The following is a 43,418-nucleotide window of genomic DNA, read 5'->3' as shown; positions in this document are numbered from 1 at the left end:
AGCGGCGCGTCTGGCGCAAGATCCACTTCGGGATTGATGAGGAAACGCTGGAGGTTCGGGCCGTAGAGATCACAGGGAACCATATCGGCGATGCGCCGGTGTTGCCCGACCTGCTCAACCAGATCCCGGCGTACGAGCAGATCAGCAGCGTCACTGCCGACGGTGCCTATGACACCCGCAAATGCCACGATGCAATCGCTGACCGCGGCGCCCAGGCTGTCATCCCGCCCCGCAAGAACGCCAAACCGTGGAAGACCGTCGCCGCCGGCGCGGTCGCACGAAACGAAGCACTGCGGGCATCGAAATACCTCGGTCGTGCCCTCTGGCGACGATGGAGCGGATACCACCGCCGAAGCCGCGTCGAAACAAAGATGCACTGCGTGAAACTGCTGGGGCAGCGCCTCATGGCGCGGGACTTCGACCGACAGCTCGCAGAGCTTCAGGTCCGTATCGCCGTTCTGAACGGCTACACCGCGCTCGGCATCCCTGTCACAGAGCCCGTGGGATAAGTCTGTCCGGGGAAAGGGAAAACCCGGCCATCAGCCGATTTGTGCAACAGAGCCCTCTGGACCGATAAATCGGTCCCGGCCTCCACGGCAGCTCTGACCCAGAGCAGACACTAGCGTAAAATGCGGCAACTACCGAGTTGTGGACTTTCCTGCCGTTCGTGATGACCGATCAAATTTCCGCTTTGTAGTGCGCCAAAAACATTTCGATGCAATCGTTCAGTACGTCTTTTGGTGTCGGGTTCTCGCCGAGGAAAAACTCTGGCCAGAAGAAAAAGCTTTTGACGAGCGCCAGCAACTGGTTGGTTGCGAAGATCGGATCAGCCTTTCGGATCACGCCTGCGTCCATGGCTTCGCCGATCAGCCTCGTAATAGGGTAATCGTGGGTTTCTGTCTCCGTGAAGAACTTTCGGGACCGGTCGAGATCGCGGATCAGCTCTGACAGGACCATGCGATTTAATCCTATAGCCGTCTCTTCGGTAATCACCGCGATGTACCGCCACAAAGCGTCCTGTAGCTGCTCGACGAAGTCGCGACTTGGGTCATAGGCCACCGGCTGCATACTCCGGTTCTGCTCCAACATGATCTCCGAAATCGCTTCGAACAGGGCCTCCTTGCTCTCGAAGTGATTGTAGAGTGTGCGACTCGAAACCTGCGCTTTTTTGGCGATTGAGGTTGTCGTTGCCCCGAGAAACCCTTGTTCACGGAACTCCTCGATGGCTGCGTCGATGATATCTTTTCGTTTTTTTTCAGTGCGCTTCACGATTTTCACCCCAAAAGTAAAGGATGCTGTTTACAATTCCCGGCCAACACCTTAAGTAAACACCATCGTTTACTTAAGCAAGGCAAAACGCCGAGCCTGAAAAAAGCGGACTATGACAATGATCAAACTTTCGCGACGCCAGATCATCCAAACCGCCTCGACTGCCTCCCTGATGTCTCTTGTGGGCTGGGGCGCAACCGCAAAACAGACATCACTTCCCATCAACGCAGGAGACTCTGAAATGTCCTTCAAACCCGGCACAAACCCCGTCACCTTCAAATCCTTCGGCCTCGATCTGGTGGGCGATCTGTATCTGCCCGAGGACTTCGATCCGGCAAAGAAGTACAAGGCGATTGTTGGTGCCAGCCCCTTCCCGCAAGTCAAGGACCAGATCCCCGCGACCTACGGCCCGGAAATGGCGGCGCGCGGCTTTATTTACCTTGGTTTCGACTACATCGGCATGGGCTCTTCCCCGGCACTTCCGGGCGAGCACAAGCAGTCGCGTTACATGTTCCGCCTTATCGAAAATACCTGGGACGCGGTCTCCTACCTCGGCACCCTGCCTTTCGTGGAAGAAATCCACGGCCTGGGAGTGTGTCAGGGCGGCTCGATCATCGCCTCTGCCGCCGTGACCGACCACCGCATCAAGAAAATCGCCATGGTTTCGGGCATGATGGCAGCGGATCCGTTCCAGTGGATCGACCGCGACATGGTCAATGCTCAGATCGCGGCGGCAAACGCCTCCATGCAGAAAATGTATGAAACCGGTGAGCCCGACTACGTGAACACGATTGGCCTGGATGATAGCCAGTCCCGCGAAGAATTCGTTGGGTCCGGTGTGAACCCGATGGCTGAAGAAACCTATGACTATTACGGCCGTGACGGCGTCAAAGGCCCGGTGGCAGTTCCGACATTCACCAACGCGCATATCGGTGACCAGGGCATGCAATCGCTGATCTCCATCGGCGAGCACTATGCCGACAAGATCGTGCAGCCTTCGCTGACCGTTTACAGCAAGTCGGCTTTCACCGCGATCTGCTCGACCGCATTCGTCGAGAAGCTGACGAACGAGCACAAAGAACTGGCCTTTGACGAGTTCAGCCACGTTGACTTCTACTATAAGCCTGAAGCAGTGAAAGCATCGACTGACGCTGTGGCTGAGTTCTTCAACGCGTAAACTTTTTGGTGGAGGTCTTAGCAATAAGACCTCCACCTTTTCCTACAAGTAAGCAGACATTGGTACGACGCGCAGCATCTGTCACGCCGGCCCGAAGCGGCCGTTCGTTGCACTTGGTCTGAGCGACTGCCAAGCGGACTGCCCACTGGCTACTTCGCTATAAGTTTGTGGCTTAATTTCAGTGATCCCCGCGCCAACCGCCGGGAGACTACGCAGCATATTCCTGACAATTGTCGCATCTTCGTGCATGATGAAAAACAGGCACACTATTTTTGCCTTCCGGGAAGTGTTTGAATTCTCAAGAGGCGCACAATGGAAATATTGGTTAACGGCATAAACACGGTTCTTTGGAACTACGTATTGATTTACGGACTTCTTGCGACCGGTATCTTTTTTACAATTCGTCTTGGCGCACTTCAGTTTCTCCATTTTGGGGAAATGGTGCGCGTGCTCAGTTCTGCAAAGAGCACGGACAAAAGAGGTATTACTCCTTTTCAAGCCCTGACAGTGAGCCTGGCTTCACGTGTCGGTACTGGTAACCTGGCTGGCGTAGCCGTGGCCCTGACCTTGGGAGGTCCAGGTGCCATCTTTTGGATGTGGATCGTGGCATTGGTTGGAATGGCCACGGCTTATTCGGAAAGTACTTTGGCCCAACTCTATAAAGTCACATCGTCCAACGGAAGGTTCAGGGGAGGCCCCGCGTTCTACATGGCCAACGCCTTGAATGCGCCTTGGGCTGGAGTCATTTTCTCGATCTGCCTGATAGTCAGCTTTGGTTTGGTTTTTGTCGCCGTCCAATCCAACTCGATTGCTGAAGCTTTCGAGGGCGCGTTCGGGTTGAACAAATTGGTCGTTGGCATAGCGCTTGCTGCAGCCGCAGCGGTAGTAATATTCGGTGGAATAAGAACCATCGCAAAGTTTGCAGAGATTGTCGTACCGCTCATGGCGGGTCTCTACCTCTTGCTTGCCTGTGTTGTCGTAGTCCTGAATTTTTCTGAAGTACCCGCTATGTTGTGGTCGATTGTTGCCGGGGCATTTGGCCTTCAGGAAGCTGCCGGAGGCGTGACAGGAGGTGTCATGGCTGCAGCACTTAACGGCATCAAACGGGGGCTTTTCTCAAACGAAGCGGGCATGGGTTCAGCACCAAACATTGCAGCAGTCGCCACACCTGATCCTCACCACCCATCCAGCCAAGGATTCGTTCAGGCATTTGGGTGTTTCGTGGATACGATTTTGGTCGCAACGGCCACTGCATTGCTAATTCTTCTATCAGGCGCAATCGAAATTGATGGGCCTACCGGAATGCGACTTACTCAAGACGCGGCGGCGGTCCATCTTGGCGAAATCGGCCGCCACTTTATCGCGGTTGCTATCGTCTTTTTTGGTTTCACATCCATCCTGGGTAATTACTCATATGCCGAAAACGCGATGACGTTCCTAAAACTGGAAGGGAAGCTGCCAATTTACCTCCTGCGATTGGGCTGCCTCGCAATGGTTGTCTGGGGCGCTGTGCAAGCTGTTGCCACAGTGTTCAATTTCGCGGATGCGGCCATGGGAATAATGGCAACCATCAATTTGGTTGCGATACTGCTGCTGTCCGGCACCGTCTATAAACTGACGGTAGACTATTTCTCGCAACGCCGGCAGAACCTTGAGCCTCGCTTTGTTGCCAGCAAATTTCCCGAGCTTAGTAAAGGCGTAGATCACACTGTCTGGACGGAGGAGATCCATGCCGAAACTCAAAAACACTGACGGCGAAAAGCTTCAGGAAGTCTTGGACGATATTGCAGATCGCATAGCCGGCATGTCTGACAGGGGGAAAGTCGCGCAGTATATTCCAGAACTCGCCACAGTCGATCTGAACCAATTCGGCATTGCCGTTGCACCCGTCAACGGTGCGTTAGTGTCCGCTGGAGATGCTGGCAAACTCTTTTCGATTCAGAGCATCTCAAAAGTGTTCTCGCTTACAGTGGCGCTGCAACGGGTTGGCGCCACTTTGTGGCAAAGAGTGGGCCGGGAACCATCCGGCGATCCATTCAATTCGATCGTTCAGCTAGAACACGAGCGCGGAATCCCAAGGAACCCGTTTATCAACCCCGGTGCGATCGTAGTGGCCGATGTTCTGCTCGAAGACCGCTCTTCTGACGAGGCCATCAACGACCTATTGAAGTTGTGCCGAGAGCTTTCAGAGGACGACTCGATTGAGGTCGATGCGTCAGTTGCGGAATCTGAGATGCGAACTGGATCCAGAAACCGCGCGCTTGCCCATTTTATGCAGGCGGAAGGGAATCTTAAGGCGCCGGTAGAGGATGTTCTGTCTCTGTACTTTCGACAGTGTAGCATCGCCATGTCTTGTGAACAGCTGGCTTTGGCAGGTCGATTTCTTGCCGCAGCGGGTCAAAATCCGGCCAACGGTTCTGCAGTATTGTCCGCGCAACGAGCAAGAAGAGTTACTGCACTGATGATGATGTGTGGATCATACGATGCATCGGGCGAGTTCGCCTTCCGTGTTGGCCTTCCAGCGAAAAGCGGCGTAGGCGGCGGCATCTTGTGCATTGTACCTGGTATCGCATCTGTAGTCGCCTGGAGCCCTGGGCTCGACTCAAAAGGCAATTCTCATTTGGCAACCATCGCATTTCAAGAGTTGGTCCGCGCGACAGGGTGGTCTATCTTCGGACCAAGTGCGTAACCGATGTTGGGTGAACTGGGTTCAAGTGAATTGAATTTTGCTTCAATGACCGACAATGAACACCAGGGAAGTGAAACCTGTCTCCCAATTTCCAAGTTCAATTCTGCCACGTTCTTTTCGCAGAGAAATACTGCAAGGTGGTTACACAGTCCTCGCCTAGGAACGATATACGCCACGTTTGTACTGCTAGGATTTGTAGGTGGCGGTATTGCGTAACTAAAGGCAGGCAAATTTCAAAACGTGCCTCGGCTAAAGAAGGAAAACCCATGCGCTTGCTTTCAGTACTTTTTGTTTCGGTTCTATTCACAACCGGCGCAGTTGCTCAGACAATCGAAAGAATAACAAATAACAACGAAATCCGATTTGGTTTTCGAACAGATGCTGCTCCATTGTCTTACGTTAACGACCAAGGTCGGCCGTTTGGTCTGTCACCATTAATTTGCGATCAAGTAGCGCAGGCTGTTGCGAAGAAACTGGATCTAAAGGACTTAAACGTTCAGTTCATTCCGGTCGACTCCAAGGATCGTTTCGACAAAGTTGCCTCCGGAGAGATAGATATACTTTGCGGGGCAGCGACTATCACGCTTTCTCGTCGCGAAATTGTTGATTTCTCAATCCCTACCTTTGTTGATGGTACTTCCATATTGTTACCAATCGAGGCTGAGGGCACCATGAGCGCACTCGCGGGGAAAAAGGTTGGCATGAGAAGCAGCACAACAACTGAAGCCTCCGTACAGAATACATTTGATGCCGCAGGCATCGACGCCAGGATGGTTCGGTTTGCTTCACATCCAGACGGAATCAAGGCGCTCCGAGACGGTAAAATCGACGCGTATTTTGCAGATCAGTCGATTTTGCTAGTCAACTACATTGCTGCGGGATTGAAAGGCAAATTCAAGTTATCCCAAGAAATTCTGACGATAGAAAAGCAAGGGTTAGCCATCGAGAGGGGCGATGATGACTTTCGACTGATCGTTGATACTATTCTGTCCGAAATGTATGCCCGGGGCACTATGGAAAAGATTTTTCGCACCGCGTTGCCAGGGATCGAGCCCAGCGAAGCTTTAAAAGCTCTGTATATTATTGCGCCTACTAATCCTTGAAACGCATCACGTGGAACATGTTTGTTGCGATTTAATTGGCCATTGCAATGGAGGCCGGTTTGCCCGCGCAGCGGTCATTTAGGAACTACTAACGACCGGCCGATTAGGTTCGAGCGCGACTGGCACGCGAGACACCCTCATCCCTCCCGTGTCCATATGTTCTAAACGATCGACAATGACCTGCCAGCCCGCATCTCTCAGCAGAACAGCAACGCTACGGTAACCGTAGCTGCCGTATTGCCGCGACAGTGCGTTCTTGTCAGCTACGAGACGAACTTCGTCTTCCCTTACACGTGGCTGATACCGTAGTGTCGAACGATGCTGCCCCGGCAGACAAGCCACCATGATACCGACGTCTCCGTTTTCCAGGAGACACTGGGAGTTGCCAATGCGAACCTTTGCGTGTTTTCGCGCTACAGCGCGCACGTCGATGTGTTAGAGGCGGTTAGTCTTGGTTAATCTGGTGTTAAGTAAGTCTCGATCTTGCCATTGGTTAGCATTTGGCCAAAGGCGACTAAGCTGAATTGCGCAGTAGTGGTTAGGAACGGCGGAAGACTGACATTTGCCGCGTTCTCGCAATGCTGCCCTCGTCGCCTGCATCCCAGCCATTCGCAACAAAAGGAAGCTCTAAGATCTGCTCGAACTTACGCTTTCCATTTCGGGGTCTTTGAGCTCTCGCAACATCCAATCGCGAAGCGCGGCAATATTTGGACGTCGAGAATGCGCCTCTGGATAAACAAGGTGAAATGTGGACCCGAGAGGAATTGCCAGATCAAAAAGTTCAACCACGCGCCCGGCCTGGACATCTTTTGCAGAAAGAAACCGCCAACCCAGAACAACGCCAGCGCCATCGATGGCGGCTTGTAGCCCATGATCCGGAAGGCTGAAATGCATCCCACGCGTGGCGTCCACGTCTTGCGTACCGCTGGTGTCCAGCCAAGTCTGCCAAGTTGGCGCGTTGGGATCAAAGTCCATTGAATGATTGTGCAGCAGAACATGTTTCCTCAGATCAGACGGCGTTCTGATCGCATTTGGCCCTTCCAGCAGGCGCGGGCTGCACATCGGGATCACGGATTCATCAAAAAGCTTGATGGCTTCAAGACCGGGCCATTCTCCATGCCCAAGCCGAATGGCGGCGTCAAAATCGTCGCGCTGGAAATCGACAAGACCAAGGCTCGTCGAAATCCGCACGTCGATATCAGGATGCTGAGAATAGAATTTCTGCAGCCTTGGGATCAACCACATGGCGGCAAATGTAGGCGCCACGGTCAACGCCAACGAGCCCCCCTTGTCCGCTTCTGCCACATGCTCCATCGCCTGATCGAGGTTTGCAAACACTGTTTGCAGCTCCTTGGCCAAGAGCTGCCCCGCCTCGACAAGGACCAGGCCTCGCGCTCGCCGTCGAAAAAGAGAAACACCGAGAAACCCTTCCAATTTCTTAATCTGGTGACTGATCGCGGCCGGCGTCACTGACAACTCTTCGGCTGCTGCGACAAAACTGAGATGGCGTGCGGCGGCTTCAAAGGCGCGAAGCGCGTTGAGGGGATAGTTTTTCCGGATCATATCTTTGGCTAAGTTTTTCTAATCCTGCGATAGATATAGTCGTTTGTCAAACCGCCCAGGGGCGCACAAATTTGACACTACAAACGGCCCACTCGGGCGGATCACTTAAAAAAACTAACTAACGTCCGAAAGGAAAACGCTATGGCACGAGCCTTCGCGACCATCGCCTTTACGCCCGCTGTCCGCTTTCAGCAGTCGCGAATGGGTTCGGCGGAGACATACAGCAAATTCTTGGCCAACGACGTGGCATACCCCGATGAGCTCGGCCCCCAAGAGGTCCGCTTCATCGCCGAACGAGACGGGTTTTATCAGGCTTCGGTGTCCCAAACTGGGTGGCCATACGTCCAATTCCGCGGCGGCCCGACCGGCTTTCTGAAGGTGCTGTCATCACAAACGCTCGGCTACGCCGACTTCCTCGGAAACCGACAGTACATCAGCACCGGGAACCTATCGGGCAACGATCGGTTATCGATGATCCTAATGGACTACCCCAACCGCCGCCGACTGAAAATCTGGGGACGTGCTCGCCTGATTGAAGGCGCCGACAATCCCGAAGTTCTGGGTCAGTTTCACGACCAATCCTATCCGGCGCGTCCCGAGCGCGCAGTCCTTATCACCGTTGAGGCCTTCGACTGGAATTGCTCCAGCCACATACCGCGTCGCCTCACCGTTGATGAGGCACATGAAGAGATTGCGGTGTTGCGCCGTGAAAACGAGGCCCTGAGGGCCGAATCCATTGCCATGCGTGCCTTTAAAGCGCCCGGCACTCCAACCAAACCCTGAAAGGAACTGATCAATGACAAAACGGTTGCACCCTCCCGCACTTGCAGCGCTTCTTGCTGCTACAACACTTTTGCCAGCGGCCCTGCCCAACAATGCTATCGCGGCTGAAAGCCCATTTGCCGTCAACATGAAGTCGATGGATATCGACGGGCACACCATTGCATATCGCGAGGCCGGAGACCCCTCGAACCCTGCAGTCCTGCTTCTTCACGGCTTTCCCACTTCATCGCACATGTTCCGCGAACTGATCCCAATCTTGGCCGAAGAGTACCACGTGGTTGCTCCAGACTATCTTGGCTTCGGTGCATCGGACATGCCTTCCGCCGAAAGTTATGACTATAGCTTTGCCAATGCAGCAAACACAGTCACGCGTTTGATCGACGCAAAAGGGGTCGATAGCTACGCCGTCTATCTGATGGATTACGGCGCGCCCATCGGCTACCGGATGTTTGCCGAACACCCCGAACGTGTTACCGGCTTTATCATTCAGAACGGCAATGCTTACGAAGAGGGATTGCGCGAGTTCTGGGACCCAATCAAGACATATTGGGCCGACCCAAGCGCCGAGAACGGCGATGCATTGCGCGGCTTCCTGACCCTTGACGCTACCAAATGGCAATTTACCCACGGTGTTGGCGACGTCTCGACGGTAAATCCCGACAACTTCTGGCACGTCCAGTATCTGCTTGACCGCCCGGGAAACCAAGAAATCCAGCTTGAGATGTTCTTGGACTACGGCGCCAACGTCGCGGAATACCCAAAGTGGCAGGCCCTGTTCAGAGAGCATCAGCCTCCGGCGCTGATTGTATGGGGAAAGAACGACCACATCTTCCCGGCTGACGGTGCCCACCCCTACAAGGCTGATCTAGATGACGTGGAGTTCCATCTGCTTGATACAGGGCACTTCGCTCTCGAGGAATATGGCGATGTCATTGCCGTCGAGATGCAAGATTTCCTCGCACGCATCAATGAATGACCGTAACCGGCCCTGGCGTGTCACTACGCCGGGGTTTCAATGCGCACGAGCAGAATTGGCTTCGCGGCTCCTGGCTGACTGTTCCAAGGCTGCAACGGCAGAAAAGGACCAAGATCATGAAAGATAAAACGAACCAGCATGTTTTCCGTGTTGCCGCCTTCTCCGATGGCTCCGAAGGTGGCAATCCCGCGGGTGTCGTGGTCGGAGAATCGCTTCCCTCCGAGTCCGAGATGCAACGTCTTGCAAAGGAAATCGGTTATTCTGAAACTGTATTTGCCGCACCTCAGAATGACGGTTGGCGGGTGCGGTTCTTCTCCCCGGAAGAAGAGGTGGCTTTTTGCGGGCATGCCACGATTGCACTGGGTAGCGTGCTGGCCGAGCACAATGGGCAGGGCTTGATACAGCTCAACATGAACGCGGGCCGCATAACCGTCGAAACAAATGCTGACGGAAGCACCACTCTGACATCGCCCGCCACCCGTAGCGCCGCGGCGGATCCGACCCTAGTGAAGGCTGCGCTTTCTCTATTCGATCTCAAAGAGACTGATCTTGACCCCGCCCTTCCTTCCGCGCTCGCCAATGCGGGAAACAACCATTTGCTAATTGCGCTTCGAGACAGGCGCACGCTTGCAAAGATGTCTTATGATTTGGCCGAGGGGGCGCGGTTGATGCGGCAGTATGATCTGACCACGATCAACCTTATTTGGTCGGAAACGCCGCGCCGTTTTCACAGCCGCAATGCATTCGCAATCGGTGGCGTGTTCGAAGATCCTGCGACAGGGGCCGCTGCTGCTGCGCTGTCGGGGTACCTTCGGGATATCGGCTGGCCTCATGACGGCGAGATCGAAATCGTTCAGGGCGAGGACATGGGAGCAAGGTCATTGCTTCATTCAATTATAAGCGCCACGCCGGGTGAAGGAATTCGAGTCTCGGGGAGGACCCGGTTCTTGAAATGATAGCACAGCCCATGCCTTCAGGCCTCCCAGGGCGCTACCCTCAAACATCGCGGGCTTCCCGAAACAGCCGCCCAAGCTGATGACAAAACGGCTTTGTCCGCAGAGCGGTTGTTCGGTTAAACTTGCCCTGGGTCCGCCTTGTAGACGTAGAGGATCAAGGCACCTTGCCGCCAAATTAGATCTGGCAAAATCTAAATGGGCCATCCGACGGCATCGTGTCCGTCTTCCAAAAGTCATCCGTGGAGATTTTGAATGCCGAAAAAAGCCAGGCCTCCGGTACTACTATTGACAGGTACAAACGCGGCCGCGTGGACGATGGAGAATGTTCGTGCGTCCTATGAGGCATCGGGATATGCCTGCCACAGCATGACCTACCGCTATCATGACCTTCCAACCGGTCCAGAGCGCGATAACAAACTGGTCGGGTTGAGTATCGCGAATTACGTAGATGACGCGAGGCAGTTCATCAAAGAAATCGGCGAGGCTCCGGTTGTCGTAGGCCACTCCCTTGGCGGCGTCGTTGCACAACTGTTGGCGGCTGAACGCGCGGTGAAAGCTGGCGTTCTTCTCAACAGCAGCGTGATGAACGGTGTTTTGGCAACGACTGACGGAGAACGTGATCTGGGAAAACTTTTCATTTCGTCCGGTGCTTTCTGGGAACACGCGCTTGGACAGGACTTAGATCTTCTTTCAAAATACGGGCTGAATACACTGTCGGACGATCTACAGCGCGACATTCACGCACGTCTTGGCACCGAGTCCGGTCGCGTGCTGTTTGAACTTGTCTTCTGGATGTTCGATGCGCGCCAGACGACCCTGATCGATCCTGAAAAGGTAACCTGTCCTTTGCTTTTTGTTTCGGGAACGGAAGACAAGGCAGTTGCAACAAGCACGGCAAGGAACATGGCTTCCCTTTATGAAACTGCAGATTTTCTAGTCGCAGAGAGGGCTTGTCACTACCTACAGTTCGACGAAACATGGCCCCAGACAGCCCGGAAAACGCTGGAATGGCTTGAACGGGCTGTCTGAAGACACCGCCGTGGACGAGAAATGTCGCAGCCGTCAAGTGTGGCTCTGAGAAAGCCCCTGATGTCCTTGCGAAGAATCGAACCCGACCTCCCAGTTTTTGAATGCTCGGCACCAACAAGTTTTCGCGGAACTCAGATCTATTTTGGGTTCCGCGAAACTTCGTTTATTACGTTCCGAATTACTGTTCGATTTCGATTTTTTTGAAACGAGACCCTTTCCAGCTCACATCGGCCATCAAACCCTTTTGGCCAAAAATGAAGGATACAATATCGCTTTTGAGGTTAGTGGTATCCAAGTCGCCTCCAGCGCCGACTTTGGCGACGGCCACTGATGCATCCACACCCAATTCCCACTCGCGGTCATTGCTGGTGAACTTTGCCAACGCGTCGTCTGTATTCAGCGCCAAAATCATGGAATGAGACTGTATTCCGGCGATGAACCCTCCCTTTACGCCGAAGGTGTTGTAGTACAGCTTTTCATTGGCTCCGGTGACCAGCACACATCGACCGCCTTCGGCGCCAAAACCAAGGCCGGCTTTGGTGATGCTCGGACAAACCAAAACACCCTTGGCACTCGCCAGCACCGCGTCGGCACCTTTTGCATCGGCTTTGAACTGGGCTAAAGTTGCGTCTGCTTCAGCGTCGAGCTTTGCAGCGTCTTCTGCCGTGAATTTAGCGGATGCCGTATTCGCAAAGGCAAAGACAAACAAAAAGCTGGCAAAGACGACCATCAAACGATTGTTGAATGCGTACATTTTTTCCTCCCTAAAGGTCAGGAACCGAGAAATCGGTTTGCGCGTGCAAACTGCACAGAAGTATTAATACCAGACCCCAAATGAGTCACCTAGACAGATACTCAATACATGCGTTCCTCAGAAATCCTCCACGTCTATTAGATTTGGATTGAGTTCAACGCGGTCGTCTGAGCGCTTCTGTCTGATGCCCAGGAAGCGGCTGAAACCGGGCGCTCAATTCCAGTCAGCACTGCGGAAACTTCTGCCTTGACGTCCCACTGACCGCTATACGGAAACCGGACATAGGTTTGAACAGGTCCTACATCCGAATTGCGGGCGAACCGGCTTTTGTTCGAGGCGCGTTTGACGGTGCAACATAACAACTCAGCCACGAGGTGCTCCCAACCAGCAGTTCTGTCTCCAGACCTCGTGGAGCGAAACGAGATGGTTTACTGCGACAAAAACTAGGGCTCTTGGCGCCTATTGGCGCGGTGGCGTTCGATTTCCTGAGCAATAAGCTCGATGTGCAACCGCGCGTCGTAGGCCTTCTGCCGGTAAGCGAGTGGCAAGTTCAAATTCGCGAGTGTCGCAGATACGTCATCGAGTTTCTTCGCTACAGCTTCAATCTCCTCGGCCGTCGCAGCGTCCTCGATTTCTGCTTCAAGCGATGCAATGTGTTGATAGTGTCGCCAAACTCTTCGATTTTGAAACCACACGTAAAGGGCCGGGACGAGACGCAGCAGCGGCGCAAGGAATAAAATCGGCAAGAGAAAAAGCAACACCCGACCAAACTGGGCCGCAACCCAAAATGGAAAGATATCGTGAAGAATGTTGGGCCCAGAGTTGATCATGTGCCAAGCGACGTCATTAATTGGCGCCGGAGGCGAATTGGTGTTTGGAAACTCCTTGGCCGCTCGCAGAACGGTTCGGTCTGCGTGGATTTTGTTTGCGCTATGAACAAGCCTGTCGACAACAGCCGGGTGCAGCTCGTTTGTCGCGATCATCGATGCAGTCAAAGTCAGTATTTTGACATCATGCGCGGGTCGCGGCGGGGCCAAAGAGGTTGACCCGGCTGGAACAACAACGGAATGGCCGCTGACAAATCTGAAAGACAGGGCGTCTATCAAGGCCATTTGGATCAGATCCAGCTTGGGGTCGACTATGGCCTCTGTCAGGTATGGCGCATCCAGAGGCGACACAAACAAGGCTGCATCCGCCTCGCCAGCACGCAACGCGTCTATGGCCTCGAATCCCCCAATTTCCTGCAATTCGATGCCCGAGTCCTGAAGGCCTGCGGCTTCTATGAGTGCCAGTGCTGCGGCACGTGTGCCTGATCCGACTTGTCCAGCAGCCAAACGAATCCCGCGCCAATCTCCGGGATATCGGCCAACTTGCGCGGCGGAACGTCTGAAAATCACCAGCGGTTCAGGGAAGAGAGCCCCGAGTGACTCTAGATTCTCTCCTCTGGGAAGAGGAATGCCGCCCTGCACAAAGGCAACGTCCACATCTCCGTCAATGAGCCGTTGAATGTTCTCGACGGAACCAGCAGTTTCCACCAGCTCTAACGATATGTCGTCCCTGGCAAGCTTGGACTGATACTCGAGGCCAATTCGCCAATACCCGCCGTCTTTTGGCCCAGTGGCAAGCCGAAGTGTCTCGGGCGGAACAAGGCTACTGATAAGAAGAATAACCAAAACAACAACGAAGACGGGTACAAGTAGGATATAAAACAGTCGCATCGGTCTTCTTTGAAGTTGACGAGATCTCGACGATGATCCGTTTTGTTGTAACTGTTTGTCAATTATTGAGCGCGTGCACCCCGTATCAATCAGGCGCGTGGATCAGGCGTCGGTCATCAAATAGACATTCGACACGATTGTCGTTCACTCCGCTGCCGGCATCTTTCAGCGAAGCCGCAATCCGGCGACAACCGTGGCGGTCTTATTGTCGGGTGAGTTCGATCATGTCGGCAGCCAGCCGGTCTTAAACGGCACGGCCTCTTGGAACCGTGCGCAGCGTCGAACGGTTCTTACGCAACCCTCGACAGGCCCACGCTCTGAGTTGTGGAACTGACTTCGCACATGTTCAATGCAGGCACGACGACGCTAAGGGCTTAGTAGTTTCCCCGCTCGGCCTCCGAAAGGTTCAATTTATCCAGCGTCGGATCGGACACTGCTTGTCACAGACGCTCATTTTCCTTCTGAAGGCGCTTTAGTTCCTTCAGTTGGTCAGTTCCCATACCGCCATATTACTTCAGCCAGCGATAGTCCTTCTGCTTGGTTATTTGCACTTGGCGAATGGCATCTACACGTCGCATCCCTTGACCGCATAGCATCTCAACCTGCCGTAGTTTCCCGACGATCTCTTCCGGTATGTGCCGCTTGATACCCATATTTGACCCTCCGTTTCCAACAATACGGGCGGACCGCTTCAGTAGCGGAGAATTACTGCAGTCCGGTACGCTACGTTCCCTTTCAAAGATAGCCATCCAGAGTATGGTGACGAAATAAATTTCAAGGACAAAAATTTTTGTCAAAAATTATTGACGCCGCCGGTGCATCGCCCTTAGACATGGGGTGTGCAATAAACATCACATACAGAAATTTCTTGCACAGTTGGTGCTGAACGAACAATGCGCCGCAGTCGCAGGAGCATTCTGCAGGGAGGAAACCAATGAACATCAAGAAGGCAAACAGTATTATTGCGTCCGCCGCGTTGGCGGTTGCCGGGGCTTCTGCCGCGCCAGCGCAGGCCGAAAGCATCATGTGCGAACCCGATGAGACATACATCATGAACGTGATGGTCTCGGGTCATCCCTATTGGGTGCCGGTATACCAGGGCTTCAAACAGGCTGCCGAGGCGTTTGGTTGCAAAACCGTGTTCTCAGGCACGCCGGATTACGACATCACCAAGCAGATCGCCTCGTTCGAGCAGGATCTGGTGAAGCAGCCTGCAGGTGTTCTGTTGCACCCGATGCAGTCCGATCCATTTATCGAGCCGATCAATCGCGCTGTCGAAAATGGCACCGAGATCGTCACCTTTGCCGCCGACAGCCCAAGCTCAAAGCGCACCGGCTATATCACCTCGGACAACCATGCCGAGGCGAAGTTCGCGGCTGAAGAGATCGTCAAACAAGTGGGCGACAGCGCCGAATACGCGGTTCTCGAGAATCCGGGACAGTCAAACCACGATCTGCGCGTCACGTCGCTGATTGCATACATGGAAGACAATTATCCGAACATGAAACTGGTCGGACGTCAGGCCACGAACCAGGACAGCAATGCGGCCTACCGCGCGACAGCCTCGATTATTCAGGCCAATCCGAATGTGGCGGCGATCTGGATTCCCGAAGCGGGTTCTGCCGAAGGTGCTGTTGCGGCGAAGCTGGAAGCTGGCTCGGACCTTCTGATCATGCACGCGGATGTGACGCCCACCACGTTGGAACACATCCGAGCGGGCAACATCCACATGTCGCTGAACCCAAACCAGGGTGTACAGGGCTTCATGGGCTTTATGGCGGTGCATCTGGCAAACCGGTCGGACATTTTCGATCCGTTCAACGATTGGCGGACCAGCGGTTTCAACCCGGTTCAGATTCCGTTCGTGGACAATGGCTTTGCAGTCATCACCAAGGACAACGCGGACAGCTTTGACCTGAACGTCTACATGGAAGGCCGCGATCCGGCCTGATCCGAGAGCCGCCCGCGCAGTTCCAAATCAGTTCGCGGGCGGTTCAGGACATCAACCAAAAATGAGACACCCGAACAGGTGGTGCAATGCAAGACGATGTGATCCTTCGGATATCGAACCTCAGCAAGTCCTTTGGCCCGGTCAAAGCACTGCGCGGGATCGACTTTGAACTCCGCCAAGGAGAAATCCACGCGATTGCAGGGGAAAACGGTGCAGGAAAATCGACACTGATGAACGTGATCGACGGGATTTTGCAACCGGACAGCGGCCAGATCGTTCTCGATGGCAAGCCGGTCAAAATCTCGTCACCCACGATGGCGCAGCAACTGGGTATCGGCTTTGTCCATCAGGAGATCGCTCTGTGCCCGGATGTGTCGGTGGCAGAGAACATCTTCATGGCCAAAACCAATATCAGCCGGTCATGGCTGATGGATTACAAGAAACTGGAGCGTGATGCGGTCGATGTGTTCCGCCAACTCAGCGACATCGATCCTTCGGTTCTGGTTAAGAACCTTTCGATCTCCAACCAGCAACTGGTCGAGATTGCAAAGGCCCTGACGCTGGATTGCCGCATTCTGATCCTTGACGAGCCTACAGCCGCACTCACGGAATCCGAGGCTCGGACCCTGTTCGGGATCATGCGCAATCTGGCGGATCAGGGGATTTCCATCATCTATATCTCGCATCGAATGGTTGAGATCTTTGACAACTGCGACCGGGTCTCGGTGTTCCGGGATGGCCAGCACATCGTCACGCGGAATGTGGCCGACATACAGCCCGGTGACGTCGTGAATTCAATGGTCGGACGGGTGATCGATGACCTGTACCCCAAGAAACAGGGCACCCCGTCAGACGAGGTGATCCTGGACGTGCGCAACCTTACCGAGGCGACGCGGTTCCGCGATATATCGTTCACTCTGAACAAGGGTGAAATCCTGGGCATTGCAGGGCTTATCGGTGCGGGCCGCAGCGAGATCGCAAAGGCAATCTGCAAGCTGGAAGGGGATGCGTCCGGGCAGGTTTGGCTGAATGGCGAAGAACTCAGGTTGCGCAACTATCAGGACAGTATCGCCAAGGGGATGGTGTACCTGTCCGAGGACCGCAAAGGCGATGGGGTTTTCCTTGAATTGCCAATCGCCGCCAACGTCTCGGCCCTGAAGCTTGAACAGGTTGCCAACGGACTTGGCCTGATCCAGCCCGCCGCAGAAACGGCCCAGGCCGAAGCGCTCGGGCGCAAGCTGAACCTGAAATGCGGATCGTTGAGCGACCCGGTGTCCTCGCTTTCGGGCGGAAATCAGCAAAAAGTGGCGCTTGCCAAGATGCTTTCGGTCAACCCGCGTCTGATCTTTCTGGATGAACCGACCCGCGGTGTCGACGTTGGCGCAAAGTCTGAAATCCACCGCATCCTGCGTGACCTCGCGAATGAGAGCGTGGGGATCGTCGTGATTTCTTCGGAATTGCCCGAACTGATTGGTGTCTGCGACCGCGTGCTGGTTGTGCGTGAAGGGCGCATCAGCGGGCAGGTCACAGGCGACAAAATGACGGAAGAAAACATCATGCATCTGGCTTCCATTGCGGAAGTGCAGGCTTCGGTCGCATGAGCGGAGGGACGAATATGGACAACACGGTGAACCTGACCCAAGCGGGACCCGCCGAAAGCATACCGCCGCTGAAACGCCTGTTTCAGATGCGCGAAACGGGGTTGATTGTCATCATTCTGGCGTTGTTTTTGATCATGTCCTTCGCCTCACCCTATTTCCTGACCTGGGCCAATATGCGGGCGATGTCGATGGCCTTTGCGGTGGACGGACTGCTGGTGATCGGCATGACAATCCTGCTGATCTCGGGGGGGATCGACTTGTCGGTCGGTTCGGTCACGGCGCTGGCCATGGTGATCGCCGGGTGGCTTTTCCTGAGCGGGGTGAACCCGTGGGTGGCCTCGGCCATGGCGATCGCGCTGTGTACGGCCATCGGGGCCTTCATGGGGTTCTTCGTAACCCGCGTTGGGCTGCATCATTTCATCGTATCGCTGGCGATCATGGTAATTGCGCGGGGGGCTTGCCTGTTGTTCACCGGTGGACGGCCGCTGGGGCTGTACACCCTGCCGCCCGAGTTCAAATTCATCGGACAGGGATCTGTCGGACCGATCCCGATAGTGATCATCATCTTCCTTGTCTTCGTAATCGCCTTTGATTTCATGCTGCGGCGCACGACCATGTTCCGGAAGGTGTTCTATACCGGTTCCAACGAAAAGGCCGCAGCCTATTCGGGCATCCGCACGAAGAAGGTGATCTTTCTGACCACCACGTTGTGCTCAACGCTCTGTGGCGTGGCGGGTATCATCTACATGGCCCGGTTCGGCTCGGCGCAGCCGACGTTCGGGTTGGGGCTGGAACTGACCATCATCGCCGCTGCCGTGATCGGCGGGGCCAGTCTGAATGGCGGCTCGGGGTCGATCCTTGGCGCAATCCTCGGCGTCATCCTGTTGTCGCTGGTGTCCAGTTCGCTGGCGCTGCTGGATGTGTCGGTCTACTGGCAGGACATCATCCGTGGGTCGATCCTGCTGGCGGCGGTCACCATCGACCACTACCTGAACAAGAGGCGCGGGTGATGGTGGACAAGAAGAAAGACTTCGAACTGATCCGGCAGATCCACACCGTTCTGGTTCTGCATTACCTGGAAGGTCAGAAGCAGGCCGATATTGCCCGGACGCTGAACCTGTCGAACTCGAAGGTCAACCGTCTGATCACGCAGGGTCGCAATATGGGCATGGTAAAGATTGACATCGAAAGCCCGTTCGAGACGTTGATGGATATCGAACGTGATCTGGCCCGGTCGACCGGTCTGAGCGACGCCATCGTCACCCCGTCGGTCGCCGGCAGCGCCGAGACGACCCTGCAGCAGGTCGGCCGCGCTGCCGCCAATCATCTGGTTGAAATCCTGCGGGATGGGGATGTCATCGCAATCACCGGCGGCAAGGCCGTCAGTGCAACAGTCGAGGCGCTGGAACCCGAGCGTGATTTTGACGTGACCGTTGTACCGCTGACCGGAGGTATTCAGGGCAAGTACTACACGGACGTTAACCATCTGGCGACGCAGATGGCAGACCGGTTGGGCGGCAAAACCATGCTGTTGCACGCACCGCTGTTCGCCGAAAGCCGTGAACAGCGCGACATGCTGGAGCAGGTCTCCTCGATCCGCGAGGTACTGGACCTGGCCCGCCGGGCAGATGTCGCTCTGGTCGGGGTCGGATCGATCGAGCCGGAAGGCTCCAGCTATTACGACCTGCACCCTGTGCCCGAGGTAGATCGCAAGATGCTGGTGGGCATGGGCGTGATCGGAGAGCTCCTGGCCCATCTCATCCATATCGACGGGTCAGTGTCGAACTATGCCCTGAACTCACGATTGGTGTCGGTTTCACCATCCGATCTGGCGCAGTGCTCGCGCGTGATCGGGGTCAGTGCAGGGGCGCAGAAAGTGCAGCCAATCAAGGCAGTGCTGAACGGAAAGTTTCTCAACTCGCTGATCCTGGACGAAGATACAGCGACCGCAGTCATACAGGAAATGGAAGGAACACGGGATGTCGCATGAGATGCTGACACGGGAAATCGGAACGTCTGGGATCGAAGCATCGGTCATCGGGCTGGGCACATGGGCCATCGGTGGCTGGATGTGGGGCGGCACGGACGAGGCGAAGTCCATTGCGGCAATTCAGGCCTCGGTCGATGCGGGGGTGACGCTGATCGACACGGCCCCCGCTTATGGTCAGGGCGTCGCTGAAGACATTGTGGGAAAGGCGCTAAAGGGTCGGCGCGACAAGGTTGTGCTGGCCACGAAATGCGGGCTGGTCTGGCATACGCAAAAGGGAAACCACTTCTTCGACTATGACGGCAAGCCGGTGCATCGCTATCTGGGCAAGGACGCGATCATCCATGAGGTCGAGCAGAGCCTGACCCGCCTGGGCACTGATTACATCGACCACTACATCACCCACTGGCAGGACCCGACCACACCCATTGCCGAGACGATGGAGGCGCTGGAGATCCTGAAACAGCAAGGCAAGATCCGCTCGATCGGGGCCAGCAATACCTCGGTCGACGAGGTACGGGCCTATGTGGCCGCGGGGCAGTTGGACGCCATCCAGGAAGAATACTCGATGGTCAAGCGCGACATCGAAGGCACTTTGCTGCCGGTGTGCCGTGAGAATGGCGTATCCGTGCTCAGTTATTCCTCGCTGGCACTGGGGTTGCTCAGCGGCAAGATCGGTCCGGATCGTGAGTTTACCGGCGATGATCAACGCAAGGACAACCCGCGCTTTTCCATGGCGAACCGCCAGAAGGTGGCGGACCTGATGGCGACCATCGCACCGATTGCCGAAGGGCATGACGCGACGCTGGCACAGACTGTCATCGCCTGGACGGTACAGCAGCCGGGGATCACCTTCTCACTTTGCGGTGCGCGGGATGCAGCACAGGCAGTCGAGAATGCGAAGGCAGGGTGGCTGCGCCTGACCGAAGCCGAGATCGCCGAGATCGACACCCAAGCCCGCGCGCATCTGAGCGATCTGGACAGCTGAACCATCGAAGCCTTCGCGAAAAACAGGACCATCATGTCAGAACAACGACAACAACACCTGACAAAACTGCGCGAGAACGCCGCGTTTGACGTGGTGGTGATTGGCGGGGGCGTGAACGGAATCGGTGTCTACCGCGATCTTGCCCTGCAGGGACTTCGGGTGCTGCTGGTTGAACGCAACGATTTTGCCTCGGGCTGTAGTGCCGCGCCATCCCGGATGATCCATGGTGGCCTGCGCTATCTGGAAAACGGCGAGTTCGATTTGGTGCGGGAGTCGCTTCAGGAACGTGATGCGCTTTTGGTGAATGCTCCACACATGGTGCGGCCTTTGCCGACGGTGATCCCCGTAACCTCGGTCTTTTCCGGAATGTTCAATGCCGCGGCGAGCTTTGTCGGCCGGCATGGCAAACCCTCCAGCCGCGGGGCGGTGCCGATCAAGCTGGGTCTGTCGCTTTATGACTGGGTGACGCGCAAGCGGCGAATTCTGCCCAGGCATCATTTCAACAGCGTTGGTCGCACACGCAAGGACTGGCCCGCGCTAACGCCAAAAGCCACACGTTCAGCGGTGTACTACGACGCGCAGATCACCCATCCCGAACGTTTATGCGTTGAAATGATCCGCGACGTTCAGATCGCGGTCCCGGAATGCGTTGCCCTCAACTACGCGGAGATGGCAACAGATGGCGATGGCTATTCAGTGATCGACAGGCGCAGCGGCGAGACTCTGCAACTTGATCCAAGGGTAATCGTAAACGCGACCGGCGCTTGGCTGGACGATACCGTGCAAGTCCTGGGTGGCACCTTGGATGAGCAGATGGTCTCGGGCACCAAGGGCTCGCACCTGATCGTCGAAAACCCGGCTCTGTTTCAGGCGCTTGGTGGTCATATGGTCTATTTCGAAAACACGGACGGGCGGGTGTGCATCGTGTTCCCCTATCAGGGCAAGGTGTTGGCCGGATCGACTGACATCCGCGTCGAGAAAGCCGCGCGGGTGCGCTGCGAGCCGGAGGAACTCGACTACATCCTCGGCTCACTTCGGTTGGTTTTTCCCAAGATCAAGGTCACGCCCGACCAGGTGGTGTTCAGCTTTAGCGGCATCCGTCCGTTGCCACGCAGCGATCACGATTTCACCGGTCGAATATCGCGCGGCCATTTCACGCGACGTTTGGACGGAGATGTTCCCCAGTTCTGCATGGTCGGCGGCAAATGGACCACGTTCCGCGCTTTTGGAGAACAGACCGGGGATGAGGTTCTGGCCGAGTTGGGCAAGCCCCGGCAAACTTCGACCCTGGGGCTTGCCATTGGCGGCGGCGCGCAGTTCCCCGATGATCCGCGGACCTTGGAAAGCCGGCTGGAAGAAGAATTCCACGTTACACCCGATCGCGCACAACACCTGATCGGGCACTACGGCAGTCAAGCGGATGATGTTGCGCTGTTCTGCCAGTTGGTTGACGACGCGCCTCTGGCGGCGGGCTGCTCTTACACCAGGGCCGAGATCATCTGGCTGATGCGCACCGAATTTGTCGAAACCCTGTCCGACATTGTCCTGCGCCGGACCGCGCTGGCCATAACAGGTCAGATTTCCGAAATGCTGTTGGACCGGCTAGGCGGCATCTTTGTCGATGAACGTGGTCTCAGCCAACAAGAGATTACCAATCAGATCCAAGCCCTGATCCACGAATTGTCCGAGTTTCACGGCGTGTCCGCCGAGGCTCTGACCGCACGAAACAAGGAACGGAGAACAGAATGCGTGTAAGCACCAAGGCCCGGATGAACCGGATGTTCACGAACGGGGGATGTCTGGATGTGGCGATCGACCACGGCGTTTGCAACGAGCCCAGCTTTATGGTCGGGCTGGAGGATATGGCGGGTGTTATGGACACGCTGATCGGGGCCAGGCCGGACGCGATCCAATGTGCCTACGGGCAGGCCGATCTGCTGCAATCGCGCCCCGAAAAGGACAAGCCCGCGCTGGTGATGCGGATCGACATGGGCAACCCTTACAACGATCAGCGCCACCGGGTGATGTGGTCGATGCTGCAAAACGCAGACGAACCGATCATCGGCGCGCTGGAAATGGACGCCGCCGCCGTCGTTGTGAACCTGTTCATGCTGCCGGATGAGCCTGAACTGTTCCGCCAATGCGTCGAGAATATCAGCAAGGTGCGCGCAGCCTGCCACAAATACGGGATGCCGCTGATGATCGAGCCCCTGGTCATGCTGCCCAACGATGTGCGCGGAGGCTACCAGGTGGATGGCAATGCCGAGAAGATCGTGACACTGGTGCGTCTGGCCTCGGAAATGGGGGCCGACATCATCAAGGCGGACCCGACCGAGAACCCCGAGGATTTCCACCGCGTGATCGAGGCCGCCCGCGTGCCGGTTCTGGTGCGTGGTGGTGGCAAGGAAGACCTTAAGACCGTTCTGATGAAGTCGGCGGCGCTGATGGCACAGGGCGCGCAGGGCATGGTCTATGGCCGCAATATCTATCAGCATGACAACCCCAAGGCAGTTGTGGCCGCTCTGATGGCGATGATCCACAATAACGCAAGCGGTGAAGAAGCGTGGGATATCTATAACAGTGGCTGAGAACGGGTATATTCTGGGGCTGGATGCAGGAAACACAGTCATCAAGGCTGTGCTTTTTGACCTGCAGGGGCGCCCTGTGGCGATGCAGGCGCGGGACGGGCAGTCCTCGACGCCGCAGCCAGGGCATGTCGAGCGTGACCTGAACGAGTTGTGGGCAAATGCCCGGCAGGTGATCGGCGGATGTATCGACAAGGCCGGGATAACCCCTGACCAGATCATCGGCGTTGGCTGTGCCGGGCATGGCAACGGGCTTTACCTGCTGGACAAGGCGGGGGCGCCGTTGATCGGCATCCAATCGCTGGACACGCGCGCCGCATCTCTGGCTCAGGAGCTTTCCGAGGTGGCCGGCGACGCCTTGCACGCGTTGTGCCTGCAAAAGCCGTGGCCGTCACAGACCCCGGTTCTTCTGGCCTGGATCAAACGGCACCGACCCGAGCTTTATGCGCGGACCGGGACGGTAATGCTGTGCAAGGACTTCATAACTTACAAGCTGACCGGTGAAAGGGTCAGCGAGATTTCGGACATGTCAGGTTGCGGCATGACCCGCATGCCCGACTGCACCTATGACGACCGCCTGCTGGCACTTTATGGCCTGAGCGATGCGCGCCAGATGCTTCCGCGCCTGATCGATCCGGCGGATATTGCCGGAACCGTCAGTCAAGAGGCCGCCGTCGCAACGGGTCTGGCCGAGGGCACACCGGTGATCGGCGGCTATTTCGATGTGGTCTCCAGCGCGATGGGTTCGGGGGTCGTGCGCGCCGGAGAGGCTTCGATCATCGCGGGCACCTGGAGCATCAATCAGGTTTTCTCGGATGCGCCAGCGGTGAATGACGAATTGTTCATGGTGTCGGGTTTTGGTCCGAACCGGTTCGTGAATATCGAGGCCAGTGCCACATCGGCGGCCAATCTGGAATGGTATGTGCGCGAGTTCGTCGAACGCGGGGGTCATCATGACGACCCGTTCGGACACTGCAATGCCAAAGTGGCCGAGGTTGATCCCGCGCCAGACGATCCTTTTTTTCACCCCTTTCTCTACGGCTCGGGACAGGGGGCGTCTTTCCGGGGTGGGTTCTATGGTGTCGCGGGCTGGCATGGCGAAGGCCACATGCTGCGGGCCCTGTTCGAGGGCGTCTTGTTCGAGCATCGCCGCCATATCGAGGTTCTGAAAACCGCAGGCGTCGGATTCGACCAGGCGGTTCTGTCTGGCGGCGGCTCACGCAGCCCGGTCTGGCCGCAGATGTTCGCGGATTGCCTTGGCGTGCCGATCTATGTGGCCGAGGCGCAGGAAACGGGCGCTTTGGGCGCGGCCATCGGAGTAGCGGTGGCGACCGGAACTTATGAAACATACGAAGAAGCGATTGGTCAGATGACCCGCCGCGACTCTGAGTTCCAGCCGAATGCGGCGATGCAGCGCCATTACGACACTCGCTACGCCAAATATCTCGCGTTGATCGAAGCGATGCGCGGGTTCTGGGACGACGCTCAAACGACATTTGAAAGGTAGAAAAATGAAAGCTGTAGGGTTTCTGAAGTCACTGCCGATTGAAGCACAGGACAGCCTGTTGGATGTCGACCTGCCGGAACCGGTCGTGCTGCCAAACGATCTTCTGGTGGAAATCGAGGCGGTCTCGGTAAACCCCGCAGATGCGAAACGCCGCATCCGGACAGCCGCCGAGCAGGATCATGCGGAGCCGTTCATTCTTGGATATGACGCGGTTGGGATTGTCCGCAAAATGGGCGCAGAGGTCACTGGTTTTTCCAAAGGCGACCGGGTCTGGTACGCGGGTGATGCCAATCGTCCGGGTTCATATGCCGAGTTGCAGGCCGTTGATCATCGGATTGCGTCCGTGGCACCGTCCTCGGTCCGCCCCGAAGCAGCAACGTCGCTTCCCCTGGTGTCGCTGACCGCATGGGAAATGCTGTTCGACCGTCTGCAAGTGCCCGCCAATGAGACGCCAGCCAGTCTGCTGGTCATAGGCGGGGCCGGAGGGGTCGGATCGATCACTTTGCAACTGGCGCGCAAGCTGACTGGCCTGCACCTGATCGCAACCGCCTCGCGCCCGGAAACCACCGAGTGGTGCAAGGAAATGGGTGCGCATCAGGTGGTGAACCACCGCGATCTTGTCGCCGATTTCCAGGCCGCCGGGCATGACACTGTCGACTACATCACCCAATACGCCGATACCGCGCAGCATTGGGACGCGATGTGCGAACTGATCGCGCCACAGGGACGGATCGGGACCATCGTCGAGACGGATGAAAAGCTGGACATCTCAGCCCTGCAAGGCAAATCCGCCGCGTTGATGTGGGAGCTGATGTTCACGCGATCTCTGTTTGGTACCGCGGATATTGCGCGTCAGGGGCAGATATTGGCACGGGTTGCCAGACTTGTTGATGACGGGATCATTCGGACAACTGAAACCAAGACGCTGCGGGGCTTGTCGGCGGACACGCTGAAAGAAGCTCATGGGATAATTGAAACCGGTCGCATGATCGGCAAACTTGTCGTTGCGTATTAATCAGAAAGACCAGAAATTCATGACAGACGCCCGGCAACTTGATGGGGATTACGACTATATCATCGTCGGCGCAGGCACGGCCGGATGTGTTCTGGCGAACCGATTGACCGAAGACCCCAAAACACGAGTTCTGCTGCTCGAGGCAGGCGGGTCAGACAACTACCACTGGGTGCATATTCCGGTTGGCTATCTCTATTGCATCGGCAATCCACGTACCGACTGGATGATGAAAACCGCGCCCGAACCGGGGCTGAACGGGCGTTCTCTGGCCTATCCGCGCGGTAAGGTGCTGGGGGGATGTACGTCGGTCAACGGCATGATCTACATGCGGGGTCAGGCGGCGGACTACGATCACTGGCGGCAGCTGGGAAATTCTGGCTGGGGTTGGGATGACGTGTTGCCCTATTTCCTGAAATCCGAGGATCACCATGCCGGGCGGACCGACATGCATGGGCATGGCGGTGAGTGGAAGGTCTCGAAACAGCGTTTGGAATGGGACATCCTTAGGGCCGTGCAGGAAGGCGCCAAGGAGTTCGGCATTCTGCCGCGCGCCGATTTCAACGATGGCAATAACGAAGGTACGGGTTTTTTCGAGGTCAATCAGCGTAAAGGTGTGCGTTGGAACACGACCAAAGGCTTTCTGCGCCCGGCGATGAAACGCCCCAACCTGCGTGTTTTAACCCATGCCGAGACCGAGACGCTGTTGTTCGACGGCAAACAGGTAACGGGCGTGCGCTATCAGCACAAAAGCGAGCGATGCGAAGCTTTTGCCCAGGCCGAGGTGTTGCTGGCGGCCGGAGCGGTCAACTCGCCCAAGATTCTGGAACTGTCGGGTGTCGGGCGGGGTGATGTGCTGGCTGAACATGGCATCGCTCTGCACCACGAAAGCCAAGGTGTGGGCGAGAACCTGCAGGACCATTTGCAGATACGGACGGTGTTCGAAGTCCAGAACGCAAAAACTCTGAACACGATGGCGAATTCCCTGGTTGGAAAGGCGAAGATCGCTCTGCAATATGGTCTGACGCAATCCGGGCCGATGTCGATGGCTCCCAGCCAGTTCGGCATGTTCACCAAATCCAACCAGGATCTGGCCACGCCAGATCTGGAATACCACGTGCAGCCCCTGTCCACGGACAAGCTAGGCGACCCGTTGCACCCGTTCCCGGCGATCACCGTATCGGTCTGCAACCTGCGCCCTGAAAGCACGGGCACCTGCCATATTAAGGCGGCGGATACCAAGGCGCAGCCTGACATTCGCCTGAACTACCTGTCGACCGATAATGACAAACAGGTCGCCGTGAAATCCGTGCGGCAGGCGCGGATGATCATGACGGCGAACGCTCTGAAACCCTATCAGCCGCAGGAAATCCTGCCCGGTCCGGTGATGGAGTCCGAAGACGAGTTGGTAAAAGGTGTCGGGGATATCGCCACCACAATTTTCCACCCCGTCGGCACCTGCAAGATGGGGTCGGACGCCTCAGCCGTGGTGGGCGCGGATCTCAGGGTGCATGGGCTGAAGGGATTGCGGGTGGTCGACGCGTCGATCATGCCGAAAATCGTTTCGGGAAACACCGCGTCACCTGTTGTGATGATCGCGGAAAAGGCGGCGGATATGATCCGCAAGGGAGTCTGACAAGTGTCGGAAGTCGTGATCATCGCGCGGATCGTTGCGGAAGACGGCCAGAAGGAAACGCTGCGTGCTGCCATTGATGATCTGGCCGTTGCCAGCCGCGAAGAGGCGGGAAACAAAGGCTATGACGTGTTTGTTTCAGCCAGCCGACAGGCTGAGTTTCTGATCCATGAAATCTGGTCAGATGCCGAGGCGATTGCCAATCACGGGCGCACGTCGCACATGACCAGGTTCAAAGAAATCGTGAAGGGAAAGGCCCAGATTTCGGTTCAAAAACTGGCCAAAACCTAAGGGCCAAGGGATTCGTTTTTCTGATTTTTTGCTGAGTTTCCGCAATATTATTTTCTCTGTCATAGTTCTGGTGACAGAGGGGCTATTCGCATGTGGAGCATGCAACACATGGATGGCAAAATTATGCAATAAAAACAACACAATACACGAAAAATGTACTGGCCGATCTCACGGAATATCTTAGGCGAAAGACCGCCAAAACCGTTGACTGCAGACCTCAAAATGATAATAATAACAATCACTGCAATATATTTCAGTTACAATTCCTGAGGAGGGGCATTGGCTGAGATCGCGGCTCCGGAGCGCTCTGTCCCGGATCGACCGCACTCTGGAGAAAACAAAAGGGAAGAGAAGAAAATGCAGCGGAGGAATGTACTCAAGGCCGGCCTGCTGGCAACAACACTAACGTTTGTTGGAGGCGCCGAAGCCTTTGCCGATGATAGCAAGCGGATCGCGTTCTTTGTATCTGACTTGTCGAACGTGTTTCACCAGTCTCAGGCCGCCGAGGCCGAGCGCTACGCAAAAGAAAAGTACGGCGCTGAGGTGGTGGTGTTTGATGGCCGGGCGGATTCAGCCGTCATGACACAGAACGTTGACCAAATTGCAGCAGGTGGATTCGATGCTGCCACGCTGCACATCTGGGATGCCGAGGCCGCCACACCCGGTGTCGAGGATGCTTTGGCTGATGATATCGTCATGACCTCGTTCTTCAGCCCGATTACGGATACCGGCATTCCGACCGCGCGTAGCGATGAAGCCGCCGTGTCGTTCGAGATGGGCGCGCAAATGGCCAAGGCCTGGAAAGAGGCACATCCCGATAAACCTATCGTCATGGTGCAACTGGGTTGGCCAAACCATACCGAAGTCAACTCGGGCCGGACCGCGCCATTTGCCGAAGGTGTCCTGTCGGTTGATCCCGACGCCGAAAATCTGGGCGCGCTGGATTCCAGCAAGGGCCAGGAAGCGGCCAAGCAGATCATCGTCGACCTGCTGACACAGCGCCCCGAAGTGAACCTGATCTATTCCGAAGCATCGAACCTTACCGTGGGAACGATGGCCGGGCTGGCGCAGTTGGGGCGCGGCAAGTTCGACAATGGCAAGCCGCTGACCGAGATTGTGGCCAGTGTCGACTTTGACTCGGTCGAGTTCAAACAGGTTTATGATCCTGCTTCCAGCCTCAAAGTTTCGATGGGTCTGCCGCCTGTGGAAACCGCACAGGGGCGGATCGATCTGATCATGGATGTGCTGGATGGTAAGATCGAACGGACCTCGGACACGGCGGAAGAGTTTTTCTACAAGGCCTACACTGTTTCCTACTGGTCCATGCCGAAGGAAGAGGCCGAGCAGTGGCTGAAGGACCAGTTCGGTGGCTGATGGGCGTTGACTGAACCAGGCTTTGGCAAACAGGTCCGTTGGTCGACAACGGGCCTGATCTGCCCAGCCGGTTCTTTCAATGCTGCCTGCTCCAACACCTCGAACCCGCTCGGGGTTCCGGCGCTGGTGGCAACGCATCCAAACTCGGATAAGCTTGATCCAGGGACGCGGCCCTTTGCGCCGGTCGGAGGCTTGCGGATTAAAAGGGGATGATCGTGCAGATTGCTTTTGCCGAAAAAGCGCTGTCCGTCAGGGATTTGACCAAGGACTACCCCGGCGTGAGGGCCGTGGACACCGTGTCATTCGACATTGATCGCAACACGGTGCATTGCCTGGTCGGAGAAAACGGAGCCGGAAAATCGACCATCGTGAAGATGTTGACCGGGGCACTGGCCCCGACCAGCGGGTCGATGGCCATCCAGGGCCAGGCCTATGAGCCAAACAGCACCCAGGATGCCCGTGAAAGCGGTGTAGGGACGCTGTTTCAGGAATTGCATGTGGTTGATCAACTGACCGTCGAGGAAAACCTGACACTGGGGATGGAAGCCAGTCGCTTTGGTTTTCTGGTCAAGTCAGACCTTGAAGACCGCGTGATCAAAACTCTAGCAGCGATTGAGCCGACAATTGACCCCAAAGCGCGTGTGTCCTCGCTGAGCGTCGCGCAGAAACAAATCGTCGAGATCGCCCGTGCCGCGTCCTCGGGTGCGAGCATCATCATCATGGACGAACCGACTGCAGCGCTGTCCGAGCGTGAAGTGGAGCGCCTGTTCGGTGTGATCAGGCGGCTGCGGGACGCGGACGTGACGGTCATCTATATCTCGCACAAGCTGGATGAGATTTTTGAACTGGGTGACAATGTCACCGTTTTGCGCGATGGCAAACACATCGCCACCAAACCACTGACCGAAGTGAACGGCCGCCCTGAACTGATCGAGATGATGGTGGGACGCGCGATCACTCATGATTATGAGCCGCGCGGCGAAATTGCGGATAGTCCGCTGCTGACAGTCAAAGGTCTGAGCAATCACCTGCTGAAAGACGTGTCTTTTCATGTAAATGAGGGAGAGATCGTTGGCTTTTACGGTCTGGTCGGTGCAGGCAAGACCGAGGTCGCCCGGGCGATATATGGGGCTGACAAGGCCGAAGGGCAGATAGATTTCAAGAACCGCAAACGCGCGGCCTCGCCCAAGGAAGCCATCGCGGCAGGGATCGCCCTGGTTCCCGAGGAACGGCGCACGCAGGGCCTGTTCACCGAACTTACGATCCGTCGCAATATTCCGATCATGAACATCCGCAAGCTGGCCCGGTTCGGCATCTTTCAGGATGAGCGCGAAAAAGAAGTCGCTCGCGAGTATGTCGGTAAGTTGGGGATCGCGACGAATTCCATCGAGAAATACGCCGAGAAACTTTCGGGCGGAAACCAGCAAAAGGTTGTTCTGTCCAAATGCCTGTTCGCTGATGCAGATCTGTTGTTGCTGGATGAACCCACGCGCGGCGTCGACGTGGGCGCAAAATCCGAAATCTACGATTTGATCCGCGACCTGGCGAACAACGGCCGCGCGATCTGCATCTTTTCGTCAGAACTGGAAGAGGTGCTGGGCATCTGCGACCGGGTCTTTCTGATGTATGACGGCCGCATCGAGGCCGAGATCAAAAACGGGGCAGAGGTCGACATTCCACGCATCCTGAATGTCGTTACCGGTGGGGGCGGTGAAAACTCATGACCGATCAGGCAATTCAGGGCCGAAGGCTGGCTGAGCGGGACAACAGTCTGAGTGACGAGATGTTCATCACCTCTCTGGTAGCGGGGGCCGCCATGGCACTTTTTGCGCTCGCCTCCGTTTTGGTACCCAGCTTCTTCCAGTTTCAGAACGTCGTGAATCTGGTGACCAATAACTGGGCAGTGATTTCGCTGGGCGTTGGTGTCACGTTCTTGCTGGTTTCGGGAAACTTCGACCTGTCGGTGGGCGGTATCGTGGCGCTTTCGGGCGTATTAGCGGTGTGGTTCGCGCAGTCTACGGATGGGGCGAATGCACTTTCTTCAGGCTGGGGGATGCCGACATCGCTGGCGATGGTCTGCGCGCTGATCGGGGCCATGCTGATCGGGGCCATCAACGCGGTCTTCGTGGTTGCGCTGCGCGTGCCGTCGATCATCGTCACGTTGGGCACCATGATGCTGGCGCGCGGAATTGCACAGGTGATCACCCAAGGCTCGCAACGCAACACCAACCTGCCCTCGGATTTCGGAACGTTGGGGAACATGACCATGTTCGGCACCTCGATCAAACTGCCGGTGGTGCTGATGGCGATTCTGATCCTCGTGGCCGTTTTTGTTGAGCGTAAGACGGTGTTCGGACGGCTGACCTATCTGATCGGCGCGAACCCGGTGGCCTCACGTTTGTCTGGCGTCGACAACGCGCGGCATGTGGTGAAGCTCTACCTGTTCAGCGCCTTTGTTGCCGGGGCCGTGGGGATTCTGCTGGCATCCGAGTTCAAATCGGGCTTTTCCAACCGCGGCACACTGATGGAATTCGACGCGCTGGTCATCTCTCTGCTGGGCGGGGTTGCGATTGCCGGCGGGTTTGGGTCGATCATCGGCATGTTCTTTGGGGCGATCGTTCTGGCCACCGTGACCTCGGCCGCGACGGGTTTGGTGCTGTCACCCGACTGGCAGTTCACCCTCAAGGCCATCGCGGTGTTTATCGCAATCATGGCCCAGACATGGGCTTTGGCGCGGAGGCACGCGTGATGACCGACCTTACCCAAAACCCCAGAGCCGGAGACCGTGTAAAACGGTTCCTGAAAGACTACTACATCTATCTGGTCCTCATCCTCGTCGTCGTGCTGCTGAGCACCGCCAACCTGGACAAGTTCCCGCTGTTCGAGCGTGGCAACTTCCTGAGCGAGCGCAATATCATCAACATCCTGCGCATCTCGGCCCCGATCCTGACACTGGCGGGAGCTTTCACGCTGCTGATGATCTCGGGTTATATCGACCTGTCCGTGGGCAGCGCCATGAGCCTGAGCGCGGTCGTCTACGCCCTTCTGGCCATCAACGGGGTGCCCTTCCTGCCCGCTTTTCTTGCAACGGTTCTGGTGGGGGTTCTGTTGGGCGCGATCAACGGATTTCTGGTGATCCGGCTGAAGATCACACCGGTCATTGCAACGCTGATCACACTGAGCCTCTATAAGGGCATTGCGCTGCTGCTGGTCGAAGATGGCGTCTCGGCCATCAAATCCGGCGGCGGGCTGAAAATGCCGAGTTGGTTCAACGACTACGGGCGCGATGGTGTTCTGTTTGGCCTGCCCTGGGCCTTCTGGGTGGCCGTTCTGGTGACGATTGCAATGATCATTGCGCAGGATCGGATGAAGCTGGGTAAATACGCGGCGGCAACCGGGGGCAACCCAACGGCGGCGAAGCTCTCGGGCATCAATACAGCCCGCACGGTGATCATCCTTTATGTGCTGGTCGGCATCTGCGCTGCGCTGGCCGGGATTGCCCGGTCCAGCTTTATGTCGCTGGGTGATCCGCTGTCAGGCGATGGCATGGAATTAACCGCTATACTTGTGGTTCTGTTGGGTGGTACAGCCTTCAGCGGCGGTGAGGGGCGTGTTTTGAAATCCTTCATCGGCGCGTTGATCATCATGTCCCTGACAGTTGGCATGTTGACACTTGTGCCCGCCTATTTCCAAACTCTGGTCGTGGGCACCGTGTTGTTGCTGGCGGCCGCGTCGAACCATTTGGTGAGCAGAAAGGACAACGAGAGTTGAACGCCAGCGGACCCGATCCCGATACCCTGCGCCTGATTGCCCGCGTCCTGACCTTGCATTTTCAGGAAGGTCAGCTGCAAGCCGAGATTGCGAAGAACCTTAGGCTATCGACCGCCAAGGTGAACCGACTCATCAAGCAAGGCCGCGAGATGGGTATGGTCGAGTTTCGGATCCACAGCCCATTCCAACGGTTATTTGATCTGGAAAACCAACTGAAGCAGCGATGGTCCGGTGTCGAATTTCTGGTCGTCGATACGGTCACCGAAAATGCAGGCACCACACTGGATCTGGTCGGCAAAGCCGCAGCCCAATACTTTCAGGAAATCGTGCAAGAAGACGACGTCATCGCAATCTCGGGCGGCAAGGCGCTGAGCGTCGTGGCCAACCACCTGCGGCCCAAGAGGTCCACATCAAACAGGATCATTCCAATGACCGGCGGCGTTCAGGGGCAACACTATACGGATGTAAACCATATTGCGACGCGCATTGCGGACGGGCTTGGCGGTGTGGCTACCCTCATACACATCCCCCTGCACGCCGATACCAAAGAAGAGCGTGACATGCTTATGTCGGTCCGAGCGGTACGGGATGTGCTGAATCAGGCGCGAAACGCAAATGTCTCGCTTTTGGGATTGGGCGCCGTGACCGGAGAGGATGCAACCTACTACCAAGCTCACCCCCTGTCAGAAGAGGACAGGATTCAGCTGTATGACAGCGGCGTCAGGGCCGAGCTGCTGGGGCATCTGGTCAATTCCGCAGGCGAGCTATGCAGCAGTGAACTAAATTCCAGACTGGTCAGCCTGCCGCTTTCAGATGCCAAGTTGGTTCCCATCCGTATTGGCGTGGCAAGTGGAAAAGAAAAGGTTGAGCCAATCCTGGCGGCATTGAATGGCGAACACGTCAATACCTTGGTGGTTGATGACATAACCGCTCAGTCAGTATTGGATAGTTCAGCGAAGGAATAATGTTTCTGCTTCGGTCGGAATCAGCTTGTCTATCGTCAAAAGAACTGCCCTTTTTGGCGGTTCGTTTTCGTTCCGGAAGCGCTGAGGTTCCTTCAAGTCATCAACGCCCATTCCGCCGCATTTCTTCTTCCAGCGATTACAGGTTTGCTCCACAATACTGTTTGGCCGGATCGCTTCCAGACGAGACATTCCTTAACCATCAGAAACTCAACTGTTGCTGTTGGTGACTGAAAATACGGCTGAGACGGACGCAACCAGCCGCCGTAATTCGAACCTCGCATCACACCGCCGATGCGGTTGATGTCCCCCTGAGCCCGAGCTGACCTTCTTGAGCCGGAAAGCTGCTAGCCTTCGGTAAGAGGACGCTCCATGAAATAGACGTACGGCTGCCATTCGCTAGGAAATCCCTCGGAATGTGGTGCGTCCACGAAGCCGGCAGCTTCATACATTGATCGGGCGTGCGTGAGAAACTTCGCTGAAGAAAAGCGCACACGTTGATATCCGTCTTTGATCAATTGCTCGAACATGTGGCTCAATAGCTGACGACCAATTCCAAAGCCACGACCATTGTCGTTCACGAACATGCGGTTAAACTCGGCAAGTCCGGGACGCGCCTCGTTGTACATCACGCATCCAACCGGCTGATCATCGAGCAAAGCGAGAAGAATGCCGCCATGTGGTCTGGCATGTAGAGAGGGGAGATCGTCCAGTATCGCCTGAAACCGGTCCGGGTCCATCGGGTTTCCTTCGGTTGGCCAGTCGGCTGGGTAGTTTTTCCAATGCCAGTCCAACCACTGTCGGCACAAGTCGCGGACTTGTTCGAATTCGGCCTCACTCGATGCCATTCGTATCAAGACTTCCATTGTTTCAGCCTGCCCACTTCAATCTGTTGGAACACGGTCAATATGATTCAGGCGTTCTCGCAAAGATCCCCTGCATCGATCAGGAGTAGGGGTTTCTGGCCGAGCGGTCTGTGGACAGGCTTTGCTGATCTCTTCGCACCAGAAACTCGATGGCGTCAGCGAGATGTTCCTTGTCGATATGGTGATCTCCGCGAGCCACCCGGATGCGGTGCGCTTCTATCATAACGTCGGCGTGCCGGCAGCCTTCGGGTGGCTCAAAGCGGTACGAGGCCAATTCGATCCGCAGCCCGAGCGGATCACGAAAGTAAATCGAATCCATGAATCCGCGATCGACAGGACCGGTATGCGCGACACCGCGTGCATCAAGCCTGGCCGAAACCTGCCAGAATGTCGCTTGGCTTACATTCAGGGCAAGGTGGTGCAGTGACCCGGTGTCTTCGGGAACAACGGTTGGGTCAGGCTTGCGGTCCTCATTTGTGAAGACGGTAATCAACCTACCGTCACCGGGATCGAAGTAAAGGTGCCCCTCATTCGGATTGTCGAGGTTCGGTTGATCGAAGACAAACGGCATACCCAACACACCTTCCCAAAAGTCGATCGAGGTTTGCCGATCCGCTCCGACAAGTGTGATGTGGTGAACTCCCTGGGTTTGGATTTTTCGCAGTTCGTCGCTCTTTTCCATTTCCGTTACCACCCTGTTTGTCTCTTGGTAGCACAGATCGGCAAAACGCGCGAACGAACCGTTGGCTTCGACTGCTTTGCGGACCATCTCACTTGGCGGATTGCCCTAGAAACAACTCAGCAATGTCCTCCGCAAGGTCAAGTCCGAGCCTAATTGCAGAGTTATGACTCGTTGACTTTCAACGCCGTTAGATGATGGTTGCCGCGAGGGCGATGGTGGAAATGTAGACTTTCGGTTGACTGCCGGATCGGGTCGCGACGCGTCGCGTGTTATTGAGCCAGTCGAACATGGTCCGGAAACTGTTGCGCCGAGTACATCGATGCTTGTCAAGTTTCACGGCTTACTTGCCTTACTTTGGTCCAAGGATGAACCTCCGTATCCCTTGGCCTTTCAAACCTTCTTGGAACCGGCCGATTTAATGGCCTTATTTATCAAGTGGTCAGTCGATGTTGGGCGCGCTGTTCGGGAATGCCTTCGCGCAGACTTGTCCAGCGGACATGAACTGGTCGAGTGGGTGTTGCTTGCTTCTGTAAAAGGTACGTTGATCATTGCGGTTTCCACTTCGCCGGTGAATCGCGCTGTTTTGCCTTGGCACCATCGAAGGTCTTTCCACTCCAGACCCGCCTTTCACTGAAGTGAGGCATTCCATGAGATGTGGGGAAGCAATCCTTAAAATCCACGATCTTGGCACCCGCCAGACGGAATAGATCAGACACCTCCAATGCTCGTTTTGAACCGTGGATCATGAGGTCAAACCGGAATCAACGGGTTCCGATTTTAATGCCCACCTTTGTCATACAGATTGACACGTTACTATTAATTCAATATTTCATGAAATATGATAGAAAGAATCGCAGAACAGTTGTCAATCCTGGGACACCCGCAGCGGATAACCGTTTTCCGCATGTTGATGCGGCGGTTTCCCGATACTGTGCCCGCAGGAGAACTGGCAACCGAACTGGGCATCAAGCCCAGCACGATGTCCAACTACCTCAACGCTCTGCAGCGGTCGGGCCTGGTGTCGCAGACGCGGTCCGGAACCTCTTTGCTCTATTCGGTTGAAATGACGAACGTGCAGCGCATGCTCGACTTTTTGATCGTCGATTGCTGCCGTGGCCGGCCGGATATCTGCATGCCCTTCACAAAAGGAGATGGTGCCAAGACCGAGCGCAAGTACAACGTATTGTTTCTGTGTGTCGGCAATTCCGCCCGCTCGATATTTGCGGAGTCGTTGCTGCGGTCCCTTGGACCGGATCGTTTCAATGTCTATTCCGCAGGAACCCAGCCCACCTCTGAACTGAACCCGTTTGCCGTTCAGGTTCTGAAGGACAAGGGACATGACGTTTCGGTCCTGCGTTCCAAACATATGTCCGAGTTTTTCGAGGCCGACGCCCCGGAAATGGATTTTGTCTTTACCGTCTGCAATCAGGCAGCCAACGAGGAATGCCCAGCCTGGGAGGGCCAGCCGATCAGCGGCCATTGGGGCATGGTCGACCCTGTCAAGGCGCAGGGTACCGACGCGGAAAAAGCGCTGGCCTTTCAGAACGCTTACGGCGCGCTCAAACGGCGCATCGAAACCTTTATATCGTTGCCGGTCGAAAGCCTCGACCGGATCGCATTGCAATCTGCTGTCGATGACATCGGCAGGAATGTCGCCGGGGACATGAAATGACGACATATGCTGTGAACGGCCTGGGCCGGATGGGAAAACTGGCGCTGAAGCCTTTGCTGGACAAGGGCGCCAGGATCGCCTGGATCAATGACGCAGTTGGCGACCCGGCGATGCATGCGCATCTGCTGGAGTTCGACACTGTGCACGGGCGCTGGGACGCAACATTTGCGCATGATGCGGACAGCGTCACGGTCAACGGGACGCGCCTGCCCTTCATCGGAACCAAAGACCTGAACGCCTTGCCACTGGACGGTGTCGATGTGGTGATCGACTGCACCGGCGTATTCAAAACCGAAGCCAAGCTGGCTCCGTATTTTGAGGCGGGCGTGAAGAAGGTCGTTGTTTCGGCCCCGGTCAAGGACGGCCCTACCGCCAATATCGTCATGGGCGTGAACGAAGACACCTATGACCCCGCCACGCATCACATCGTGACGGCGGCCTCCTGCACCACCAATTGTTTGGCGCCGGTTGTGAAGGTCATTCACGAAAACCTCGGCATCCGCCACGGTTCAATGACGACAATCCATGACGTGACCAACACGCAGACCATTGTAGACCGCCCCGCCAAAGACCTGCGCCGCGCCCGGTCCGCGCTGAACTCGCTAATTCCAACCACCACCGGATCGGCCACGGCGATCACGCTGATCTATCCGGAACTGAAAGGGCGGTTGAATGGCCATGCAGTGCGGGTGCCGCTGCTGAACGCCTCGCTGACCGATTGCGTGTTCGAAGTGGAACGTGAAACCACCGCCGAGGAGGTCAACGCATTCTTCAAATCTGCAGCCGAAGGTGAGCTGAAAGGTATTCTGGGTTATGAAACCCGGCCGCTGGTTTCGACCGACTACACCAATGACGAACGGTCTTCGATCATCGATGCGCCGTCGACCATGGTGGTGAACGGGACGCAGGTGAAGGTCTACGCGTGGTACGACAATGAAATGGGTTACGCACACCGTCTGGTGGACGTCGCAATGATGGTTGGAAACGCGTTGTGACCCAGCGGCCCGAAGGACTGTCGGCCTATATCGCGGTCACGGCGGCCTATTGGGCCTTTATGCTGACCGACGGAGCCTTGCGTATGCTGGTGTTGCTGCACTTTCATACCATGGGGTTCTCGCCGGTGCAGCTGGCATATCTGTTCGTCCTGTATGAAGTCGCCGGGATGGGCACGAACCTGGCGGCCGGCTGGATCGCGGCGCGTTTCGGGTTGGCATCAACGCTTTACGCGGGGCTTTGCTTGCAGGTCGCGGCGTTGCTTGCCCTGACGCAATTAGATCCTAACTGGGATATTTCCGCCAAAGTAGCCTTTGTGATGATCGTTCAGGGGGCGAGCGGGATCGCCAAGGATCTGGCCAAAATGTCTTCAAAATCCGCAGTGAAGCTGCTGGCGCCGGCCGAAGGCGACGGGCTGTTTCGTTGGGTCGCCATCCTCACCGGATCGAAGAATGCGGTGAAGGGGTTGGGTTTTCTGCTGGGGGCCGGGTTGCTGGCGACGCTGGGCTTTATGTGGGCCACGCTGGCCATGGCCATTGTGCTTGCAATCATTCTGATCGCAGTCTTCGTTCTGATGCCGCCCGGCCTGCCCAAAGGACGCAAAGGCGCAAAATTCTCCGAGGTCTTCTCGAAATCCACCAATGTGAACTGGCTGTCGTTGGCACGCGTCTTTCTGTTCGGCGCGCGGGACGTCTGGTTTGTGGTCGGTATCCCGATCTATTTCTATGCCGTTTTGTCGGACGGAACTGACGAAGGCAACCGCGCCGCGTTCTTCATGATCGGAACCTTCATGGCTATGTGGGTGATCCTGTACGGGGCAGTACAGGCCAGTGCGCCGAAAATCCTGCACGCGGCAGAGCGCAGCGAGGGCGACCTGATCCAGGCCGCACGCAATTGGGCTGCGGCCCTGTTCTGCGTTCCTGCGGCTCTAACGCTGGCGGTTCTGCTGTCCTCGGGTCCCGAGACATGGCTGACCGCAACGCTGGTTCTGGGCTTGCTGGCGTTCGGCGCGATCTTCGCCGTCAATTCTGCATTGCACTCCTACCTCATCCTGGCCTTCACCCATTCGGAGCGGGTCACGATGGATGTGGGGTTTTATTACATGGCCAACGCGACGGGCCGCCTGATCGGCACCGTCCTGTCCGGCCTCACCTATCAGGTCGGGGGCCTGCCGCTGGTTCTGGGAACGGCGGCGGTGATGGTCGCCGCTGCTGCTCTGACATCCGGCAAACTCATCGACCGGACGTCCGAGGCCCTCTCATGACTGTTTTTGAACGCTTCCTGTCCGTCTGGGTTGCTATAGCCATGGTCGCAGGTGTTTTGATCGGGCTTGCCGCGCCTGGACTGGTCGGGCTGATTGCCTCGGCCGAGGTGGCCAGTGTCAACCTTGTGGTGGCTGTACTGATCTGGGCGATGGTTTATCCGATGATGGTCGGCGTCGATTTCGGCGCGGTGGCGGGCGTGGCACACCAGCCCCGCGGACTGATCGTTACCCTGACGGTCAACTGGCTGATTAAACCCTTTACCATGGCGCTGCTGGCGGTCCTGTTCTTCGATTACGTTTTTGCCCCGTGGATCGAACCCGAGGATGCTGCCCAATACACAGCGGGCCTTATCCTGCTTGGCGCTGCGCCCTGCACGGCGATGGTGTTCGTCTGGTCTCAACTGACCCGGGGCGATGCGACCTATACGCTGGTTCAGGTGTCAGTGAATGACCTCATCATGGTCGTGGCTTTCGCGCCAATTGTTACCTTTCTGCTGGGCGTAACGGACATCTCGGTGCCGTGGCAAACCCTGGTTCTGGCAACCGTGCTGTACGTGGTCCTGCCCATGATTGCCGGGCTGATCACCCGTCGCAAATTGGGCTCGCAAGCGGCGATTGACGCCTTTTCAGCGTGTGTCAAGCCGTGGTCGGTCATGGGCCTGATCGCAACCGTCGTCATCCTTTTCGGCCTGCAAGGAGAGACAATCCTCTCGAAACCGCTTGTCATCTTGCTGATCGCTGTTCCAATCCTGATTCAGAGCTATGGTATCTTCGCGCTTGCCTATGGCGCGGCCTATGCGCTGAAAGTTCCGCATCGCATCGCCGCACCCTGCGCCATGATCGGAACCTCGAATTTTTTCGAACTGGCGGTTGCCGTCGCCATCAGCCTGTTCGGCCTCAATTCCGGTGCCGCTCTGGCGACTGTGGTCGGGGTTCTGGTCGAAGTTCCGGTGATGTTGTCCCTAGTTGCTTTCGCCAACAGGACGCGCGTTTCGGTTCAACAGCGCGCAGAAAGCTGAAGTCGCAGTATTGAACAGGTGCGCAAAAAAAGCGCCGGATGACAAATAATATAAGCAAGCCAGTCTTCGGACACAACGCGGTTGACCAAGTCGATGAAAGACAAGGTAATTCCTGAAAACTAGGTAGTTCCAGGGCTCTCGGATACCGGGTTCAGAACGTGCGATTCAGCCCCACATCGTTTGGAGGTTCTGGACTTAACGATTTGTTCAGATATTTTTGAATCCGCAATCTTCAATTGCCATGAAAATGACAATTTGAAACTGAATTCAGCTTTGAAACGAATTTTCTTTGAGGTCCTCAGATGCTTACGTTCCCGCCGCAACCCCCGTCATCCTCCCCCCTCAGCGCAATTCAAGGTGACAGAGCTTACGGTGACGGAAACCCGGCGACCGTCACGACGATTACTTATCATTTTGGTGATTTCTTCGACAAATCAGGTACTTCGTTTTGGACGAACGCGTATAAGAATGAGTTCAAGCAGGCACTGGCTGTCATAGAATCGGTTGCAAACATCCAGTTCGTTGAAACCGCCAACGCCTTTGCCGCCGATCTTGTCGAATATATCGCCCCGAGCAGTTTCTTTACTGGCCAGGGGTTTTCCCCGAACACATTGGGATACCATTACTACCCCCACAATGGGCCGTCAGAGGGGGCGTTCAACACAAACTGGTGGACGGCTGGGCCGGGTGGCAACGGCACACCGGGCGCCTATTTCTTCACGACGATATTGCATGAAATTGGCCATGCCCTAGGCCTGGGGCATCCGCATGACACTGGTCTGTCTACCACTGTCATGAGTGGGGTGACGTCGCCCTTCAATGACTACGGTACAAACAATCTGAATCAAGGCGTCTACACTGTCATGTCCTACAATGACGGTTGGACACAGGTGAACGGTAATCTATTCTCAAACGCGCAGTATGGCGGGTCGACCGGGTTGGGCGCATTAGACATTGCAGCCCTGCAAGCGCTTTATGGTGCAAATACAACGCACAACTCAGGCAACACCGTCTATACACTGCCATCAGCCAACGTCAGCGGAACAGGGTATCAGTCCATCTGGGACACAGGTGGCATTGATACGATCCAACATCTCGGCAGTACAGGCGCGCTCATCGATCTGCGTGCAGCAACGATAGACTACTCAGCAACCGGTGGTGGAATAGTCTCCAACGTCGCTGGCGTTCGGGGCGGTTTCACGATCGCTCAGGGCGCTGTGATCGAAAACGCCACCGGCGGCTCGGGAAACGATACGCTTGTAGGGAACAGTGCGCAGAATGTTCTGATTGGCAATGGTGGCAACGACACCATTCGTTCCGGTTCGGACGGTACCAACAACAACTCGATTTTCGGCGGCGCCGGTAACGACACGATTTTTGTCGCCTCCGGAACCGGTGCAGACACCGTTCAGGGCGGCGCCGGCAATGATCTCGCCTTCGTTACCAGCAACAACGGCTCGTTCTCAGGGGGGGCGGATACCGATACCGTTCGATTTGCGAGCGCAACAAGCGGTTATCTGTTCTTCATCAATGGCAGCACCCTTGAATTCAAGAATATCCTGACCGGTGCCACATTCTCGGTTGCAACCGATGTTGAGATTTTTCAGTTCTCAAACGGTGCGCAGTCACTGAATTTGGCAAGTCTCAACACGGTCATGGGTGTTGTGAACATTGAAACGGTCGGCACGGTTCTTCAGCATGCAAATCAAGGGATTTACGTGTTGGACGGCGGCTCCGCAAATGTCGCGCTGACTTACAATGGACAAGCGGTCGGCCAGAACACGCTGGGCGGATGGCAGGCCATTCACACTGAGGCCAGCGGTGGCGGCTATCGCGTTCTTTGGCAAAACACGGACGGCAGTTTCGCCGAATGGACCACCAACAGCCAGGGACAGTTTCTCAGCGGAGCGGCAGTCAACAATATCGTCAGTCTTGAAACCGTCTATGGAGTTGATTTCAACAACGACAACCTGATTGGGCATAACTCTACCACTGTCGAGAGCGATGGCCTTGTGAACCTGGTTGCTTCCACGCAAAACGGCTATGTCATTGGCGGAACCGCAACTGTGACACTGAATGGGGCAACCGTGATTCCTGGGACGCTGGGCGGCTGGGCTGCAATCCAAGCCGAAGCGTCAGGTGGCGGGTATCGGATCCTGTGGCAGAACACGGACGGCAGCTATGCCGAATGGACGCTGGACGGGACGGGTGCGTTTATCAACGGAACAGCAATAGCCAACGTCATTGACGTCGAAAGCTTTTATGGAGCCGATATCAACAATGACGGCACTACCGGACATGTGGTGACGCCTATTGAGAGTAACGGGTCCACAAGCCTGTCCTCCTCGACACAGGGCTCTTACCTTATCAATGGCAGTATCCCGGTATCCCTGAACGGCACGACAATTGCACCCGGCGGTCTGGCTGGCTGGGATGCCGTTCAGATCGAAGCCTCTGGTGGCGGGTATCGTTTGCTGTGGAAGAATAGCGACGGCAGTTTCGCCGAATGGACATTGGACAGCGCGGGCCAGTTCACCGGCGGTGCCGCGGTAGGCAACGTCGTTGATCTTGAGATCTTCTATGGGGCTGACATCAACGGTGATGGCACCACGGGGCACACGATAAACTCCATCGAAACCGCCGGATCGACGGATTTGGGTGCTTCGACACAAGGTATGTACATGATCAACGGAACCATTGCTGTTTCATTGAATGGCGCGAATATCGGCCCCAGCAGTGTTAGCGGATGGAACGCCATTCATGTCGAAGCCTCTGGTGGCGGTTACAGGCTTTTGTGGAAGAACACCGATGGCAGCTATGCAGAATGGACATTGAATGGCGCTGGCCAGTTTATCAGCGGTGCCGCGGTTCCTGATGTTGTCGCCGTCGAAGTCTTTTACCAGTGGGATATCGATGGCAGCGGAACGGTCGGATTTGCCCAACCGAAACTGGCCCACCCCGATGCTCTGGAACCTGTTGCAAACCAATTTGTCGCCGATCTGCTTCTGGCGGTCGATGAGGAAGATACGGACAATCTGATCTTCGTCGCGGAACTGGAAGACGCCGAAGAGACGGAGCCCTTCTTCGAGACAGATGGTGAACTTGCCGCACGAAACATTTCGGAAACTCAGCCTGAGCACGGTGACAGCCTTGATCACCATTCGGAGGATGAACTGGAAGTCTTTGACCCACTGGAAGAAGATGCATTCCTGATCTGATCAGAGTTCTGATTGCAAAACAAAA

37 protein-coding genes and 2 pseudogenes are annotated in these 43,418 nt (G+C 56.2%); 30 read left to right on the top strand and 9 right to left on the bottom strand.

The window, feature by feature from the left end; translation table 11 throughout:
• The coding region (locus tag ACR1XU_RS11260; protein WP_480915607.1) for an IS5 family transposase at positions 1–509 on the top strand (509 nt) is incomplete at its 5' end.
• A 169-nt stretch (positions 510–678) separates the two neighbouring features.
• Here the strand turns inward: ACR1XU_RS11260 and ACR1XU_RS11255 are convergent.
• Complete coding sequence (locus tag ACR1XU_RS11255) at positions 679–1,278, bottom strand: TetR/AcrR family transcriptional regulator (protein WP_480906532.1); 600 nt, start codon at positions 1,276–1,278, stop codon at positions 679–681.
• A 109-nt stretch (positions 1,279–1,387) separates the two neighbouring features.
• On the opposite strand from ACR1XU_RS11255, the gene ACR1XU_RS11250 reads away from it, so the two are divergent.
• The 4 genes from ACR1XU_RS11250 (at position 1,388) to ACR1XU_RS11235 (ending at position 6,238) form a co-directional block, all read left to right on the top strand.
• Positions 1,388–2,446, top strand: coding sequence for an alpha/beta hydrolase (locus ACR1XU_RS11250; protein WP_480906535.1), 1,059 nt, complete (start codon positions 1,388–1,390; stop codon positions 2,444–2,446).
• A 312-nt stretch (positions 2,447–2,758) separates the two neighbouring features.
• A complete protein-coding gene (locus tag ACR1XU_RS11245) occupies positions 2,759–4,198 on the top strand; it encodes an alanine/glycine:cation symporter family protein (RefSeq protein WP_480906538.1) in 1,440 nt (479 codons plus the stop codon).
• The gene (locus ACR1XU_RS11240) at positions 4,176–5,135 is read left to right on the top strand and encodes a glutaminase (RefSeq protein ID WP_480906541.1); all 960 of its coding nucleotides are present in this window, start codon (positions 4,176–4,178) and stop codon (positions 5,133–5,135) included. Before ACR1XU_RS11245 ends, ACR1XU_RS11240 begins: the two co-directional genes overlap by 23 nt.
• A 266-nt stretch (positions 5,136–5,401) precedes the next feature.
• The gene (locus tag ACR1XU_RS11235) at positions 5,402–6,238 is read left to right on the top strand and encodes an amino acid ABC transporter substrate-binding protein (RefSeq protein ID WP_480906544.1); all 837 of its coding nucleotides are present in this window, start codon (positions 5,402–5,404) and stop codon (positions 6,236–6,238) included.
• A 140-nt stretch (positions 6,239–6,378) separates the two neighbouring features.
• On the opposite strand, the pseudogene ACR1XU_RS11230 reads toward ACR1XU_RS11235, so the two are convergent.
• Both ACR1XU_RS11230 and gcvA read right to left on the bottom strand, forming a co-directional pair.
• A pseudogene (locus ACR1XU_RS11230) lies at positions 6,379–6,565 on the bottom strand (IS3 family transposase); the annotation flags it as partial.
• A gap of 300 nt (positions 6,566–6,865) precedes the next feature.
• A complete protein-coding gene (gene gcvA / locus ACR1XU_RS11225) occupies positions 6,866–7,801 on the bottom strand; it encodes a transcriptional regulator GcvA (RefSeq protein WP_170612474.1) in 936 nt (311 codons plus the stop codon).
• A 141-nt stretch (positions 7,802–7,942) separates the two neighbouring features.
• Here gcvA and ACR1XU_RS11220 point away from each other — a divergent pair, with 141 nt between their 5' ends.
• The 4 genes from ACR1XU_RS11220 (at position 7,943) to ACR1XU_RS11205 (ending at position 11,545) form a co-directional block, all read left to right on the top strand.
• On the top strand, positions 7,943–8,584 hold the full coding sequence (locus tag ACR1XU_RS11220) for a pyridoxamine 5'-phosphate oxidase family protein (protein WP_480906546.1): 642 nt from the start codon (positions 7,943–7,945) through the stop codon (positions 8,582–8,584).
• A gap of 13 nt (positions 8,585–8,597) precedes the next feature.
• On the top strand, positions 8,598–9,560 hold the full coding sequence (locus ACR1XU_RS11215; RefSeq protein ID WP_480906549.1) for an alpha/beta fold hydrolase: 963 nt from the start codon (positions 8,598–8,600) through the stop codon (positions 9,558–9,560).
• Positions 9,561–9,676: 116 nt separating this feature from the next.
• The gene (locus ACR1XU_RS11210; RefSeq protein ID WP_170807215.1) at positions 9,677–10,516 is read left to right on the top strand and encodes a PhzF family phenazine biosynthesis protein; all 840 of its coding nucleotides are present in this window, start codon (positions 9,677–9,679) and stop codon (positions 10,514–10,516) included.
• Positions 10,517–10,768: 252 nt separating this feature from the next.
• Positions 10,769–11,545, top strand: coding sequence for an alpha/beta fold hydrolase (locus ACR1XU_RS11205; protein WP_170807214.1), 777 nt, complete (start codon positions 10,769–10,771; stop codon positions 11,543–11,545).
• A gap of 178 nt (positions 11,546–11,723) precedes the next feature.
• Here ACR1XU_RS11205 and ACR1XU_RS11200 read toward each other — a convergent pair whose 3' ends face one another.
• The 3 genes and pseudogenes from ACR1XU_RS11200 to ACR1XU_RS11190 all read right to left on the bottom strand — a co-directional run.
• Positions 11,724–12,299 (bottom strand): lipid-binding SYLF domain-containing protein, encoded by a 576-nt coding sequence (locus tag ACR1XU_RS11200; RefSeq protein ID WP_480906552.1) that lies wholly within the window; start codon positions 12,297–12,299, stop codon positions 11,724–11,726.
• A gap of 443 nt (positions 12,300–12,742) precedes the next feature.
• Positions 12,743–14,017 carry a TAXI family TRAP transporter solute-binding subunit gene (locus ACR1XU_RS11195; protein WP_480906555.1) on the bottom strand — a complete coding sequence of 425 codons (1,275 nt, stop codon included), beginning with the start codon at positions 14,015–14,017 and terminating at the stop codon, positions 12,743–12,745.
• A 118-nt stretch (positions 14,018–14,135) separates the two neighbouring features.
• Positions 14,136–14,670: pseudogene (locus ACR1XU_RS11190) on the bottom strand (transposase family protein); the annotation flags it as partial.
• A gap of 281 nt (positions 14,671–14,951) precedes the next feature.
• On the opposite strand from ACR1XU_RS11190, the gene ACR1XU_RS11185 reads away from it, so the two are divergent.
• The 16 genes from ACR1XU_RS11185 to ACR1XU_RS11110 all read left to right on the top strand — a co-directional run bounded on the left by ACR1XU_RS11185 (position 14,952) and on the right by ACR1XU_RS11110 (position 33,682).
• Positions 14,952–15,968: a substrate-binding domain-containing protein gene (locus ACR1XU_RS11185; RefSeq protein WP_480906558.1), complete on the top strand. Its 1,017-nt coding sequence runs from the start codon at positions 14,952–14,954 to the stop codon at positions 15,966–15,968.
• 86 nt (positions 15,969–16,054) lie between these two features.
• The gene (locus ACR1XU_RS11180; protein ID WP_480906560.1) at positions 16,055–17,569 is read left to right on the top strand and encodes a sugar ABC transporter ATP-binding protein; all 1,515 of its coding nucleotides are present in this window, start codon (positions 16,055–16,057) and stop codon (positions 17,567–17,569) included.
• A 14-nt stretch (positions 17,570–17,583) separates the two neighbouring features.
• Positions 17,584–18,579: an ABC transporter permease gene (locus tag ACR1XU_RS11175; protein WP_480527160.1), complete on the top strand. Its 996-nt coding sequence runs from the start codon at positions 17,584–17,586 to the stop codon at positions 18,577–18,579.
• On the top strand, positions 18,579–19,559 hold the full coding sequence (locus tag ACR1XU_RS11170) for a sugar-binding transcriptional regulator (protein WP_480906564.1): 981 nt from the start codon (positions 18,579–18,581) through the stop codon (positions 19,557–19,559). The genes ACR1XU_RS11175 and ACR1XU_RS11170 overlap by 1 nt, the downstream gene beginning before the upstream one ends.
• Positions 19,549–20,544 (top strand): aldo/keto reductase, encoded by a 996-nt coding sequence (locus tag ACR1XU_RS11165; protein ID WP_480906567.1) that lies wholly within the window; start codon positions 19,549–19,551, stop codon positions 20,542–20,544. The genes ACR1XU_RS11170 and ACR1XU_RS11165 overlap by 11 nt, the downstream gene beginning before the upstream one ends.
• A gap of 33 nt (positions 20,545–20,577) precedes the next feature.
• Positions 20,578–22,299 (top strand): glycerol-3-phosphate dehydrogenase/oxidase, encoded by a 1,722-nt coding sequence (locus tag ACR1XU_RS11160; RefSeq protein ID WP_480906570.1) that lies wholly within the window; start codon positions 20,578–20,580, stop codon positions 22,297–22,299.
• Positions 22,290–23,132: a class I fructose-bisphosphate aldolase gene (locus tag ACR1XU_RS11155; RefSeq protein WP_170816877.1), complete on the top strand. Its 843-nt coding sequence runs from the start codon at positions 22,290–22,292 to the stop codon at positions 23,130–23,132. The genes ACR1XU_RS11160 and ACR1XU_RS11155 overlap by 10 nt, the downstream gene beginning before the upstream one ends.
• Positions 23,125–24,636, top strand: coding sequence for an FGGY-family carbohydrate kinase (locus ACR1XU_RS11150; RefSeq protein ID WP_480906573.1), 1,512 nt, complete (start codon positions 23,125–23,127; stop codon positions 24,634–24,636). Before ACR1XU_RS11155 ends, ACR1XU_RS11150 begins: the two co-directional genes overlap by 8 nt.
• A 4-nt stretch (positions 24,637–24,640) precedes the next feature.
• Positions 24,641–25,651 (top strand): zinc-binding alcohol dehydrogenase family protein, encoded by a 1,011-nt coding sequence (locus ACR1XU_RS11145; RefSeq protein ID WP_480906576.1) that lies wholly within the window; start codon positions 24,641–24,643, stop codon positions 25,649–25,651.
• Between the two features lie 19 nt (positions 25,652–25,670).
• On the top strand, positions 25,671–27,284 hold the full coding sequence (locus tag ACR1XU_RS11140; protein WP_480906579.1) for a GMC family oxidoreductase: 1,614 nt from the start codon (positions 25,671–25,673) through the stop codon (positions 27,282–27,284).
• Positions 27,285–27,287: 3 nt separating this feature from the next.
• The gene (locus ACR1XU_RS11135; protein WP_480906581.1) at positions 27,288–27,572 is read left to right on the top strand and encodes a putative quinol monooxygenase; all 285 of its coding nucleotides are present in this window, start codon (positions 27,288–27,290) and stop codon (positions 27,570–27,572) included.
• Between the two features lie 357 nt (positions 27,573–27,929).
• Entirely contained in the window at positions 27,930–28,946 is a 1,017-nt protein-coding gene (locus ACR1XU_RS11130; protein WP_480906584.1) for a sugar ABC transporter substrate-binding protein, read from the top strand.
• Between the two features lie 215 nt (positions 28,947–29,161).
• Entirely contained in the window at positions 29,162–30,670 is a 1,509-nt protein-coding gene (locus ACR1XU_RS11125; RefSeq protein WP_480906587.1) for a sugar ABC transporter ATP-binding protein, read from the top strand.
• Positions 30,667–31,695 carry an ABC transporter permease gene (locus ACR1XU_RS11120; RefSeq protein ID WP_480906590.1) on the top strand — a complete coding sequence of 343 codons (1,029 nt, stop codon included), beginning with the start codon at positions 30,667–30,669 and terminating at the stop codon, positions 31,693–31,695. Before ACR1XU_RS11125 ends, ACR1XU_RS11120 begins: the two co-directional genes overlap by 4 nt.
• Positions 31,695–32,717 (top strand): ABC transporter permease, encoded by a 1,023-nt coding sequence (locus ACR1XU_RS11115; protein ID WP_480906593.1) that lies wholly within the window; start codon positions 31,695–31,697, stop codon positions 32,715–32,717. Before ACR1XU_RS11120 ends, ACR1XU_RS11115 begins: the two co-directional genes overlap by 1 nt.
• Positions 32,714–33,682, top strand: a complete 969-nt coding sequence (locus ACR1XU_RS11110) for a sugar-binding transcriptional regulator (RefSeq protein ID WP_480906596.1) — start codon at positions 32,714–32,716, stop codon at positions 33,680–33,682. The genes ACR1XU_RS11115 and ACR1XU_RS11110 overlap by 4 nt, the downstream gene beginning before the upstream one ends.
• Here ACR1XU_RS11110 and ACR1XU_RS11105 read toward each other — a convergent pair.
• The 3 genes from ACR1XU_RS11105 to ACR1XU_RS11095 all read right to left on the bottom strand — a co-directional run bounded on the left by ACR1XU_RS11105 (position 33,668) and on the right by ACR1XU_RS11095 (position 35,209).
• The gene (locus ACR1XU_RS11105) at positions 33,668–33,871 is read right to left on the bottom strand and encodes a hypothetical protein (RefSeq protein ID WP_480813341.1); all 204 of its coding nucleotides are present in this window, start codon (positions 33,869–33,871) and stop codon (positions 33,668–33,670) included. The genes ACR1XU_RS11110 and ACR1XU_RS11105 overlap by 15 nt on opposite strands.
• A gap of 155 nt (positions 33,872–34,026) precedes the next feature.
• The gene (locus tag ACR1XU_RS11100; protein WP_480906599.1) at positions 34,027–34,545 is read right to left on the bottom strand and encodes a GNAT family N-acetyltransferase; all 519 of its coding nucleotides are present in this window, start codon (positions 34,543–34,545) and stop codon (positions 34,027–34,029) included.
• 79 nt (positions 34,546–34,624) lie between these two features.
• A complete protein-coding gene (locus ACR1XU_RS11095; RefSeq protein WP_480906750.1) occupies positions 34,625–35,209 on the bottom strand; it encodes a VOC family protein in 585 nt (194 codons plus the stop codon).
• A gap of 856 nt (positions 35,210–36,065) precedes the next feature.
• On the opposite strand from ACR1XU_RS11095, the gene ACR1XU_RS11090 reads away from it, so the two are divergent.
• The 5 genes from ACR1XU_RS11090 (at position 36,066) to ACR1XU_RS11070 (ending at position 43,393) form a co-directional block, all read left to right on the top strand.
• Positions 36,066–36,899 (top strand): arsenate reductase/protein-tyrosine-phosphatase family protein, encoded by an 834-nt coding sequence (locus tag ACR1XU_RS11090; RefSeq protein WP_480906602.1) that lies wholly within the window; start codon positions 36,066–36,068, stop codon positions 36,897–36,899.
• Positions 36,896–37,894, top strand: a complete 999-nt coding sequence (locus ACR1XU_RS11085; protein WP_170612527.1) for an ArsJ-associated glyceraldehyde-3-phosphate dehydrogenase — start codon at positions 36,896–36,898, stop codon at positions 37,892–37,894. The genes ACR1XU_RS11090 and ACR1XU_RS11085 overlap by 4 nt, the downstream gene beginning before the upstream one ends.
• Positions 37,891–39,156 carry an organoarsenical effux MFS transporter ArsJ gene (gene arsJ, locus ACR1XU_RS11080; protein WP_480906605.1) on the top strand — a complete coding sequence of 422 codons (1,266 nt, stop codon included), beginning with the start codon at positions 37,891–37,893 and terminating at the stop codon, positions 39,154–39,156. Before ACR1XU_RS11085 ends, arsJ begins: the two co-directional genes overlap by 4 nt.
• Entirely contained in the window at positions 39,153–40,175 is a 1,023-nt protein-coding gene (gene arsB / locus ACR1XU_RS11075; RefSeq protein WP_480906608.1) for an ACR3 family arsenite efflux transporter, read from the top strand. Before arsJ ends, arsB begins: the two co-directional genes overlap by 4 nt.
• 302 nt (positions 40,176–40,477) lie before the next feature.
• Positions 40,478–43,393: a M10 family metallopeptidase C-terminal domain-containing protein gene (locus tag ACR1XU_RS11070; RefSeq protein WP_480906612.1), complete on the top strand. Its 2,916-nt coding sequence runs from the start codon at positions 40,478–40,480 to the stop codon at positions 43,391–43,393.
• The last annotated feature ends 25 nt before the right edge of the window (positions 43,394–43,418 follow it).

The organism is Ruegeria sp. D1(2025) (assembly GCF_056536425.1).
Note: the sequence above shows the minus strand (reverse complement) of the source record. Positions and strands in the feature narration are given on the sequence as shown.

Coding starts and splice junctions, on each gene's coding strand:
- arsB (WP_480906608.1), top strand. CDS start 39,153: ATGACTGTTTTTGAACGCTTCCTGTCCGTCTGGGTTGCTATAGCCATG.
- ACR1XU_RS11175 (WP_480527160.1), top strand. CDS start 17,584: ATGGACAACACGGTGAACCTGACCCAAGCGGGACCCGCCGAAAGCATA.
- ACR1XU_RS11105 (WP_480813341.1), bottom strand. CDS start 33,871: ATGTCTCGTCTGGAAGCGATCCGGCCAAACAGTATTGTGGAGCAAACC.
- ACR1XU_RS11170 (WP_480906564.1), top strand. CDS start 18,579: ATGGTGGACAAGAAGAAAGACTTCGAACTGATCCGGCAGATCCACACC.
- ACR1XU_RS11245 (WP_480906538.1), top strand. CDS start 2,759: ATGGAAATATTGGTTAACGGCATAAACACGGTTCTTTGGAACTACGTA.
- gcvA (WP_170612474.1), bottom strand. CDS start 7,801: ATGATCCGGAAAAACTATCCCCTCAACGCGCTTCGCGCCTTTGAAGCC.
- ACR1XU_RS11185 (WP_480906558.1), top strand. CDS start 14,952: ATGAACATCAAGAAGGCAAACAGTATTATTGCGTCCGCCGCGTTGGCG.
- ACR1XU_RS11115 (WP_480906593.1), top strand. CDS start 31,695: ATGACCGACCTTACCCAAAACCCCAGAGCCGGAGACCGTGTAAAACGG.
- ACR1XU_RS11180 (WP_480906560.1), top strand. CDS start 16,055: ATGCAAGACGATGTGATCCTTCGGATATCGAACCTCAGCAAGTCCTTT.
- ACR1XU_RS11145 (WP_480906576.1), top strand. CDS start 24,641: ATGAAAGCTGTAGGGTTTCTGAAGTCACTGCCGATTGAAGCACAGGAC.
- ACR1XU_RS11160 (WP_480906570.1), top strand. CDS start 20,578: ATGTCAGAACAACGACAACAACACCTGACAAAACTGCGCGAGAACGCC.
- ACR1XU_RS11240 (WP_480906541.1), top strand. CDS start 4,176: ATGCCGAAACTCAAAAACACTGACGGCGAAAAGCTTCAGGAAGTCTTG.
- ACR1XU_RS11215 (WP_480906549.1), top strand. CDS start 8,598: ATGACAAAACGGTTGCACCCTCCCGCACTTGCAGCGCTTCTTGCTGCT.
- ACR1XU_RS11100 (WP_480906599.1), bottom strand. CDS start 34,545: ATGGAAGTCTTGATACGAATGGCATCGAGTGAGGCCGAATTCGAACAA.
- ACR1XU_RS11165 (WP_480906567.1), top strand. CDS start 19,549: ATGTCGCATGAGATGCTGACACGGGAAATCGGAACGTCTGGGATCGAA.
- ACR1XU_RS11210 (WP_170807215.1), top strand. CDS start 9,677: ATGAAAGATAAAACGAACCAGCATGTTTTCCGTGTTGCCGCCTTCTCC.
- ACR1XU_RS11070 (WP_480906612.1), top strand. CDS start 40,478: ATGCTTACGTTCCCGCCGCAACCCCCGTCATCCTCCCCCCTCAGCGCA.
- ACR1XU_RS11200 (WP_480906552.1), bottom strand. CDS start 12,299: ATGTACGCATTCAACAATCGTTTGATGGTCGTCTTTGCCAGCTTTTTG.
- ACR1XU_RS11085 (WP_170612527.1), top strand. CDS start 36,896: ATGACGACATATGCTGTGAACGGCCTGGGCCGGATGGGAAAACTGGCG.
- ACR1XU_RS11195 (WP_480906555.1), bottom strand. CDS start 14,017: ATGCGACTGTTTTATATCCTACTTGTACCCGTCTTCGTTGTTGTTTTG.
- ACR1XU_RS11250 (WP_480906535.1), top strand. CDS start 1,388: ATGATCAAACTTTCGCGACGCCAGATCATCCAAACCGCCTCGACTGCC.
- ACR1XU_RS11235 (WP_480906544.1), top strand. CDS start 5,402: ATGCGCTTGCTTTCAGTACTTTTTGTTTCGGTTCTATTCACAACCGGC.
- ACR1XU_RS11120 (WP_480906590.1), top strand. CDS start 30,667: ATGACCGATCAGGCAATTCAGGGCCGAAGGCTGGCTGAGCGGGACAAC.
- ACR1XU_RS11205 (WP_170807214.1), top strand. CDS start 10,769: ATGCCGAAAAAAGCCAGGCCTCCGGTACTACTATTGACAGGTACAAAC.
- ACR1XU_RS11140 (WP_480906579.1), top strand. CDS start 25,671: ATGACAGACGCCCGGCAACTTGATGGGGATTACGACTATATCATCGTC.
- ACR1XU_RS11130 (WP_480906584.1), top strand. CDS start 27,930: ATGCAGCGGAGGAATGTACTCAAGGCCGGCCTGCTGGCAACAACACTA.
- ACR1XU_RS11155 (WP_170816877.1), top strand. CDS start 22,290: ATGCGTGTAAGCACCAAGGCCCGGATGAACCGGATGTTCACGAACGGG.
- ACR1XU_RS11220 (WP_480906546.1), top strand. CDS start 7,943: ATGGCACGAGCCTTCGCGACCATCGCCTTTACGCCCGCTGTCCGCTTT.
- ACR1XU_RS11090 (WP_480906602.1), top strand. CDS start 36,066: ATGATAGAAAGAATCGCAGAACAGTTGTCAATCCTGGGACACCCGCAG.